The 57,671-nt window shown below is 45.7% G+C and carries 58 protein-coding genes and 3 pseudogenes (2 of these 61 running past the window's edge); 10 read left to right on the top strand and 51 right to left on the bottom strand.

Going from position 1 to position 57,671, the window contains the following annotated elements; genetic code table 11:
* The 5 genes from OVA33_RS12520 to OVA33_RS12500 all read right to left on the bottom strand — a co-directional run.
* Positions 1 to 159, bottom strand: partial view of a phosphate ABC transporter substrate-binding protein gene (locus OVA33_RS12520; protein ID WP_017418155.1) — the 5' end (the start) only. Its footprint begins 744 nt before the window's first position; the window shows 159 of its 903 coding nt (coding positions 1-159); its start codon is at positions 157 to 159; its stop codon lies off the left edge, out of view.
* A gap of 155 nt (positions 160 to 314) precedes the next feature.
* Positions 315 to 2,462 carry a penicillin-binding protein 2A gene (pbpA, locus tag OVA33_RS12515; RefSeq protein WP_017418156.1) on the bottom strand — a complete coding sequence of 716 codons (2,148 nt, stop codon included), beginning with the start codon at positions 2,460 to 2,462 and terminating at the stop codon, positions 315 to 317.
* A 101-nt stretch (positions 2,463 to 2,563) separates the two neighbouring features.
* Complete coding sequence (locus OVA33_RS12510; protein WP_014305429.1) at positions 2,564 to 3,853, bottom strand: MFS transporter; 1,290 nt, start codon at positions 3,851 to 3,853, stop codon at positions 2,564 to 2,566.
* Positions 3,854 to 3,970: 117 nt separating this feature from the next.
* Complete coding sequence (gene sodA, locus OVA33_RS12505; protein WP_003153025.1) at positions 3,971 to 4,576, bottom strand: superoxide dismutase SodA; 606 nt, start codon at positions 4,574 to 4,576, stop codon at positions 3,971 to 3,973.
* A gap of 166 nt (positions 4,577 to 4,742) precedes the next feature.
* A complete protein-coding gene (locus OVA33_RS12500) occupies positions 4,743 to 5,225 on the bottom strand; it encodes a DUF456 domain-containing protein (RefSeq protein ID WP_017418157.1) in 483 nt (160 codons plus the stop codon).
* 158 nt (positions 5,226 to 5,383) lie between these two features.
* Between OVA33_RS12500 and OVA33_RS12495 the strand changes: the two genes are divergently transcribed.
* From OVA33_RS12495 to ispG, 3 genes are all read left to right on the top strand, one after another.
* Complete coding sequence (locus OVA33_RS12495) at positions 5,384 to 6,148, top strand: DUF1189 domain-containing protein (RefSeq protein ID WP_017418158.1); 765 nt, start codon at positions 5,384 to 5,386, stop codon at positions 6,146 to 6,148.
* Positions 6,149 to 6,239: 91 nt separating this feature from the next.
* The gene (locus tag OVA33_RS12490; protein WP_003153022.1) at positions 6,240 to 6,542 is read left to right on the top strand and encodes a LysM peptidoglycan-binding domain-containing protein; all 303 of its coding nucleotides are present in this window, start codon (positions 6,240 to 6,242) and stop codon (positions 6,540 to 6,542) included.
* A gap of 132 nt (positions 6,543 to 6,674) precedes the next feature.
* A complete protein-coding gene (ispG, locus tag OVA33_RS12485; RefSeq protein WP_170616544.1) occupies positions 6,675 to 7,793 on the top strand; it encodes a flavodoxin-dependent (E)-4-hydroxy-3-methylbut-2-enyl-diphosphate synthase in 1,119 nt (372 codons plus the stop codon).
* Positions 7,794 to 7,827: 34 nt separating this feature from the next.
* On the opposite strand, the gene OVA33_RS12480 is transcribed toward ispG, so the two are convergent.
* Complete coding sequence (locus OVA33_RS12480; protein ID WP_087920773.1) at positions 7,828 to 8,205, bottom strand: DUF308 domain-containing protein; 378 nt, start codon at positions 8,203 to 8,205, stop codon at positions 7,828 to 7,830.
* A 133-nt stretch (positions 8,206 to 8,338) separates the two neighbouring features.
* Between OVA33_RS12480 and OVA33_RS12475 the strand changes: the two genes are divergently transcribed.
* Positions 8,339 to 8,920 (top strand): nucleotidase, encoded by a 582-nt coding sequence (locus OVA33_RS12475; protein WP_007408297.1) that lies wholly within the window; start codon positions 8,339 to 8,341, stop codon positions 8,918 to 8,920.
* Between the two features lie 30 nt (positions 8,921 to 8,950).
* On the opposite strand, the gene OVA33_RS12470 is transcribed toward OVA33_RS12475, so the two are convergent.
* Together OVA33_RS12470 and OVA33_RS12465 are read right to left on the bottom strand one after the other, a co-directional pair.
* Complete coding sequence (locus OVA33_RS12470) at positions 8,951 to 9,361, bottom strand: zinc uptake transcriptional repressor Zur (RefSeq protein WP_003153018.1); 411 nt, start codon at positions 9,359 to 9,361, stop codon at positions 8,951 to 8,953.
* A 123-nt stretch (positions 9,362 to 9,484) separates the two neighbouring features.
* Positions 9,485 to 10,366 carry a YitT family protein gene (locus OVA33_RS12465; protein ID WP_017418159.1) on the bottom strand — a complete coding sequence of 294 codons (882 nt, stop codon included), beginning with the start codon at positions 10,364 to 10,366 and terminating at the stop codon, positions 9,485 to 9,487.
* A gap of 118 nt (positions 10,367 to 10,484) precedes the next feature.
* Here OVA33_RS12465 and OVA33_RS12460 point away from each other — a divergent pair, with 118 nt between their 5' ends.
* Positions 10,485 to 10,739: a DUF2624 domain-containing protein gene (locus OVA33_RS12460; protein ID WP_017418160.1), complete on the top strand. Its 255-nt coding sequence runs from the start codon at positions 10,485 to 10,487 to the stop codon at positions 10,737 to 10,739.
* Between the two features lie 28 nt (positions 10,740 to 10,767).
* On the opposite strand, the gene OVA33_RS12455 is transcribed toward OVA33_RS12460, so the two are convergent.
* Both OVA33_RS12455 and OVA33_RS12450 read right to left on the bottom strand, forming a co-directional pair.
* Positions 10,768 to 11,661, bottom strand: a complete 894-nt coding sequence (locus tag OVA33_RS12455; protein ID WP_017418161.1) for a deoxyribonuclease IV — start codon at positions 11,659 to 11,661, stop codon at positions 10,768 to 10,770.
* Positions 11,662 to 11,672: 11 nt separating this feature from the next.
* Complete coding sequence (locus tag OVA33_RS12450; RefSeq protein ID WP_017418162.1) at positions 11,673 to 12,989, bottom strand: DEAD/DEAH box helicase; 1,317 nt, start codon at positions 12,987 to 12,989, stop codon at positions 11,673 to 11,675.
* Positions 12,990 to 13,154: 165 nt separating this feature from the next.
* Here OVA33_RS12450 and vrrA point away from each other — a divergent pair, with 165 nt between their 5' ends.
* Both vrrA and OVA33_RS12440 read left to right on the top strand, forming a co-directional pair.
* Positions 13,155 to 13,871 (top strand): VrrA/YqfQ family protein, encoded by a 717-nt coding sequence (gene vrrA / locus OVA33_RS12445; RefSeq protein WP_017418163.1) that lies wholly within the window; start codon positions 13,155 to 13,157, stop codon positions 13,869 to 13,871.
* Positions 13,872 to 13,993: 122 nt separating this feature from the next.
* A complete protein-coding gene (locus OVA33_RS12440; RefSeq protein ID WP_013352907.1) occupies positions 13,994 to 14,938 on the top strand; it encodes a 4-hydroxy-3-methylbut-2-enyl diphosphate reductase in 945 nt (314 codons plus the stop codon).
* Positions 14,939 to 14,958: 20 nt separating this feature from the next.
* On the opposite strand, the gene OVA33_RS12435 is transcribed toward OVA33_RS12440, so the two are convergent.
* The 25 genes and pseudogenes from OVA33_RS12435 to rpsU form a co-directional block, all read right to left on the bottom strand.
* Positions 14,959 to 16,080 (bottom strand): Nif3-like dinuclear metal center hexameric protein, encoded by a 1,122-nt coding sequence (locus OVA33_RS12435; protein WP_013352908.1) that lies wholly within the window; start codon positions 16,078 to 16,080, stop codon positions 14,959 to 14,961.
* Entirely contained in the window at positions 16,073 to 16,777 is a 705-nt protein-coding gene (locus OVA33_RS12430; RefSeq protein ID WP_032860295.1) for a tRNA (adenine(22)-N(1))-methyltransferase, read from the bottom strand. The genes OVA33_RS12435 and OVA33_RS12430 overlap by 8 nt, the downstream gene beginning before the upstream one ends.
* A gap of 125 nt (positions 16,778 to 16,902) precedes the next feature.
* Positions 16,903 to 17,265 carry a cytochrome c550 gene (gene cccA / locus OVA33_RS12425; RefSeq protein WP_003152999.1) on the bottom strand — a complete coding sequence of 121 codons (363 nt, stop codon included), beginning with the start codon at positions 17,263 to 17,265 and terminating at the stop codon, positions 16,903 to 16,905.
* Between the two features lie 350 nt (positions 17,266 to 17,615).
* Entirely contained in the window at positions 17,616 to 18,737 is a 1,122-nt protein-coding gene (gene rpoD, locus OVA33_RS12420; protein ID WP_003152998.1) for an RNA polymerase sigma factor RpoD, read from the bottom strand.
* Between the two features lie 192 nt (positions 18,738 to 18,929).
* Complete coding sequence (gene dnaG / locus OVA33_RS12415; protein WP_063636708.1) at positions 18,930 to 20,741, bottom strand: DNA primase; 1,812 nt, start codon at positions 20,739 to 20,741, stop codon at positions 18,930 to 18,932.
* Positions 20,742 to 20,762: 21 nt separating this feature from the next.
* Positions 20,763 to 21,269: a YaiI/YqxD family protein gene (locus OVA33_RS12410; protein WP_014418404.1), complete on the bottom strand. Its 507-nt coding sequence runs from the start codon at positions 21,267 to 21,269 to the stop codon at positions 20,763 to 20,765.
* Positions 21,270 to 21,524: 255 nt separating this feature from the next.
* Positions 21,525 to 22,337, bottom strand: coding sequence for a pyruvate, water dikinase regulatory protein (locus tag OVA33_RS12405; protein ID WP_003152991.1), 813 nt, complete (start codon positions 22,335 to 22,337; stop codon positions 21,525 to 21,527).
* Between the two features lie 25 nt (positions 22,338 to 22,362).
* On the bottom strand, positions 22,363 to 23,001 hold the full coding sequence (ccpN, locus tag OVA33_RS12400) for a transcriptional regulator CcpN (RefSeq protein WP_003152989.1): 639 nt from the start codon (positions 22,999 to 23,001) through the stop codon (positions 22,363 to 22,365).
* Between the two features lie 100 nt (positions 23,002 to 23,101).
* Positions 23,102 to 25,141 (bottom strand): glycine--tRNA ligase subunit beta, encoded by a 2,040-nt coding sequence (glyS, locus tag OVA33_RS12395; RefSeq protein WP_063636709.1) that lies wholly within the window; start codon positions 25,139 to 25,141, stop codon positions 23,102 to 23,104.
* Positions 25,134 to 26,021, bottom strand: a complete 888-nt coding sequence (gene glyQ / locus OVA33_RS12390; RefSeq protein WP_003152984.1) for a glycine--tRNA ligase subunit alpha — start codon at positions 26,019 to 26,021, stop codon at positions 25,134 to 25,136. The genes glyS and glyQ overlap by 8 nt, the downstream gene beginning before the upstream one ends.
* A 301-nt stretch (positions 26,022 to 26,322) precedes the next feature.
* On the bottom strand, positions 26,323 to 27,090 hold the full coding sequence (gene recO / locus OVA33_RS12385) for a DNA repair protein RecO (protein ID WP_063636710.1): 768 nt from the start codon (positions 27,088 to 27,090) through the stop codon (positions 26,323 to 26,325).
* A 36-nt stretch (positions 27,091 to 27,126) separates the two neighbouring features.
* Positions 27,127 to 27,270 carry a YqzL family protein gene (locus OVA33_RS12380; RefSeq protein ID WP_007408286.1) on the bottom strand — a complete coding sequence of 48 codons (144 nt, stop codon included), beginning with the start codon at positions 27,268 to 27,270 and terminating at the stop codon, positions 27,127 to 27,129.
* 155 nt (positions 27,271 to 27,425) lie between these two features.
* Entirely contained in the window at positions 27,426 to 28,331 is a 906-nt protein-coding gene (gene era / locus OVA33_RS12375; RefSeq protein ID WP_007408285.1) for a GTPase Era, read from the bottom strand.
* The gene (locus OVA33_RS12370) at positions 28,312 to 28,722 is read right to left on the bottom strand and encodes a cytidine deaminase (RefSeq protein ID WP_017418172.1); all 411 of its coding nucleotides are present in this window, start codon (positions 28,720 to 28,722) and stop codon (positions 28,312 to 28,314) included. Before OVA33_RS12370 ends, era begins: the two co-directional genes overlap by 20 nt.
* 123 nt (positions 28,723 to 28,845) lie before the next feature.
* Complete coding sequence (locus tag OVA33_RS12365; protein ID WP_003152974.1) at positions 28,846 to 29,220, bottom strand: diacylglycerol kinase family protein; 375 nt, start codon at positions 29,218 to 29,220, stop codon at positions 28,846 to 28,848.
* On the bottom strand, positions 29,201 to 29,674 hold the full coding sequence (ybeY, locus tag OVA33_RS12360; RefSeq protein WP_003152973.1) for an rRNA maturation RNase YbeY: 474 nt from the start codon (positions 29,672 to 29,674) through the stop codon (positions 29,201 to 29,203). Before ybeY ends, OVA33_RS12365 begins: the two co-directional genes overlap by 20 nt.
* Positions 29,675 to 31,807 carry an HD family phosphohydrolase gene (locus OVA33_RS12355; protein WP_063636711.1) on the bottom strand — a complete coding sequence of 711 codons (2,133 nt, stop codon included), beginning with the start codon at positions 31,805 to 31,807 and terminating at the stop codon, positions 29,675 to 29,677. It lies immediately after the preceding gene.
* An 80-nt stretch (positions 31,808 to 31,887) separates the two neighbouring features.
* Complete coding sequence (locus OVA33_RS12350) at positions 31,888 to 32,847, bottom strand: PhoH family protein (protein ID WP_063636712.1); 960 nt, start codon at positions 32,845 to 32,847, stop codon at positions 31,888 to 31,890.
* Positions 32,823 to 34,035: pseudogene (gene yqfD / locus OVA33_RS12345) on the bottom strand (sporulation protein YqfD). Before yqfD ends, OVA33_RS12350 begins: the two are co-directional and overlap by 25 nt.
* Positions 34,036 to 34,052: 17 nt before the next feature.
* Positions 34,053 to 34,334 (bottom strand): sporulation protein YqfC, encoded by a 282-nt coding sequence (gene yqfC / locus OVA33_RS12340; RefSeq protein ID WP_003152966.1) that lies wholly within the window; start codon positions 34,332 to 34,334, stop codon positions 34,053 to 34,055.
* A 56-nt stretch (positions 34,335 to 34,390) separates the two neighbouring features.
* Positions 34,391 to 34,825: a hypothetical protein gene (locus OVA33_RS12335; protein WP_014418408.1), complete on the bottom strand. Its 435-nt coding sequence runs from the start codon at positions 34,823 to 34,825 to the stop codon at positions 34,391 to 34,393.
* A 27-nt stretch (positions 34,826 to 34,852) separates the two neighbouring features.
* Positions 34,853 to 35,845 (bottom strand): flotillin-like protein FloA, encoded by a 993-nt coding sequence (gene floA / locus OVA33_RS12330; protein WP_014418409.1) that lies wholly within the window; start codon positions 35,843 to 35,845, stop codon positions 34,853 to 34,855.
* A 24-nt stretch (positions 35,846 to 35,869) separates the two neighbouring features.
* Positions 35,870 to 37,186 (bottom strand): NfeD family protein, encoded by a 1,317-nt coding sequence (locus OVA33_RS12325; RefSeq protein WP_022552942.1) that lies wholly within the window; start codon positions 37,184 to 37,186, stop codon positions 35,870 to 35,872.
* Between the two features lie 122 nt (positions 37,187 to 37,308).
* Complete coding sequence (locus OVA33_RS12320) at positions 37,309 to 37,755, bottom strand: GatB/YqeY domain-containing protein (protein ID WP_021494331.1); 447 nt, start codon at positions 37,753 to 37,755, stop codon at positions 37,309 to 37,311.
* A gap of 14 nt (positions 37,756 to 37,769) precedes the next feature.
* Positions 37,770 to 37,943: a 30S ribosomal protein S21 gene (gene rpsU, locus OVA33_RS12315; protein ID WP_003152957.1), complete on the bottom strand. Its 174-nt coding sequence runs from the start codon at positions 37,941 to 37,943 to the stop codon at positions 37,770 to 37,772.
* Between the two features lie 171 nt (positions 37,944 to 38,114).
* Here rpsU and OVA33_RS12310 point away from each other — a divergent pair, with 171 nt between their 5' ends.
* On the top strand, positions 38,115 to 39,041 hold the full coding sequence (locus OVA33_RS12310; RefSeq protein WP_017418174.1) for a Na/Pi symporter: 927 nt from the start codon (positions 38,115 to 38,117) through the stop codon (positions 39,039 to 39,041).
* Positions 39,042 to 39,078: 37 nt separating this feature from the next.
* Here the strand turns inward: OVA33_RS12310 and mtaB are convergent, their stop codons facing one another.
* From mtaB to gpr, 12 genes are all read right to left on the bottom strand, one after another.
* Positions 39,079 to 40,434, bottom strand: a complete 1,356-nt coding sequence (gene mtaB / locus OVA33_RS12305; protein ID WP_014305444.1) for a tRNA (N(6)-L-threonylcarbamoyladenosine(37)-C(2))-methylthiotransferase MtaB — start codon at positions 40,432 to 40,434, stop codon at positions 39,079 to 39,081.
* On the bottom strand, positions 40,434 to 41,204 hold the full coding sequence (locus tag OVA33_RS12300) for a 16S rRNA (uracil(1498)-N(3))-methyltransferase (protein WP_007408275.1): 771 nt from the start codon (positions 41,202 to 41,204) through the stop codon (positions 40,434 to 40,436). The genes mtaB and OVA33_RS12300 overlap by 1 nt, the downstream gene beginning before the upstream one ends.
* A gap of 22 nt (positions 41,205 to 41,226) precedes the next feature.
* Complete coding sequence (gene prmA, locus OVA33_RS12295; protein WP_025649832.1) at positions 41,227 to 42,162, bottom strand: 50S ribosomal protein L11 methyltransferase; 936 nt, start codon at positions 42,160 to 42,162, stop codon at positions 41,227 to 41,229.
* A gap of 23 nt (positions 42,163 to 42,185) precedes the next feature.
* Positions 42,186 to 43,313, bottom strand: coding sequence for a molecular chaperone DnaJ (gene dnaJ / locus OVA33_RS12290; protein WP_003152895.1), 1,128 nt, complete (start codon positions 43,311 to 43,313; stop codon positions 42,186 to 42,188).
* 185 nt (positions 43,314 to 43,498) lie between these two features.
* A complete protein-coding gene (dnaK, locus tag OVA33_RS12285; RefSeq protein ID WP_007408273.1) occupies positions 43,499 to 45,337 on the bottom strand; it encodes a molecular chaperone DnaK in 1,839 nt (612 codons plus the stop codon).
* A gap of 24 nt (positions 45,338 to 45,361) precedes the next feature.
* Positions 45,362 to 45,937 carry a nucleotide exchange factor GrpE gene (gene grpE, locus OVA33_RS12280; RefSeq protein ID WP_003152892.1) on the bottom strand — a complete coding sequence of 192 codons (576 nt, stop codon included), beginning with the start codon at positions 45,935 to 45,937 and terminating at the stop codon, positions 45,362 to 45,364.
* Positions 45,938 to 45,996: 59 nt separating this feature from the next.
* On the bottom strand, positions 45,997 to 47,028 hold the full coding sequence (hrcA, locus tag OVA33_RS12275) for a heat-inducible transcriptional repressor HrcA (protein ID WP_017418176.1): 1,032 nt from the start codon (positions 47,026 to 47,028) through the stop codon (positions 45,997 to 45,999).
* A gap of 80 nt (positions 47,029 to 47,108) precedes the next feature.
* The gene (gene hemW / locus OVA33_RS12270) at positions 47,109 to 48,248 is read right to left on the bottom strand and encodes a radical SAM family heme chaperone HemW (protein ID WP_013352937.1); all 1,140 of its coding nucleotides are present in this window, start codon (positions 48,246 to 48,248) and stop codon (positions 47,109 to 47,111) included.
* Positions 48,249 to 48,307: 59 nt separating this feature from the next.
* The gene (gene lepA / locus OVA33_RS12265) at positions 48,308 to 50,143 is read right to left on the bottom strand and encodes a translation elongation factor 4 (protein ID WP_013352938.1); all 1,836 of its coding nucleotides are present in this window, start codon (positions 50,141 to 50,143) and stop codon (positions 48,308 to 48,310) included.
* 132 nt (positions 50,144 to 50,275) lie between these two features.
* Positions 50,276 to 50,614, bottom strand: coding sequence for a YqxA family protein (locus OVA33_RS12260; protein WP_007408270.1), 339 nt, complete (start codon positions 50,612 to 50,614; stop codon positions 50,276 to 50,278).
* A 16-nt stretch (positions 50,615 to 50,630) separates the two neighbouring features.
* On the bottom strand, positions 50,631 to 51,824 hold the full coding sequence (spoIIP, locus tag OVA33_RS12255; protein WP_007612673.1) for a stage II sporulation protein P: 1,194 nt from the start codon (positions 51,822 to 51,824) through the stop codon (positions 50,631 to 50,633).
* Between the two features lie 67 nt (positions 51,825 to 51,891).
* Entirely contained in the window at positions 51,892 to 52,998 is a 1,107-nt protein-coding gene (gene gpr, locus OVA33_RS12250; RefSeq protein ID WP_003152878.1) for a GPR endopeptidase, read from the bottom strand.
* A 202-nt stretch (positions 52,999 to 53,200) separates the two neighbouring features.
* Here gpr and rpsT point away from each other — a divergent pair, with 202 nt between their 5' ends.
* Positions 53,201 to 53,467 (top strand): 30S ribosomal protein S20, encoded by a 267-nt coding sequence (gene rpsT / locus OVA33_RS12245; protein WP_003152876.1) that lies wholly within the window; start codon positions 53,201 to 53,203, stop codon positions 53,465 to 53,467.
* Here rpsT and holA read toward each other — a convergent pair.
* Together holA and OVA33_RS12235 are read right to left on the bottom strand one after the other, a co-directional pair.
* Positions 53,430 to 54,525 (bottom strand): annotated as a pseudogene (holA, locus tag OVA33_RS12240) (DNA polymerase III subunit delta). The gene rpsT and the pseudogene holA overlap by 38 nt on opposite strands.
* Positions 54,526 to 54,564: 39 nt before the next feature.
* A pseudogene (locus OVA33_RS12235) lies at positions 54,565 to 54,716 on the bottom strand (hypothetical protein).
* 40 nt (positions 54,717 to 54,756) lie between these two features.
* Here OVA33_RS12235 and OVA33_RS12230 point away from each other — a divergent pair.
* Positions 54,757 to 54,891 carry a YqzM family protein gene (locus OVA33_RS12230; protein WP_003152870.1) on the top strand — a complete coding sequence of 45 codons (135 nt, stop codon included), beginning with the start codon at positions 54,757 to 54,759 and terminating at the stop codon, positions 54,889 to 54,891.
* Positions 54,892 to 54,909: 18 nt separating this feature from the next.
* Here the strand turns inward: OVA33_RS12230 and OVA33_RS12225 are convergent, their stop codons facing one another.
* Together OVA33_RS12225 and OVA33_RS12220 are read right to left on the bottom strand one after the other, a co-directional pair.
* Positions 54,910 to 57,261: a DNA internalization-related competence protein ComEC/Rec2 gene (locus OVA33_RS12225; RefSeq protein WP_025649830.1), complete on the bottom strand. Its 2,352-nt coding sequence runs from the start codon at positions 57,259 to 57,261 to the stop codon at positions 54,910 to 54,912.
* Positions 57,262 to 57,671 carry the 3' portion of a ComE operon protein 2 gene (locus OVA33_RS12220; protein WP_003152868.1) on the bottom strand. Its footprint extends 160 nt past the window's final position, so only the last 410 of its 570 coding nucleotides appear in the window; its start codon lies beyond the right edge, outside the window; its stop codon occupies positions 57,262 to 57,264.

Here is a 57,671-nt window from a genome sequence, read left to right as displayed (position 1 = left end):
GGCTGATGAACCAGAAATTGTTAAAGAACCTGATGCTTTTTTATCCTCACTTGCAGATTGACTGTCTGTCTTGCCGCTTTCCTTTGCATTTCCGCATGCTGCAGCAACAATCATAACAGCAGCCATCAGAAGCATAAGCATCCATTTGTTTTTTTTCATTTCCTGAATTCCCCCTGCATTTAATGTGTAATTTGTCCTACACGTATAGAGTAAAGGGTTCTTGTAAAATGCGTATAAATCAAGTGTTAAGGTTTTGTAAATCCGGATGTTTTTTTGTATAAAAAAAACGCTCACAGGTTGTGAGCGTTTTTCTGTTAGTTGCTTGTATTGCCGTTTTCAGCGTCTTCCTGAATTTTATCTTCGTTTTTCTGCTTCGTATTATTATCTTCTTGTTTCTTTTTCAGCTCAAAGTATTTGTCCAGAGCTGCTCTTCCTATATCATTCGTAATCGAATATCGATCGCTGTAATTAATATAGGCCCAAGGAACGACTACAGAAATAGCCACTTCCGGATTATCAGCAGGTGCATACGCGACAAGAGTCGTATTATACGTTCCTTCACCTGTCTCTGATTTGTCAGGACCGTCATAGAAAGATTGCGCCGTACCCGTTTTACCGGCAGGATTGTATGTCGCCGTCGCAAAATCAGTTGCGGCTGTCCCTTTTGTCATGACACGTCTGAAACCTGCCTGCACTTCTTTAATGTCTGCATGATTCATATCAATCTTATTCAGTACTTGAGGCTGAACAGACTCTACAACGGCTCCGATTCCTTTTTTCGAATCAGGCTGTCTGACCTCTTTTACAAGCTGAGGTTTCAAACGATAGCCTCCATTGGCGATCGTTGATACATACTGCGCCATTTGCAGCGGTGTAAACGTATCATACTGTCCGATGGCAAAGTCTAACAGAAGCCCGGAAATTCGCTGTGTCCCTTGGTACCCGGTTGCTTCATTCGGAAGATCAATCCCCGTCTTAACTCCGAGTCCGAACTGATTGAAGTAGTATCTGAAAGTATCGAATGCCTTCATATCAAGCGGCAGGGACTGGCCTTTTTTGTACTCCCCTTTACCAACAGCAATCGCCGTTTTGAACATGAACACGTTTGATGATTCCTGAAGCGCTTTTTGGATATCTACGGGTCCTAAATTCGTCCATGATTTTTTCGGGTTTTTACTTCCCTTGAAATACATAGGTTCATCCTGGAAAACGGTGTTCAAATTAATCGCGCCCGTCTGCAGTCCGGTCAACACCGTCGCTCCTTTGACCGCCGATCCCATTGCGTAGGAGGAAGTCATTGCGCCGAGGGCATAATCATTAATTTTGTACTTTCCATGGTCATTCGTAATCTGCTTGCCGGCCATCGTCAGCACTTCTCCGTTTTTCGGGTTCATCATGACGACGAAGGCCCGATCAAGAAGCTTCGTGCTCGGTCTCGCTTTTGCCGATCTTAAATTTTTCTCAATGATTTTTTCAACGGATTTCTGCAGGTCCATATCAATGGATAAAACAAGGTCTTTGCCGGCCTGTCCTTTTGAAATCACTTTGCTGCCCGTGACATTTCCGGATGAGTCGGTTAAGTTCTGCACTTTCTCTTTTTGACCCTGCAGCAGGCTTTCATATTGATATTCTAAATAGCTTTTTCCGACCCTGTCATTCCGGCTGTAGCCGAGTGACAGATAGTGATCCAGCAGATTGGAAGGAAGACCTTCGTTCGCACTGGATACACTGCCGAGCAATGTCCGGATCAGGCTTTTATAAGGATAAGACCGTTCCCAGTCAGACGTCACGTCAACTCCCGGCAGTTCATCTAAATGTTCACTGACGACGGCCATTTCTTTTGCCGACACCCCTTCATTTTTGATGTATTGAGGCGTCAGTGAGTAGCCTGAATCCATCTGCCTTTTGATCGCAAGGATCTGCATATCTTTTGAAGTGAGCTCATTCAGCTGTTTGTCTGTGATACGTTTCAGCTGAAGCTGATATAAATCATCTTCAGACAGTTTTTTGTCTTCAGCTTTTTGCTTTTCTTCGGCCGTAATCAGTTTTTTCGCTTCATCAGGCCTCGTTAACATCCAATAGTCTTTTTTATCCCGCTCAGTCACCTTTTTGGTGCTTACCTTAATCATACCCGACAGTTTTTTTGCGATTTTTAAACGCTGCGCCTGGGTGGTTGAGGCTGAACGTGTATATGTAATCGCATTTAATGCTTTATTCGTTACGATGGGATTTAGGTTCCGGTCGTATATTTTCCCTCTCGGAACCGCCGTGCTGACATCAGACTCCTCTTGCTTATTAGCGGCGTTTTTATAATCATCACCCTGAACGATCTGCTTGATGCCAAGCTCGACGATAATCCAAGTGAAAATAAGAAACGCAACCAAAAACAAAAAATTAAGCCGGATCGGCAGTGATTTTTTCTTTTCTTTGTTTACAGCTATTTTCTTTTTATTTCTCCTCATGACATCACCTTTTCTTATTTACAGAAAGAAATGACACCTTCTGTTCAGGTGCCATTTTTCATTCTAAAGGTTTTTTCGATATTTTTCTACAGATAACCCTTTTATCTTTCTCCTTTTATAAAATTCGGTTCCGCAGCCTGTTTTTGTCGGTCTTCTTCTACTGTTTCATCAGAAGTTTCCGTATCCAGTCTGATGTCTTTTATAAAGTAATAAATCAGCGGATGGCCGGCTCCGAGCAGCACGAGCGCCGCCGGTATTCCCACTTTTTCCTTGAATAATGTAACGATTACAAGGAAACAAAGGATGGAAACGATCCGGCCCGCATTTAAAAATAACTCCCTGAGCACAATGTATTCAATTCTGGCTTTTCTGGCAAGACGCGCCCGGCCTATCACATCATATGTAAGCGAGACATACGGCACGAGCAGAACTGGATAGCCGATCGCAATAAACACTCCGTACAAAAGGAGCGTCGTGAAGCTCATTTTAAAAATGATGAGAAACAGGGCGCCGTACAAGATCAATCCGCCGATAAGAATCGCCTTTTTCCGAGCTCTTTTTTTGATGAGCCTTGATGCAAAATAATAGGCAAAAAAAGAAACCGCGGAATTGACGAGACCGAATGTTCCGAGCGCCAGCTCACTGTTTGTCGCAATGAATACAAATACGCTGATTAAAAAAACAAAAATCCCTTCTCTCAAGCCTTGAAAAAAGTGCGCGTTGGTAATCCGGCGCCAATTCAGATTCGTATGGCGCTCATCAAAAACTTTTTTCAGCATAAACCGGCCTTTCGACTCCCTCCGCTTCAGAAAAAAGCTCATGACCACGGCAAGGGCAAATAAACCGAGCGACAGGCTGAAAATGATTGTATAACCCGTATTGTTTTCAAGTCTTGAAATGACATATCCGGCCACAATCGGACCGATCATGCCCGCCGATGAAGACAAAATGCCTAAAAACCCGTTAAAAAAATCTCTCGTTTCCGGTTCCGTAATTTCGAACGTCAGCACATTAAAAGCCAGCCAGTAAAAGCCGTATCCAACTCCGAGAACGGCCCCTATCAAAACGAGACGGGAAGCCGCAGTTTCTCCGGCAAGCAGCACACTTAAATAAAAAGCAGCCAAAAAGATAACGCCGAACCTGAGAATAAACACCCTGTCAATTTTTTTAGCCAGCCGGCCGGCCAGCAGAAAGGTAACCGGCTGCATCGTTACGACCGACAAATTGTATATGGCCAAATCAATAAATTTTCCCGACTGCTTCCACAAATACACGTTGACAAATGTATTTGACAGCGCGATGCCCAATGAGTAAAGGCCGCCAATCGTCAATAACAGCAGCAGCCCTTTATTTATTTCGATGTCGCCGATAATTTTTTTTATTTTGCTCATCATTGACTCCCCTTTACTACACATTAGTTTGTCTCACTCAAACTGAGATATGTAAAAGGATTCAAAGTCAATAAAAAAACAAGGCCTCCCGCGGGAGACCTTGTTTGATCGAACTATTTATTTTGCTTCGCTGTAAAGACGGGCAACTTCATCCCAGTTCACAACATTCCAGAAAGCTGAAATGTAATCAGGACGGCGGTTTTGGTAGTTCAGGTAGTACGCATGCTCCCAAACATCAAGACCGAGGACAGGCGTTTTACCCTCTGAAAGCGGTGAATCTTGGTTTGGCGTGCTTGTAATTTCAAGTTTGCCGTTGTTTACAACAAGCCAAGCCCAGCCTGAACCGAAACGGCCGGCAGCTGCTGCGGCGAATTTTTCTTTAAATTGATCGAAGCTTCCGAACGTGCTTTTGATCTCTTCAGCAAGCTCACCAGTCGGTTCGCCTCCGCCGTTCGGAGATAAAAGAGTCCAGAATAAAGAGTGGTTGGCATGTCCGCCGCCATTGTTGCGGACAGCTGTGCGGATGTCCTCCGGCACTGCGTTCAAATCAGCAACAAGCTCATCTACAGATTTCTCTGCAAGCGCTGATCCTTCGATCGCTTTGTTGAGGTTTGTCACGTATGTGTTATGGTGCTTCGTATGATGAATCGTCATCGTTTCCTTATCGATATGAGGTTCTAAAGCATCATAAGCGTAAGGCAATTCTGGAAGTTTGTAAGCCATAATTTTTTTCCTCCTTTAAATATATGTACTGAAATGCCGCTTAACGCGAACTTTTCTAATCTCAATGTAACAAAAGAAAGCATGGTAATCAATGAAAAAGCTCACAATCCGGCGATTCCAGCAGACATATTACACTTTATCCGTTCACTGCCGAAATTAAACCTTTCTAAAGCACCGTCCATAAGAAATATCCGATCATAAAGAGCTGAATGACGCCTTTTGCCGCCACGCTTGTTAAAAAGCCGATTAACGAGCCGAGCCCCACTTTTGCCGCGGACTTGATATCCTTTTGATGAACAAACACCTCAGCGCAGACAGCACCGATAAACGGGCCTATTATAATGCCTGCCACAGGAATAACGAAGGGCCCGATCAACAATCCGATCGTGCTTCCCCAGATTGCCGCCCTGCTTCCTCCGTACCTTTTAACGCCAAGTAAATTTGACACATAATCAGCTGCAAATAAAACGGCCGCAAATACCGCCTCAATGAGCCAAAACAGGTAAGAATAAGGACTGAAGGAAAACAAAAATCCGTAGAGAAGAAAACCGGCCACAATAAAAATAACGCTTGGAATCACCGGATATACAAGCCCGATAAAAGCAATGACGAAGACCGCAATGATAATCAGCCAATACAAAACACTCATGACAAAAACACCCTCCTTTGTTTTGCGGGCGATCACCGCTTCCCGCTTTATCTTATTATGTATGATTCCTTATCACCGCTTTAAATACTCTCACTTGTGTTCATCCCCTGTGAACGATACAATAAGCAACATATACCAGTTTAGGCTAGGAAGTGAAGATGTTGAACATATTTACGGCTTTATTGAAAAGTACATACTCTCCGGCAGATATTGCAAAAACACGGTTTCAGGGGATAGGAAAAGCGATCCTTTATGTATTTTTGCTGTCTGTCCTTTTTACGCTGCCAAGCGCTTATTACCTTTGCTCCGGCACCGTAAACTCAATGAACGGTTTCAAAACCGTGTTAAAGAAAGATTTCCCTGATTTCAGCATTTCAAACGGAGAATTGCAGACGAAAGCATCCGCCTCTAAGGAAACGGAAGCGAACGGGTTCGTCATCGTGTTTGATCCCACAGATGCTTACCGCGCGAAACAAATAGCGGCGAAACAAAATGCGATCGGCATTTTGAAAAATAAAATGGTGCTTGCTGTAGACGGACAGGCGACAGAAATGAATTATTCGCTGATGCCTGCCGATATCACAAAAAAAGAAATCATATCAGCATTAAACCAAAATAAAACAATGATCGTCACCGTCCTGTCCGTTCTGCTGTTCATCATGACAGCGGCCGGAAAATTCATTGAAGTATCATTTCTCGCCGTCATCGGCCTGATATTGAAAAATGCGCAAAGAAAGACATTGAATTACCAGCAGCTCTGGAAGCTTTCGGCTTATTCAATTACACTTTCGACCATATTCTTTACGATCATGCGCGCGCTTGTTATTACGGTGCCGAGTGAATTTTTAGTGAATTGGTTTGTAAACTTTATCATCCTTTTCCTCGTCTTAAAAGAGATACCGCGAAGAAAAACAGCTGTGTAACAAAGACTGCCCCCGGCGGTCTTCTTTTTTGTCATGAACAAAATGGGACAAGCATACAATGAAGTAAAAATGTATGCGGGAGGCGGTTTGAATGAAGCGGCTTACTTTTGTATTCGGCAGTTTATTTGTGATATTCATTATCTTTTACGATCTTAAAATCGGCACGATCCCTTCTCAAGACCTTCCAGCATACGCAGCGGCGGCACAGCCAGCCCAACAGGAAGCTTCATACAGAACGGTTACGGTCAAAAAAGGCGATACGGTGATGTCGATAGTCGGCGCACATAAAGCGCCAGATGATATTGCACAAGATTTTGAAGCGCTGAATCCGAATGTAAAAGCAAACGCCATTCAGGCAGGCACCGCTTATAAATTCCCCGTCTACCGCAATTAAACGTTAATTTCTTGTCAGTTCGGCAAATACACTGTTACAATATAACATGTAAATAGAAGTTGCCTGACATGTAAAAGGCTCAGCCTGCAAAAACGGTAACTACAATTAAGGAGCGATTGACAAGTGAGTGAAATCACACATCGTACAAAAACGCGTCCCGTCAAAGTGGGACCTTTAACAATAGGCGGAAATAACGAAGTCGTCATTCAGAGTATGACGACGACCAAAACACACGACGTAGAAGCAACAGTTGCGGAAATCAACCGTTTAGCCGAAGCCGGCTGCCAAATTGTCCGGGTGGCATGTCCGGACGAACGCGCCGCTAACGCGATTGCCGACATCAAAAAACAAATTTCCATCCCTCTCGTTGTCGATATTCATTTTGACTACAAGCTTGCATTAAAAGCAATTGAGGGCGGCGCCGACAAAATCAGAATCAACCCGGGTAACATCGGCCGCCGCGAAAAAGTGGAAGCCGTCGTAAAAGCGGCGAAAGAAAAAGGAATTCCGATCCGGATCGGCGTAAACGCGGGTTCTTTGGAAAAACGCATTTTAGAAAAATACGGCTATCCGACTGCTGACGGAATGGTTGAGAGTGCGCTTCATCATATCAAAATCCTGGAAGACCTTGACTTTCATGACATCATCGTCAGCATGAAAGCGTCTGACGTCAATCTAGCCATAGAAGCATACGAAAAAGCGTCAAAAGCATTTGATTATCCGCTCCACCTCGGAATTACAGAATCGGGCACGCTGTTTGCCGGAACGGTAAAAAGCGCGGCCGGACTCGGAGCGATTTTAAGCAAAGGAATCGGAAACACGCTCCGGATCTCTCTGAGCGCCGACCCGGTTGAAGAAGTAAAAGTAGCCAGAGAACTGCTGAAATCATTCGGTCTTGCTTCAAACGCGGCTACGCTTATTTCATGCCCGACATGCGGACGGATCGAAATTGATCTTATCAGCATCGCAAATGAAGTGGAAGAATACATTTCTAAAGTCAAAGCGCCGATTAAAGTAGCCGTTCTCGGATGCGCCGTTAACGGACCGGGTGAAGCAAGAGAAGCCGATATCGGGATTGCCGGTGCGCGCGGCGAAGGCCTTCTTTTCCGCAAAGGCCAAATCGTCCGCAAAGTCCCTGAAGAAACCATGGTCGATGAGCTGAAAAAAGAAATCGACAAGCTGGCAGAAGAACACTACGCAAAGCTTGAAGCGGAAAAAGCAAAAGCAGAACAAGAAACACAAAAAGCTTGACGGATATTCCGCCAAGCTTTTTTTTTGCGTTGTGTTAAAAAAACGGTGTAATGAAGATGCCAAGCACAAGGGAAACAATACCGATTCCCATCGCCCATCCGCCTAAAGCGCCTGCTCCTCTTCTTCTGGCGATATAGCCGACGATAATGCCGCATGCCCCTAATAAAACAGGGAGCACAAACAGGGAAATGATAGAAATAGCCAATGCTGCATACCCTATCCCCCGGCCTTCACTTACTCCGTCCCGGTTATCATCACGGTCTGCTGCCCGGTCAGAAGCACGATATGGCTCTGAAATTTCAGCCGCTGTTTCTTCTGAATAAACATCACGTGTGATATCGGTTCCTTCCGATCCATGATCCACATAGTAGTCGTTGCCTTTTCGATTTTCGTAATCGTATGCCACCTTCAATTCCCCCTTTTTCTTTTATGAAAGGAGCTTTTTTAGTTTCCGCGTTTTTTACGAATTCATGTTTGCTAAACTTTTCTGGTATTGTTAATTGTTTATGTTACACTTGAAGGGATGAATTTATAGGAGTGTGGACATGTTACGGTTAGGTATAGATATTGACGGCACAGTTACGGCACAGGATACATTTGTCCCTTATTTAAACCGCTCATTTCATCTTTCCATTACCTTGGATGATATGACTGATTATGATCTGACGAAGCTTTTGAACATTACAGACGAGGAATTTTGGGAATGGATGAACGTTCATGAAGCAGCCATATATAAAGAAGCGAAGCTCGCGGAATTTGCCAAGCAGGCACTGGACGGACTGAAAGAAGAGCACCGTCTGATCTACATTACGGCAAGACGCGGCCACTTAGAAGATGTTACGCTGGACTGGTTTGCAAACCGGGACATTCATTACGATCACATTGAGCTTGTCGGAGGCCATCACAAAGTGGAAGCCGTCAAAAAACACGGCATTGATTTATTTTTCGAAGATCACCACGGCAATGCAACAATGATCGCAAAAGAAGCAGGCATTCCGGTTATCCTTTTTAACTCCCCATATAATCAGCTCCCCATCGATTCCAATATTATCAGGGTGCAGAATTGGCTTGAAGCCGTCGCCTGGATTAATAAAAACAAACATAGCTTTCAGCATGTGAAAAGCTGAAAAAAACCTCCTGTATAAGCAGGAGGTTTTTTATCGGCACGCCGGACAGGTGCCGTAAATTTCAAACTTATGGCCGCTGATTTCATACCCTTCCAAATCATCGTGCAGCTTATCCATCGGACAGGACTCAATTTCCTTCGTTTTCCCGCAGGTTAAACAGATAAAATGGTGATGATGATGGGTATAAGAGCATGTAAAACGGAACAGTTTTTCTCCGGAAAGCTCCGTCGTTTCCAAAATGCCGAGTTCTTCATATAACGAAAGATTTCTGTATATGGTATCAAAGCTCAGACCCGGATAGTCGTCATTTAATGCGGCAAGCACGTTTTTGGCGGTCAGATATTTATCAGAATCAGCAAAAAGCTGCAGCATGTCTTCTCGCTTACTCGTATATTTATACCCTTTTTCTTTCAGCAGGTTCAACGCTTCTTGTACGTTCATGAGGACCTCCCCTTTACAACACGGTATCGCTCCAAAAAGAAAATGGCAGCTGTCTGAACAGCAGGCCATTTTCTTATGATGTATCAAATTATACCTATAAAATGATGAAAAGTAAATGAAAGCCTAGTGAATCGCGGTTTTGAACTTACCGCCCCTCGTTTCATGGGTATTCATGATCGTAATAAAGGCGTTTTTATCAATTTCAAACACAATGGACTTCAATTTAGTCACTTCAAGCCTTGTCACGACCGCGTAAATGACTTCTTTGGTTTCATCCGTATATCCGCCTTTTCCCTGAAGCTTGGTGGTTCCCCTTCCAAGCCGGTGCAAGATTGCGTCTGAAATTTCCGCATACTGATCTGCCACAATAATGACCGCTTTTGTTTCATCAAGCCCCTGGATCACGGCGTCAATCGTTTTCATGGCAATATAATAAGTCATGAAAGAATACATCGCCTGCTCCGGACCGAACACAAAACCGGCCCAAATAAAAATAAACACATTGATGAGCATAACGAATTCTCCGACTGAGAAGGGCAGCTTTTTTGTGAGAAGGATACCGAGTATTTCAGTACCGTCCATCGAGCCTCCGTTTCGGATGACAAGGCCTACCCCGAAACCGAGCAAAAGCCCGCCGAATACCGTCGCCAAAATAGGCTGGGTCGTAATGGCCTCCACATGGTGCAAGGAGGATTCAATCAGCGCTAAACCGACGATTCCGATAACAGTAGAGATGAGAAATGTTTTTCCGATATATTTATATCCGAAAATCATAAATGGAATGTTGAGTAACACAACGAATAAGGCGAAATTGAGGAGGGGATTGGACATAAAGAGGTGGTCTAAAATTAATGAAACACCGATAATGCCTCCGTCGATAAAATTATTAGGGACCAGAAACAATTCAATACTTACAGCGGCTGAACCCGCCCCGATCAGAATCATGATGACCCTGAAGATAAAGTGTAAAAATGATTCTCTTTTATGCTGTTTATTTGGGGTCATAAAATCTCCTTTCCTGTAATAACTATTTTAAACAGTAAGCAACTTCATTTTACCATTAAAAGCCGTAACATTTTAATGATTTGCTCAATACATTATGTCTAAAGAGGTGAAAGTATCGATGATTTTAATACAAAGAATTATTTTGCAGCGGCTCAATCAAGTCACTGCGGACGATCTTCTGAAATATTCCAAGCAATACGGAATCAGCATTACGAGAAGTCAAGCGGCTGAGGTAGCGGCTCTGATGCACGGAAAAAACGTCAATATTTTTGATGAACAGGAGCGGCTTCGCCTGCTGAAAAAAGTGGAAACGATAACCTCAAAAGAAACGGCTCGGAAAGTTGACGAACTTTTCAATCAATTCTCAGGGTAAAAAAGGAGGGGCAATTCCCCCTCCTTTTTTATTGAGCTGATATTTTTTTAAGAAGCTCCTGATCAAACTGCTTTTCTTTCAGCATTTCGATTTCAAAACGGTACGGCGGCTTCTTATTTTTCTTGTCTTCGCCTACATACGGTGTTTCGAGGATTTTCGGAATATCGGCAAGCTGCTCGTGATGAACGATGTACTGCAGAGCGTCAAAACCGATCTCTCCGAACCCGATATTTTCATGGCGGTCTTTCCGGGCGCCTTTAATATTCTTACTGTCATTCACATGAAGGACTTTTATCCGATCGATACCGACGATTTTATCAAACTCGTTAAGAACGCCGTCAAAATCATTGGCGACATCATATCCTGCATCATGGGTGTGACAAGTGTCAAAGCAGACGGATAGATGTTCATTATGCGTAACCCCCGAAATGATCTCGGCCAGCTCTTCAAAGCTTCTTCCGCATTCTGATCCTTTGCCCGCCATTGTCTCCAGCGCAATCTGCACGTGTTGACCGGGAACAATCACTTCGTTTAAACCTTCAATGATTTTTTTGATGCCCGTCTCAGCCCCGGCTCCGACATGCGCCCCTGGATGAAGCACGATCTGTTTCGCGCCGATCGCTGCCGTTCTTTCAATTTCAGAACGCAGAAAATCAACGCCCAGCTCAAACGTTGCCGGATTTGTCGTATTTCCGATGTTAATGATGTACGGCGCATGCACGACAATCTCGTCGATGCCGTTTTCCTTCATATGGGCGCGGCCCGCTTCAATATTCAAGTCTTCAATTTTTTTGCGGCGCGTATTTTGGGGAGCGCCCGTATAGATCATAAATGTGTTCGCCCCGTATGAAACGGCTTCCTTGCTTGCGGCAAGGAGCATATGTTTTCCGCTCATTGAGACGTGTGAGCCTAATTTCAGCAACCCGATTCCCCCTACTTTCCTCTGTTAGATTGGTTTCTTCTCTGCTTCTTTCTGATTTTTTCCATTTCGTAGCTCATTTTCTTTTTATAGCCCGGCTTTACTTTTTTCGGCTTTTTCACAAGGCGTTTCGCCATTTGGTCAGCCTCATTTGCCGTCTTTTTGCGATTTTTGCGGCGGTGGCGGTCATCGCCTTTCTTCCATTCGCCGTTTACAAGCTCCGCATATTCAAACACAATACCCATCTTTTCGAGTCTTACGAGCGCATCTTCGTCAGAAAGCTCATAAATGGTCAGTGCTTGGCCTGATGAACCGGCGCGTGCGGTTCTCCCGACGCGGTGAACATAAAAATCCAGATCGTCCGGAAGCTCATAGTTGATGACGTGGCTTACGCCTTTAATGTCAATTCCTCTTGCCGCAAGGTCTGTCGCAATGACATAAGTGAATTCCAGATCATTAATCTGCTTCATTACCTTCTTACGCTCACGCGGCGTTAATCCCCCGTGCAGAAGACCGATCCTCATGCCCTTTTCAGTCAGGTATTTCGCAATATGGTCAGCCGTGTTTTTCGTATTGGCAAACACAATGCCCAGATAAGGGTTCAGATGAGACATCATATCAAAAAGCAGTTTGTCTTTATCACGCTGTTTAGAAGGAACCAAAACATGTTCAATCTTTTCGGCTGTGATTCTTTTCGGCTCAACATGCGCGTACTTCGGATTTTCCATATACTTTTTCAAAAACGGCTTCAGCTTTTCCGGAATCGTAGCTGAGAACACAAGCATCTGAAGTTCTTCCGGCATCCGCGATCCGATATAATCAACGTCTTCTAAAAAGCCCATGTCAAGCATCAGATCAGCTTCGTCAATGACGAGAGACTGCGCTTTATAGACGTTCAATGCCTGCGCCTTAATCAGATCCGCGATCCGGCCCGGCGTTCCGACGACGAGATGAGGCTGTGTTTTCAGCTTATCAATTGATTTTTGCTTGTCCGTCCCGCCGATGAAGCATTTTGTCCGGATCGGCTCATCTTCCGCACCCTGTGTGATTTTGAGCGCTTCCTGATGAATCTGATTGGCAAGCTCTCTCGTCGGCGCCGTGATAACAGCCTGCACCGTATCAGAACCCGGATCAATCCGATTCAAAATTGGCAATAAATAGGCGTGGGTTTTCCCCGTCCCCGTCTGGGACTGCCCGATCACGCTTTCGTTTTTCAGTACGGCAGGTATCAGCCGCTTTTGAATATCTGTCGGTTCATAAAAACCAAGGCGGTGAACTGCATCTATAATAAACGGTTTTAAGTTGTATCCATCAAATTTAGTTTCTTTCATTTTTCCCAGCTCCTTAAAGCGGCACATTCTGTGTCCATCATCACATTATAACCGATTTTATTTAAAAACACCATGTCTTGGGGGAATCCTGTTTTCGAGACAGAAAAGCAAATGCCCCCTCCGATGCATATTGTAATAGCAGAGAGACAGAAAGGAGGTACAAGTATGTTTCCACAGCAGCCGATGAGAAATATGGCGCAGCAGGGCCGGCCGTTGATGAATCCGCGTATAAGGATGGGAGGAAGACCGTCATTGCCGGGCCGGCAGCTGATGCAGCAGGGCCGGCAGCTTTTCCCTCAGCAGCAGATTGCAGGAGCAGGCCTGAGAAACGCAGGCACAGGCGGAGGGGGCTTAAAAGGAATGCTTTCCCGTTTTTTACCCGGTTCAGGAGGAAGCGCTGCCGCGTCCGCTCCGACAGCGGCCAGCGGAGGAGCAGGCGCCGGACTGCAGGGATTGCAGGGGATTCAGAGTCTGGCAAGTCCGGCATCCCTGTCGAGCATGCTCGGCAACGTCCAGAAGGTGCTGGGCGTGGCGCAGCAGGTTACGCCGATGATCCAGCAGTACGGCCCTTTAGTACGGAATCTGCCCGCCATGATGAAGCTTTACAGTCAGTTAAGCAGCAACGATGATGAGACAGAAGATAAAGATGAGAATAAATCTGACGAGACAAAAGAAACAGACGAACAAGACAAAAAGGATGAAGCTGAAAAAACAGACGAAACAGAAGATGAAAACAAATCAGACGCCTCGTCTAAAACGTCAAAGAAAACGTCTGAAAAAGCATCCGCTTCAAAAGAAAAAGATGACGCTGAAGCAAAATCAGAAGAACGGCCGCGTCCAAAAAGAACATCGGGCAGATCAAAACCGAAATTATATATTTAACATTCTTTGATATCTCACGAAAGATTAGCTATAATGAGATCAGAAGAATGCAAGATTTAAGCCGTTTAACTACGGCTTTTTATATTGCCTCTACACTCACTTTTGATAGGAGGACATCTACATTGGACGTTATCAAAATCTCGCCGCGCGGCTATTGTTACGGCGTTGTTGATGCCATGGTCATAGCCAAAAACGCGTCACTCGATAAAACATTGCCAAGACCTATATATATACTCGGAATGATCGTTCACAATAAGCATGTCACAGATGCGTTTGAAGAAGACGGCATTTACACGCTTGACGGCACAAACCGTCTGGAGATTTTAAAGCAGATTGAAAAAGGAACCGTTATTTTCACGGCTCACGGAGTATCTCCGGAAGTAAGAAAAGCCGCTGAGGAAAAAGGGCTTGTTACGATTGACGCCACATGCCCGGACGTCACAAAAACACATGACTTAATCCGAAAAGTAAAAGCGGAAGGCTATCACGTCATTTATATCGGCAAAAAAGGCCACCCCGAGCCTGAAGGAGCCGTCGGCGTCGCCCCTGAAATCGTGCATCTCGTTGAAACAGAGGAAGACGTGAGAAACCTCGATATTCAGGCTGAAAAATTAATCGTTACAAACCAAACGACAATGTCCCAGTGGGACGTCCATGATATTATGGAATCAGTCAAAGAAAAGTACCCGCACGTGGAATATCATCAGGAAATCTGTCTGGCCACACAGGTTCGTCAAGAAGCTGTATCAGAGCAGGCAAAAAAAGCGGACTTAACCATTGTTGTCGGCGATCCGAAAAGCAATAACTCCAACAGACTGGCTCAAGTGTCAGAAGAAATCGCCGGAACAAAAGCCTATCGCATCGGTGACATCAGTGAACTGAAGCTCGAATGGCTGAAAGACGTCAATACCGTCGCCGTTACCGCAGGCGCGTCAACACCGACACCGATTACAAAGGAAGTCATCCGCTTTTTAGAGCAGTTCGACCATAACGATGAGTCTACATGGCAGCTTGAGCACAATGTGCCGCTCAAAAAAATCCTTCCGAAAGTAAAAATAAAAAACTGAGGCCGCGGCCTCAGTTTTTTTTATAAGAAGGCAAATGGATTTGTATCTGTTTCGGAAGCGAAAATACGCACGTCATAGTTTTTCTCTCCAGCCATTGCCGTAAGCTTCTCTGCTGTGCCTTTTCTCATGATCTTTTCAGCGTAATGCCCGGGATCCACGACGTTTAACCCCATCATCATCGCGTCATGCGCTACATGAAAATAAAGGTCGCCCGTCACATAAACATCTGCACCCTTCCGCTTTGCCTGATAAATGTATTTATTTCCGTCTCCGCCAAGCACCGCGACTTTTTTCACCTTGCTGTTTCGCTCTCCGACCATCCGGACTCCGTTAACGTCAAACTTCTCTTTTACAAACAGGGCAAACTCTTCAAGCGTCATGTCCTGCTGAAGTTTTCCGATGCGGCCAAGCCCTTTTTCAAGCGGAGACTGCTCCACCGGATAAATATCATACGCCACCTCTTCATACGGATGGCTTTTTTTCAGCGCTTTTACGACGGCTTTCTCCATACTTGCCGGAAAAATGGTCTCAAGTCTCACTTCATGAACGAGTTCCAATTCTCCCGTCTGTCCGATAAACGGGTCCGCTCCGTCCAGAGGCTTAAAGCTGCCGATTCCCTCAGAAGAAAACGCGCAATGGCTGTAATTGCCGATATGTCCCGCTCCTGCATTGCCAAGTGCGGTTCTGACAGCTTCTTCATAGTCTTTCGGGACAAACACGGCAAGCTTTTTCAGCGGGTCCGAATATGTCGGGACGAGCACTTCCGTATCTGTCAGGCCGAGAGCTTCCGCAAGCAGATCGTTAACTCCGCCGTCCGCCACATCAAGATTCGTATGAGCCGCATATACGGCAATATCATGCTTTATACATTTCTCAATCAGTCTTCCGCCGGGCTGATCAGTGGTGATCTGTTTAAGCGGCCGAAAAATCGGCGGATGGTGAGCGATAATTAAGTCAACCTTTTTCTCAATAGCTTCATCCACCGTTTGTTCCAGAACATCCAGCGTCACCATGACGTTTTTCACCGGCTTATTCAATGTGCCGATCTGCAGACCGATTTTGTCTCCTTCCACCGCAAAAGCCTTCGGTGAAAATTGTTCAAACAGCTGGATGATTTCCTGTCCGTTCACATGTTTAGGCATGTCCGATTACCTCCTTCAGCAGAGAAATCCGCTCTTTCAATTCAGCTAATTTTTCATGATTTTCATGCTTTGCGCTGCGGCTGATCTGTTCATAAATTTGTTCAGTATGCTTAAGTTCCTGGCTCCATTTCCGAAGAAACACTTCATTCCTCTCTTTTAACAAAAACGGACCCGCAAGCATTCCGGCAGCCATCGGCACGTCCCGATAAGGCGCATCACGGTCGCCAGTTTCCGCAACGAGGATTTCATAACACTTTCCGTCTTCTTCGAGAATCACTTCATCAAGCAGTTCATAGCCTTCCTGATACAGCCACTCTCTTATATGAACGGCATGAATATTCGGCTGCAGAATCAGCCGTTCACGCCCCGTCAATTTCGTTTTTCCCGATTCCAAAATATGAGCGATCAGCGCTCCGCCCATGCCAGCGATCGTAATGGCGCCGGCTTCTCCTTTTTCAAGGACGCTCAGCCCGTCACCTTTCCTTACGGAGATAAGAGTGCTTAAGTCCAGTTTTTCCACCTGCTGTTTGGCGGATAGAAACGGTCCGTCTGTAATTTCACCGGCGATTGCCCGGCTTGCCAAATGATTCAAAACGGCATAGCAAGGAAGATACGCGTGGTCCGACCCGATATCAGCAACCAGGGCACCCGGAGGGATATATTCCGCCACAGACTGCAATCTTTTCGATAACTTCATTTCATTCACAATATCACAACTTTTCTCAGGTTCTTTTTCCTTTACTATCATATAAAAAAACCGCCCGGAATCCAAGCGGCGGATAGAGTTTTTCATATGTCTTTTATATAGGGACCGGTAAAGCTTTATTTAATGTCAGAAACCCATTTTGCCATGTCATCCAGCTTTTCGGCCGGCACAAGGCCCGCGGGCATCCCGTTGCCGCCTTTTTCAATTTTTGTTTTAATCTCAGCGACATCTTTTCTTTTGCCGACGCCTTTTAAGTTCGGCCCTGACACACCTTCATAGTTTTCCCCGTGACAGGTGATGCAGTTCGCTTTATAAATCTCTTCAGGTGAAGCGTTTGCAGTTTCCTTCTCGGCATTTTTGCTTTCACCGCCGCTTGCGATCTGATGCGCATCTCCATTGCCTTTTACAGCTAAAAAGAAAGTCAGCCCTATTCCCAACACTGCAATGAGCAAAAAAGGAATCAGCGGATTCCACTTCATATCTCCATCCCCCTTTTTCATTCTCCCCCTATGTAAACACTTCTAATTCTAACTTATTTTTACAAAAAGTAAATGGTCTTGCTCAGCAATTTCATTGATTTCACAATTTATACAAAAAGCAAGAATAACTGTTTTGTTTATCACAAAATTATCTTTATTCTATTGTATAATGAATTGTATACGCTTACAATAAAGAATATAAATAAACTTATCTCATTTTCCCCCTTTCAGGACATGCCGCATTTTTTTCGAACCCATTTGCAAAACATATGCTTATCCAGTAAAATAAAGGTATATTATCCATATATCTTATACATAAAAAAGAACGGATCAAAAAGACCCGTTCCATTCTATTCGAGAAAATCCTTCAGACGTTTGCTTCTGCTCGGATGTCTCAATTTGCGAAGCGCTTTTGCTTCAATTTGGCGAATACGCTCTCTCGTTACTCCAAACACTTTGCCGACTTCTTCCAAAGTTCTTGTGCGTCCGTCATCCAGACCGAAACGGAGACGCAGCACGTTTTCTTCACGATCTGTCAACGTATCCAGCACATCTTCCAGCTGTTCTTTTAAAAGCTCATATGCCGCATGATCCGACGGAGATGTCGCTTCCTGGTCTTCGATGAAGTCACCGAGATGTGAGTCGTCTTCTTCACCGATCGGCGTTTCTAAAGAAACAGGCTCTTGAGCAATTTTTAATATTTCACGGACTTTTTCAGGCGTAAGATCCATGTCTTCAGCAATCTCTTCCGGTGTCGGCTCTCTGCCAAGATCCTGAAGAAGCTGACGCTGCACCCGGATTAATTTGTTGATGGTTTCCACCATGTGAACCGGGATACGGATTGTTCTCGCCTGGTCAGCGATGGCGCGTGTAATCGCCTGTCTGATCCACCAAGTCGCATACGTACTGAATTTATATCCTTTACGGTAGTCAAACTTCTCGACGGCTTTCATGAGACCCATGTTTCCTTCTTGGATCAAGTCTAAGAAAAGCATGCCGCGGCCGACATACCGTTTAGCAATGCTGACAACTAAACGAAGGTTTGCTTCAGCCAGTCTGCGTTTAGATTCCTCGTCACCCTCTTCAATTTTTTGAGCGTAGGTGATTTCTTCTTTAGCAGAAAGAAGATTTACCCGTCCGATTTCCTTAAGGTACATGCGGACTGGATCATTGATCTTTACGCCAGGCGGTACGCTGAGGTCATTAAGGTCAAATTCTTCTTCGGCTTTGGCAAGCTGTTGAATATTAGGATCTTCCGTTTCTTCATTTTCACTAATTAATTCAACACCTTGTTCTCCTAAAAATTCATAATACTCATCCATTTGGTCTGATTCAATTTCAAAGCTGGACATGCGTTCAGCAATTTCTTCATATGTTAAAACGCCACGTTTTTTTCCAGTTTCAGTAAGCTGTTCTTTTACCTGGTCTAATGTAAGTTCTGTTTCTGTTTCGTGGGTTTGTTTATCAGCCATTATGGATCCCTCCTTCCAAAGCTTGCAACGAATTCTAAAAGCGGTATGTTTCTTATCCGCCCCGGAAGCCTTCTCTCTTTTTCAGCATGCAGGGCTGCGGATAATAAATGACAATTCATGATGAGGTTAAGCGATCTATTTGCTCCTCCGCAAGGAATCATTGCCAATCAGAACGCAAGCCTCTTTTTGGTGTTACTTTAATGATCGGTTCAATGCAACAATTTCTTGAGCCAGAGACGCAGCTTTCAAGAAGTCTTTCTGCCTCTCCGCATCCGCTCTTTCTGCTTCTTTTTCCTTTATCATTGACCATTTTCGGTGATCCAACACTTTTTTTACGTAATCGGATAACTCGGCCTCTGAGAGCTCCTCGTTTACTTGGAGCATCCCTATATCTGAAAGCAGCTGGCTGATTTCCTCATCCTGCATTCTCGCCATAAGATGCTGCGGCGTCATGTCAGCACCCTCTTCATAAACAGCGTACAGGTATGCTGCCAGCGCACGATGTCCGTCAATGTTAAATTCAAAGCCGACACGCTCAATCACTTTCTTGATGACGTTTCGGTCTCTCAGCATATGAGCGAGCAGAAGTCTTTCCGCGTTCTCATAGGCGGGACGGAGACGGCGCCGTTTCGCTTTTGTCGTCACCCGGGCCCGTCTTGTCTGCGGTTCGGCGTTTTTGTCGCCGGGGGTGTTTTGTCTGGCGTAGATGGAAAGCTGTTCCGTCAAAGATTCTACCGAAAGAGAAAATTCCGAGGCGAGCTGCTTCACATACATTTCCTGCTCAAGCGACCCGGAAAGAGCGCTGATTTCTTTCAGCACTTCTTTCATATAAGCGAGCCGGTCTCCTTCGTCAGATAAGTTTTTCCCTTTGCGGAAATATTGCATTTTAAAAGCCATGACCGTAACGCTTGCATCAATGATATCGGTCCGGAATTTTTCTCCGCCCCGGGTTCTGATATAATCATCAGGATCAAGCCCGTCAGGCAGCATGCTTACTCTTACCTTACAATCGGCTTTCTGGAGCAGGCCGGCCGCTTTCAGCGTAGCTTCGTACCCGGCTTTATCCGAATCGTAGCAGAGAATGACCTCCTGAACATTTCTTCTGAGGATTTTCACATGCTCTTCGGTGAGCGACGTCCCCATTGTGGCGATACTTTCTTTTACGCCTGAGCTGACGGCGGATATGACGTCAGCGAAGCCTTCAAACAGAACGGCTCTCTCCTCTTTCCTGATCGGCAGGCGCGCCTTATGAAAGTTATACAGCAGCTTAGATTTATGAAACAGCGGCGTTTCCGGGCTGTTCATATACTTCGGCTGCTGGCTTCCGAGCGCCCTTCCTGAAAAAGCCGCCACGGCTCCGTGGTGATCATGAATGGGAAACATAATTCTGTTTCTGAAACGGTCAAAATACCCGCTGCCGTCTTCCCTTCTGATCAGCAGACCCGCTTTTTCCATCATTTCTTCCTCAAAACCGCGCTTTTTCAAGAATTTCGTCATGAAATCCCAGGAATCCAGCGCGTAGCCGATTTCAAACTCATCTATGAGCTCTTTCGTAAAACCCCTTGATAAAAGGTAATCTAACGCTTCCTGGCCTTCCTTTGTATTTATTAGCAAATGATGGTAAAATTTCTTCAGAAGCTCGTGGGCTTCCGCCATCTTCTGCTCTCCGGAAGATTCCGGCCTGGATGCAGAGTGAATCGTTATATCATCAGGGAAATCAATCTGATATTTATCCGCAAGGTGAGAAACAGCTTCCGTAAATGAATAGCCTTCCATCTGCCGTAAGAAAGAGAAAACGTTCCCGCCCGCTCCGCATCCGAAGCAATGAAAGATCTGCTTATCGCTGGAGACGGAAAACGAGGGCGTGTTTTCCCCGTGAAACGGACAGAGCCCAAAGTAGTTGCGGCCTTGCTTTTTCAATTGGACATAATCACCTATGACTTCAACAATGTCTGCTGACTGCTGCACCTGATTAACTACTTCATCTGGTATGCGGTTTCCCATCTTATAACACTCCGTCGTACATTATTCGATGTTTTGATTTGAAATCCCTTCATCATTCGACAGGATTTTTTTAAGCAGGGTAACAAATCGATTCCGATCTTCTTTATTTAATTTTTTAGGTCCTTTGGAATGAATGCCGCTTCTTCTCATTTTGCCTGACATATGACGGCTCATCAGAGCGAAGTCAATCGTGTCTTCAGTATAAGAACGGCCCCTTTCCGATAAGACGGCAATATTTCTGTTCAGCAAAAGAGATGCTAAACCGATATCCTGCGTGACTACGACGTCTCCCGATCTCACATGGTTTGCGATATATAAATCCGCCGCTTCTTTATGAGGATCAACGTATACCCAGTTCTCGTCTTTGCTTCTGGAAAGCTGGTAGTGTTCAAATGATGCGACGAAAATAACCCGAACGCTGAATTGCGATGCAATGAGCATTATTTCCTCTTTTACGGGGCATGCGTCTGCATCGACAAAAATCGTCTTTTCTTTTTCATTTAGAAGACTAATTCTCCATCCCTCCATCAATCTCCTGCATAAAAACAAGCGAAATCGCATATGCTCCATGACTGCGGATCTATTTTGAGCTTTGTCGAAAAATTTCCGGGAGTTATTCTTGACATCTTACCCATAATAGTTTATTCGTATCACACGAAGCTTAAACCTAAAAATAAACATTTTATCACAATTTTTTATTATAATACAAACTTCGCGAAGATGCCATCCTTTTTGTTTATTCCCTATTTGCATACCCAAAAACCCAGGATAAAGCGTCCTGAGTTATCGGCCCTTTGTTTTGAGATGATGAATGATGTTCGCTGTTTCTTCGACCGCTTTATTCGAAACGTCAACGACTTGGCAGCCGATCCGGTCCACGATTTTCTCAAAATACTCCAGCTCTTCTTTAATTCTGTTGATATTGGCGTAAATGGCTTTGTCATTTAAGCCGAGAGATTTTAACCGTTCTTTACGTATATGGTTCAGTTTATCAGGGCTGATTTTTAAGCCGATGCATTTTTTCGGATCAACGCTGAACAGTTCTTCCGGCGGATCGACCTCAGGAACGATCGGCACATTGGCCACTTTCAGACGCTTATGGGCAAGATATTGTGATAATGGGGTTTTAGACGTTCTGGATACTCCGAGCAGGATGATATCGGCTTTTAAAATGCCTCTTGGATCCCTGCCATCGTCATATTTGACGGCAAACTCGATCGCCTCGACCTTTTTGAAATAATCTTCATCAAGCTGGCGGACGCGGCCCGGTTCATATTTGGCGGTCAGACCGTAAGCCGATTCCATTTTATCGATGAGCGGACCGATAATATCGTAATACAGCACATTCGCTTTTTCCGCTTGTTCAACCAGGTATTTGCGCATTTCAGGAACAACGAGCGTAAAACAAATAATGCCGCCGTCCGCTTTGGCGAGAGACACGACTTCATTAATGGTGCCGATATCTTCCACATAAGGTATTCTTCTGATATGCGTATCATCGGCTGAGCCGTTAAACTGGCTGAGCGAGGCTTTTACAACGAGTTCGGCGGTTTCTCCGACTGAGTCTGATACTACATAAATGATGCGATTGTCCATGTTATCCCCCCGTTAGTTTTCAAGCTTATATGATTTCATTTTCTGATAAACTGACAAGTATCTTAGTCATATTCGTTTTGGTAAACCGGCCGATGACCTCAAAGCCTTTATCCGTATCTTTAATAACGGGCAGGGCATCGATCTGTTTTTCAATTAAATACTTGGCGATGTCCATCACATAATCGTCACGCCGGCAGACGGCGATATTCGGCATTCTTGTCATGATAATATGAACCGGTATTGAGGCAAGTTCCTGCTGGCCGATGCTCGCCCGCAGCAAATCTTTGCGTGACAGCACACCGACTAAGACAGCATCACGATCTACGACAAATAACGTGCCGACATCTTCTAAAAACATGGTGCAGATGGCATCGTATACCGAGACATTTTCATTGATGACAACAGGGATCGATTGAAAATCTTTCACTTGCAGCTTTTTCAGTTTATCCGCAAGCAGCTGATTTCCCGTTTTCCCCGTATAAAAATAACCGACCCGCGGACGGGCCTCTAAGAAGCCTGACATGGTGAGTATGGCCAAGTCCGGCCGCAGCGTGGCCCTCGTTAAATTGAGCTGTTCTGCGATATGCTCGCCGGTAATCGGGCCGTTTTCCTTTACAATCTGTAAAATTTGTTCTTGCCGTTTATTTAATTCGATCGTACTCACCACCTTTATGGAAGGGTTTCTTTATCTATGTTTTCATTCTGTGATGTTTATGTAAAAGGGGAAAAGACGATTGCCGATCACACAGCAACCGTCTTTTTCTTTATTTTACAATAAGATGATTCATATTAGCAAAAGACTTGATCACATCTGCAAGAGCGGTCATTTGCGCTAAACGGTTGGTTTTTAATGCTTCATCGTCCGCATTTACCATCGTGTGATTAAAGTAGTCTTCAATCGGCTCCTTTAATCCGCTGAGCACATCAAGCGCCTGTTCATAGTTTTTGGAGGCAAAGCTTTCCGCGACACTGTCTTTTGTTTTTTGATAAGCGTCAAACAGCTTTTTCTCCTGTTCATTTTCAAACAGATCCGGCTTGATATCCCGGCTCTCGCCTTTTTTGCTGATGGAGATAACCCGGCCGAGTGATTCAGCCGTTTCTTTAAAGCCGGGTGTGCCGAGGTGCTTCTCAAGCACTCTTGCCTTATGAACGGCTGCATACGGCTCAAGCTCTGTGCTGTCCAGAACGGCTTCAATAACGTCATGACGGATGTCTTCAGCGTTTAAGACGTATTTCAGACGCTGTGTAAAGAAATCGAGGAGCTCATTTTCTTTTTCCGTTTCTGTCAATGACAGAAGCTCTTTAAACGAAATGCCCCAATTGCGGTCGATCAGAATGGAAACGATGCCGCTTGCCTGACGGCGCAATCCGTACGGATCCTGAGAACCTGTCGGAATTACGTCAATGCTGAAGAAGGAAGCAATCGTATCCAGTTTATCAGCTAACGCCACGACCGCGCCGGTAAAGGTTGAAGGCACTTCTCCCCCGGCCGCTCTCGGCATATAGTGCTCATTGACAGCGGCAGCGACGGCATCATCTTCACCGAGCATGCGCGCATATTTTTCTCCCATTACGCCTTGAAGCTCAGGGAACTCATAGATCATATGTGTAACCAGGTCAAATTTAGAAATCTCTGCGGCGCGCTTCACAAGTTTTTGCGTCTGTTCATCCGCTTTCAGGCGGACGGCAAGTTTGCCCGCGATGGCGGCCACTCTTCTTACTTTATCTCCAAGGGAGCCGAGCTCTTCATGGAAAACGATATTTTCCAGTTTCTTCACGTTTTCATCAATGTTCAGCTTTTGGTCTTCTTTGTAGAAGAACGCAGCATCTGAAAGCCTTGCTCTCAGCACTTTCTCGTTTCCGCGGGCAACATTTTCAATTGCATGGCTGTTCCCGTTTCTTACCGTAATAAAATGAGGCAGCAGATTCCCGTTTTCATCTTTTACCGGGAAGTAGCGCTGATGCTCTTTCATTGTTGTCACAAGCACTTCTTCAGGGATAGAAAGAAACTCGGATTCAAAAGATCCGTAAAGCGCCGTCGGGTATTCCACCAGATGGTTGACTTCGTTCAGCAGGTCCTCATCGATCGGAATGTTCCATTTCTTCTCAGCCGCAAGCGCATCCAGCTGGCTTTGGATCATTTGTTTGCGTTCTTTCGGGTCAGCAATGACGCTTTGTTCTTTCAGCAGCTTTTCGTATGATGACGGCGCATCAACAGATACTTCTTGGCCGAGAAAGCGGTGTCCCTGCGTGTTCCGGCCCGTCTCGACATTTGTGATTTCAAACGGAATGACATCTTTTCCAAAGAGGGCGGCAATCCATTTGATCGGACGGATATAGCGCAGATCCTGCGTGCCCCAGCGCATGTTTTTCGGAAAATGCATTCCGGCAATCAAATTTTCCAGCTGCGGTAAAAGTGTCTTCGTCTCTTGTCCCGCTTGGAATTTTTGAACGAAGACATATTCCGTGCCGTTTACATCTTTTATATACAGGTCATGCACTCCGGCGCCTTGGCCTTTTGAAAATCCGATAGCGGCTTTTGTCCAGTTTCCGTCAGCATCCTGAGCGATTTTTTTCGCCGGGCCTTTTGCTTCTTCCTGAATATCAGCCTGTTTTTCTGCTACGTCTTTTATATATACTGCCAGACGTCTCGGCGTATTAAAAAGTTTCACTTCGCCATGGGCGATATTTTTTTCAGCCAGCCAGCCGGTCAGCTTTTCACCGAGCTGCACCATGCTGTCATGTAAAAACCGCGCCGGCATTTCCTCGAGTCCGATCTCTAAAAGCAAGTCTTGTTTACTCATGGGAAGAGCCCTCCTCTTTAAGCATTGGGAACCCTAATTTTTCCCGTTCTTCATAATACGTTTTTGCCACTTTTCTCGCTAAGTTGCGGACACGGCCGATATAACCCGTCCGCTCTGTCACCGAGATCGCGCCTTTTGCATCGAGCAGATTAAATGTGTGAGAGCATTTCAGCACATAATCATAGGCCGGATGCACGAGCCCGTTATCCATTTGTCTGATCGCTTCTTTTTCATAGGTGCTGAACAAATGGAAAAGCATATCCACGTCAGATGTTTCAAAAGTATAAACGGAATGCTCATATTCAGCCATCATAAATAAATCTTTCACAGTAAATCCTGACGTCCATTCAAGATCAAAGACGTTTTCTTTGTCCTGAATATATGACGCGAGACGTTCAATACCATACGTGATCTCAACAGATACCGGTTTACATTCAATTCCGCCCACCTGCTGGAAGTATGTAAACTGAGTAATTTCCATCCCGTCAAGCCATACTTCCCAGCCGAGACCTGCACAGCCTAAAGACGGGTTTTCCCAGTTGTCTTCTACGAAACGGATATCATGTTCAAGCGGGTCAATGCCGAGCGCACGCAATGAATCAAGGTAAAGCTCTTGAATGTTATCAGGCGACGGCTTGATAATGACTTGGAATTGGTGATGCTGATAGAGCCTGTTCGGGTTTTCACCGTACCGTCCGTCCGCAGGCCGTCTGGACGGCTCAACGTAAGCCACTCTCCACGGTTCCGGCCCGATGCTTCGTAAAAATGTATACGGGCTCATTGTGCCTGCGCCTTTCTCCACATCATACGACTGCATGAGCACACAGCCTTCATTCGACCAGTGCTTCTGCAAGGTTAAAATCATATCTTGAATGTTCATTTCAAGCACCTCCACTTTCTCCATTCTTTTACAAGTGCGGCGGCAACCAAAAAACTCCCGTCTCTATGCTTGCCGGCCGCAAACATAGGGACGAGAGTTCTCCCGCGGTTCCACCCTAGTTGCTGAGGATGTGAATCACTCAGCCTCTTTTTAAAGGGTTGCTCGAGAATGCCTTTCGTTGCGCGCTCATCCTTAGCTTACACTGCCCTAAGGTCGCTTGTATGAGTTGGACGCAAGTACTTCTTTCTGTCACTGCAACATATTTTATAATAAATGATCATATAAAAAGATGGGCAGAATGTCAACTTTTGTTTTCATCCAAAAGGTTCTTCATGCTTTCCATCTGATCTAAAAACCGTTTTGACTTTAAATAAAGCCCTGAATATTCCTCGTAATACAGATCAATGACCCGTTTAATTTCGTTTTTGGTTTCCTGTTTTAACGAGACGTTGCCGAGCCTTCCGATATCAAAGTAATAAAAAAGCCTTAGCAGCCTTGCCGTTTGCGGCGAAATCGGAACTCTGTACGGATCCTTTTCAAAGCAGCGGTGGCAGATAAACCCGTTATCTCTTATCGAAAAATGAAACGTCCCTTCCCGGCTTTTGCAGTGGACACAATGATTCAGCTCCGGATACAGCCCCATGACGCCGAGCATTTTCATCTGCACGATGAAGGTGATCACGTCCGGGTCAGTCCCGTCATTCAGCCTCTTAAAGGATTCGAGAATCAATTCGAATAAATAGGGGTTCGGTTTCTTCTCTTCCGTTCCTTTGTCAGTGAGTTCAGCGATAAAAGCGGCATACGCCGTCAAAAATAAATCTTCTCTGATCGTTCTCATGCTGAGAATCATTTCACCCTGCTGGAGCGTGCCGAGTCCAGATGTTCTTTGCATTAAAAATGACCCGTACAAAAACGGCTGGCTGACTGCTGACAGCCGGCTGGCTGACTTCCTGGCGCCCCTTGCCATGACGCCGATTTTGCCGTGTTCCCTCGTCAGCAATGTCACGATTTTATTCGTCTCCCCGTAGTCATTCGTACGGAGCACGATTCCTTCACATTTAGTCAGCATTTCCGCACCTTCCAACAACGGGAGGGGCCAAGAGGTTTACAAAATTGGAAAATCAATTCGGGCTAGCTCATCTTCCGGTTCTTCGGGTCTTTCCAGGTTCTCTTTTTCCAGTTCTTTAAAAAGAAGGTACGTATCAACACTTCCTGTTTGAGAAAATACGTTCCAGGTAAAATTCAACACAAAAAACCCACCTTTCATCATTAAACTAGCTTTGCAATCCAAATTCTTACCCTTATCTTGACCTGATGTCCTCCTTTTCATGTTAAACAAATTTTGCTAACGAATCCCTGCTTCTGTGAGGTAATCTCACACCTCAGGCATGCGCCTTAGATGAATTAATATTCATCCTCTTTGAAGCCGAAATCACGCAGCTGAGACATTTTATTCCGCCAGTCCTTCTGCACCTTCACCCATAATTCCAGGTAAACGCGTGAGCCCAAAAGAGCTTCAATATCAGCCCGCGCTCTTTTGCCGACTTCTTTCAGAAGCGCTCCTTTTTTGCCGATGACGATGCCTTTTTGAGAATCCCGCTCGACCACAATGGTGGCGGCGACATGGACAGAGCCGTTTTCCTGCCCTTTAATGGACTCGATAGCGACAGCGATGCTGTGCGGCACTTCTTCCCTTGTCAGATGGAGCACCTTTTCCCTGATCAGTTCAGAAATAATGAACCGCTCGGGATGGTCAGTCACCTGATCGCTCGGATAGAACTGAGGCCCTTCCGGTAAATACGCTTCAATCTGCGCGAGAAGGGTTTCGACATTGTTCCCTTCCAAAGCTGAGATCGGCACGATTTCCTTAAACGGATAGCGCGTACGGTACTCATCAATTAAAAGAAGCAGCTGGTCAGGGTGGATCTTATCAATTTTGTTTACGATCAGAAAGACCGGCGTGGACGTCTGTCCGAGCTTTTCAATGATAAACTCGTCGCCTTTTCCGTACCCTTCTTCGGCGTTAATCATAAATAACACCAAGTCAACTTCTTTCAGCGTATTCTGCGCCACTTTCATCATAAAGTCGCCAAGCTTGTGCTTCGGCTTGTGAATGCCCGGTGTATCAATAAAAATGGTCTGCGACGTGCCGGTTGTCAGCACCCCTTGGACTTTATTTCTTGTCGTCTGGGGTTTGTCGCTCATGATGGCGATCTTTTGACCGATGACCCTGTTTAAAAAGGTAGACTTTCCTACATTCGGCCTTCCGATGATAGATACAAATCCTGATTTAAAGCTTTCGTTCGTCATGTAAATCCTCCGATGAAAATGCGCCCGGCAATAATTCTTCCGCAGTCATTTCTTTTATTTGTCCTTGTAAGTTGGTCAGAATAACAAGCATATCCTTTGAGCACAGCTCGGAAATTACTTGTCTGCAGGCTCCGCACGGCGAAACCGGTCCCGGAGTATCCGCAGCCACGGCGAGCATCGTAAATTCCGTATCCCCCTCGGAAACAGCTTTGAATATCGCCGTGCGTTCAGCACAGTTGCACATGCTGTATGCCGCATTTTCAATGTTGCAGCCTCTGTACACTTTTCCGTCTTTGGTAAGAAGAGCGGCTCCCACTCTGAAATTTGAATACGGCACATACGCTGTGTCCCGCGCTTTTAATGCTTCTGCAATCAATTCTTGTCTGTTCATGTGTACTTAATTCCTCTCTTACCTTTATCCTGTATGATACCGCTGTCACTTTTATTTTACATAATTATGATTGGTTTTTCACGCCCATTTTTGGCAATGTAAAATAATTGTAAGAATCTTCTGCTAACATATCTTCGGCAAGAAGATGAGTAAACCAATGATACACGATATCACGGCAAAGACGCAAACGGCTCCGGCGGCCGCGTCCTTTGCCGCTTTTGCGAGCGGGTGATACTGATCGGTAACTAAATCCACAACATGCTCTATCGCCGTATTTAAAAGCTCCAAAGCAAGCATCCCTCCGATCAGCACCAAAACAACGGCCCATTCGGCTGTGCTCAGCCCGGTGAGAAAACCGCAAACGATAACGGCGCAGGCCGCGGTAATATGAAATTGAAAATTCCGCTCTGACCGCGCCGTTTTCCAGATTCCCCTCCATGCATGGACAAAGCTCTTCAGGAACCTGCTCCACTCGTTTTTATGATCTCGTGAGTCCATACTCATCCAGCAAATCCTTTTGCTTTGAAAACATTTCTTCCTCTTCTTCTTTTGTCATGTGATCATAGCCAAGCAAATGCAAAAAGCCGTGGACGGCCAGAAAACCGAGCTCTCTCATAAACGAATGGCCGTACTCTTCCGCCTGCTCTTTCGTTCTGTCTGCGCTGATGATAATATCTCCTAAAACAGGCGGCATGTCGGCGCCTACGATTTCAACCTCGTCCTCGCCTTCTTCTTCAAGCGCAAACGAAATGACGTCAGTCGGAGTGTCTTTTCCCCGGTAGTCTCTGTTGATTTCTCTGATTTCTTCATTTGTCACAATCGTGACCGATACTTCAGCCTGATCCTGAACGCCTTCTTTTTCCGCCGCGAATTGGAGCAGCTTCTCCACTTCTTGGAGCGCATCAGCTGAGACGCTGTTCGTTTCATCAACAATATCTATGAGTAAACCCATTTATTTCACCTTCTTCGTAGCCTCCGGATATTCAATCCGGGAGTGGAAAATTCCTTTTAACGTCGCACATAGTGTTTTTGCGATCGTATCCAGTTCTCGGAACGTGAGATCACATTCTGAGAATTGTCCGTCCTGAAGCTTATCGGATATAATTCCCCGCACCAGTTTTTCGATCCGCTCGGGATTGGGATTATGCATGGAACGGACGGCGGCTTCAACGCTGTCGGCCACTGAGATAATAGCCGCTTCTTTCGATTGCGGCTTCGGCCCCGGGTAGCGGAACTCTTTCTCTGTAATCTGGTCGCCCTTTTCTTTCGCTTTATAATAAAAGAATTTCAAAAGGGACGTTCCGTGATGCTGCTCCGCGATATCCACAAGCTCTTTCGGAAACTTATAGCTTCTGAGCATATTCGCACCGTCTGTCGTATGTGCGATAATGATATTTTTGCTGAGCTGCGGAGACAGCTTGTCATGCGGATTATCCATATTCATCTGATTTTCAATAAAATATTGCGGACGTTTCGTTTTGCCGAGATCGTGATAATACGCTCCGACCCGTGCTAAAAGACCGTTTGCCCCTACGGCTTCACAAGCCGCTTCCGACAGATTTGCCACCATGACGCTGTGATGATATGTACCGGGTGTTTCCGTTAAAATCTTTCGAAGCAGGGGATGATTCGGATTAGACAGTTCAATCAGCCTCATCGTTGAAAGAATGCCGAATCCCGTCTCAAAAAACGGCATCAGACCGATAATCAGAACGGATGAAGCAAGTCCCGAGACGACCCCCATCAGCATCAGCGTTCCGATTTCAACCGGTGACAGCGCCGTATTTTGTATTAATAAAAGCGACAGCACGATAATCATATTAATAAATGAGACGAACAGTCCCGCCTGCAATATTTTTGATCTCGCATTATGTTTTCCCAGAAACAGAATGCCTGAAATGCTGCTGATTAAATAGTAAATGCCGATGACGTAATTAAATGTTCCCGTCACACCCTGATTAAACATCATACTGCCGCAGATCGCCAGAATGATGCTTCCTAAAATGGCGAGCCTTTCATTGAGCAGCAGCCTGATTAAAATCGCGCCGGCGACGATCGGCACAAGATAGCCGATATTGGTGTATTCAATCTTCTGAAAGAGACTGACGACTTCCATAATGACGAGAATAAGCGTTGTAATGATAGAAAACAGCAAAAGAGATTTATTTTTCAGCTTAAGCTCCTGCTGCTGTTTCTCAAAATAGTAGACAAGCGTGGCAATAAACAGCCCGATCATCAGAAGGAGACCGCTGATCGGTTTTAACAGGTTGGAATTATTCAAAAGCCCCGTCAGTTCGAGCTTCCTGTATACTTCCCGGTCGATCAGATCATTCTCTTCCACGAGAACCTGTCCTTGTTTGATCTGTACCGGCTGGACGCTGTCTGACGCTTCCTGGCGTTTTTCATCCGTCGCTTTCGGATCAAATACATAATTCGGGATGACTGCGTATTTTCCGATTTCAGTCGCAGCCGCTAAATATTTTGACGGCACAGAAGCGCTTTTCAGCTCTTTTGCGACCTTATCCTTCGCTTCGGCAAGCTTTTCAGAAGGAATTTCACTGCTCATCACCGTATTCACCGCGGTAATGACGGAATCCCTCACAAATGAGAAATCTTCATTGTTTGCATGGAGAAGCGATTTAATGGCATCTTCCGAGACGGATTCATTGACATCCTGTGTCAGCTTGTTTTTCACCGATTTTACCAGTGATTTTTCCGAAGGTGACTTTTTGTCTTTTTCCGAATCTTTTTTCACTTCGCCGATGCTGTCAAAAATGGAAGTAATCAGGTCAAGCCGGTTGTCGGTATAGCCTTTTTTCAGAGTGTATTGATCTTCCACCGCATCTTCGGCCGCCTGCTTTTTCGATTCCGTCGCCTGCTGATCTTCCACTGTGGCGGGCGCGTAAATCGTCTTATCACTGACTGCAAACAAATCCAAATTAAGTGATTCAGGTTTTACATGAATAAAGAGCAAACCAAACATGATCGCTGAAAGCAGCAGGTACAGCAGCACATGGGCTGAGCGGGCATGTCTGAAACTGCGGAACCGTTCCCGGGCGCTTTTGCCCTTTCCCTTCTTTTTCAAAACAAGAACCTCCTCCCTGAAACATCAGGAACACATCATATAAAAATGACCCGATAACGGGAGATCGGGTCATTTTTGCATTACTTTTGCTTATCATAAGCTTCAATAATTTTTGCAACAAGCGGATGCCTGACCACATCTGTCTGGTCAAGTTCAATCACGGAGATGCCGTTTACGTCCTTCAGCATGTCCTTCGCTACTGCAAGTCCCGATGTGACGCCTTTCGGCAGGTCAATTTGGCTTACGTCGCCCGTAATGATCATTTTAGAGCCAAAACCCAATCTCGTCAAAAACATTTTCATTTGAGCGGGAGTGGTATTCTGGGCTTCATCAAGAATCACATACGCGTCGTCAAGCGTCCGCCCTCTCATATAGGCAAGCGGGGCGATTTCGATAACCCCTCTTTCCATAAGACGCTCCGTATGGTCGCTTCCGAGCACATCATGGAGCGCGTCATACAGCGGGCGCAGATAAGGATCTACTTTTTCCTTTAAATCTCCGGGCAGAAAGCCGAGGCTCTCGCCGGCTTCCACAGCGGGTCTTGTTAAAATGATTTTTTTAATGTGGCCGTTTTTTAAAGCATGCACCGCTTTTACGACCGCCAAATAAGTTTTGCCGGTTCCCGCCGGCCCGATGCCGAACACCATGTCGTTTTTCTTCATCGCCGCCACATATTCTCTTTGGCCGATGGTTTTGACACGGATCGGTTTGCCTTTTGCCGTTTTCGTTATTTCCTCTTCATACATGCTTTCAAAATAGTCCAGTTCATCTTTTTTTGCCATTTTCACGGCATACAGCACATCACGTTCCGAAATCTCGATCCCCTTGCGAATTAAAGTAAGGAGCGAGCCCAATAATCTGTCAGCGATCTCAAATGTTTCATCATTCCCGGAAACGTAAATGGTTTCACCGCGTGTGATGAGGCTAATGCCCAGATCCTTCTCCATTAAATGTAAAAAAGCATCTTGGCTGCCGAACAAAGAAAGTGCTTCGTCCGGGCTTTTCAGTTTGTGATTCATCGCAAGTAAATGTTCTGCCATTCTTTAGTCTCCCTGAACAATAGGTGTGGTTTGAACGATATCTTCTATAACTTGGTAGAGAATAATCAACTTTACTTTACCATTCTCAACGGATTGGTGCAAAACTTTTTCACTTTCCACCTCTCCGCTGCCGTTTAATCGCTTTTCTACATCTTGTCTTCCCATTTTGATACCGGCCTGAACCGCTTCGCCTTTCGTATAAGTCCGCACGGATGTTTCACTTTCTCTTGTCTGTTCTTGAACGTAAGAAACCGGAAGCTTCATCCCCAGAAATTGAAACGGATGCTTTTCTTCCTCTGTTTTCGGATGTTTCAGCGGCTTCTCATTAAATTCAAAGCCCCAAAAAGGCACGCCCCATGATCCGAAAGACAGCTTGTGCTTCGTCCTTACTTTACCCGTATATAGCGTAAATGATGTTTCAAGAGGCACGGTTACTTCTGACTTGTACCATGTTTCTCCGTAAATTTCCGCTTTTGAGGCGACTTTCCGGTCTTCATTTCCGATCAGTCCTGAGACGAGGAGCTGTCCTTTGTCAACATGATCGTTCACAAAAGCCATCGGCTGCCCCTTTTGCACGAACATCCTTTTGATGACCGCCTTCTTTTTGGCAACGATATGGCGGGGGCTCACGTACTTTTCTTTTGTCGGTTCGTTTTTTTCGACCACTTTCATATGAAGGGCTGTCCCGTTCAATTCCACACCGACCCACGTAATATTATCGATACCGTTTGTTAATGATTTTTGAATTTTCTCCGGCGTCATCATTAAAAATTGCAAACGGCCTTTTTTCACACCGATTTCTTCAAGGTGCTTTACCATCTGATGCTCGGTTTCGGGCTTGGCCCCTTTAATATCAATTTCCCAAATCATGTTGGACAAAAGAAACAATATAACAAAAAATATCACAAATCCCGCAGTGAAGCCCAGGTTTAATTTTGATTTGAGAAGCAGAAAGGGAAGACCCTTTCTTTTTGTAAAGCTTGCTTTGCATTCATGTTTTCTGATGACTCTTCTGAAAGCATGTACATCCTGAAGCTGAATCATCAGCAGGACACAGTCTTGCTTTTTTTTCACCGCAAAGATGGCGATTCCGTTTCTCGTGCATTCATTCAGCAGCCGTTCAATCCCTTTTCCTTTGACTTCTACTTGGACTTTACCCGAAAAAAATGACAGCCATTTGTTTTTCACATTATTTCCCCCCGGCTTTATGAATCGACATATCGTACGTGATCTATCGTGCCTTCCAAAAGAATTTCCTCAGGAAGGATTGCCTTAATGACCAAGTTTTTTCCTGATATGATACATTGCCCCTGCTTGAGCATCAGCCTGACTTCTTCTTCGCTGAACAGCAGGAGGCCTCTGTGATTCTCTATGTAGATATGAAGTCTGCCGACCATCGTAATACGAGGCAGATCCATCATAACGTCCGGGGGAATTTCCAATGCTCTTGTCAGCCATGCCTTTACACGATTCTTTCTTTGCCCCATAAAAAAAGAACCCCCTTTCATCTCATATGTATGATTTGAAAAGGGGTTCTAACACTTTATTTTTTACCGATGTTCCGCATGGTCCGGTGCGGTTTTTTTGCACGGGGCGGACCCAAAACCTCACTGAATATAATGCCTTGGACCGCAGTTTCTTTATTTATTTTGAGGGCTGATTTCTTCAGAGACGCGTTTCGTGCGCGTGCGGATGTCAGCTTATGTTCAAGCCCGTTAAACATCTGCTCCGTCTCCGCTAGGCGCTTTTCAGCTTCCCTTCTTTTTTGCTCAAAAGGGTTCTCTTTTGAAACGGCAGGCAATTCTTCCGCTTCCGGCTTATGCTCTTTCTGCGGCTGTTTTTGATCCTGCTTTTTTGCCTGATTTCCGGGACGTGTACCCGGCGGACGTTTTTCATCTTTGTTTTTCTTGCCGAATATTGCCGATATAATGCCGATGACGGCGGCAATGACGAGCGGATTTGTCAGAATCTCGTGCATATAGCGGCTCCCTCCTTAATAGAGAGGTTATTGTTGGTCTTCATCTTGCTGGTCATTCGTCAGCTTGCCGATAGAATCCCTCATGTCCGTATCCGCGTCGATATTTTTTATGTTCATATAGTCCATGACGCCGATGTTTCCTTCACGCAACGCTTCTGCCATCGCAAGCGGCACTTCGGCTTCTGCTTCCACGACTTTTGCACGCATTTCTTCTACGCGAGCGCGCATTTCCTGCTCTTGGGCGACCGCCATGGCGCGGCGCTCTTCGGCTTTGGCCTGCGCAATGTTTTTGTCTGCTTCTGCCTGATCCGTCTGAAGAATCGCTCCGATGTTTTTGCCGATATCAACGTCGGCGATGTCAATCGAAAGAATTTCAAATGCGGTGCCTGAATCCAGCCCTTTGCCAAGTACGGTCTGCGAAATCATATCAGGATTTTCAAGCACTTTTTTATGATTGTGTGAAGAACCGATTGTCGAGACAATCCCTTCTCCGACACGGGCGACAACCGTCTCTTCTCCCGCTCCTCCGACAAGGCGCTCAATATTGGCTCTTACCGTGATTCTGGCTTTTGCTTTTACTTCAATTCCGTCCATGGCGACACCCGCGATAAACGGTGTTTCAATGACCTTCGGATTGACGCTCATCTGTACGGCTTCCAATACGTCACGCCCAGCCAGGTCAATGGCTGCGCAGCGTTCAAATGTCAGTTCAATATTGGCACGCTGTGCCGCAATCAGGGCATTGACCACCCTGTCGACATTACCTCCGGCCAGATAATGGCTTTCGAGCTGATTTGTTGTTGCGGATAGGCCGGCTTTATGCGCTTTAATTAACGGATTGACAACGCGGCTTGGTATGACGCGCCGCAGCCTCATCCCGACCAAAGTGAAAATGCTGATTCTGACTCCTGCCGCAAGCGCCGAAATCCATAGCATCACCGGTACAAAGGTGAAGAATATGGCTAACACAATAATGGCAGCAGCAACTAATGCTAAAATCGCCAAACTTGACAGTTCCATCTAATTCCTCCTCAAGGTTATCATCTATATTTCTCTCACGACAATGCGTGAGCCTTCCGCTTTCACTACTTTCACCTGTCTGTCTTTTTCAGTGAATGATCCTTCCGAGACGACATCCAGACGTTCATCATCAATAATGACGGTGCCTGACGGTCTGAGGGCTGTAGCGGTAACGCCGACTTTTCCCAACAGCTCCGTCCGGTTCTGATTTGAAACATAACCGCTCTCCGTGCTTGTTGAATCAGTTAATATTAATTTTTTAAAGAATTTCATTCGTTTCCCCAACACCCTTGTTAATATGATAAAGGCTGTAATAGATACAGCAAAGGCGATCAAGAGAGAAACCGCCATTACAGTAAAGCTGCCCGCAGCGAGAAAGAGGCTCGCTATGACGCCTGCAATACCGATAAGACCGATTATGCCTCCGGGCAGAAATATCTCTAAAAGGATAAAAACCAAGCCCGCGCAAAATAAGAATACGCTGTCATAGCCGGCGAATCCGGCAGCGATATGCCCGGTAAAAAACAGCAGCATGGCCGTCAGTCCGACAGCACCCGGTATCCCGAGGCCCGGCGAGAACAATTCAATGGTCAAACCAAGCAAAGCAAGCGTTAATAAGACGGGGACAACAAACGGATTTGTCAGCCATCTGCCCAGTTTGCCGACGAAACCTTCTTTTGCATGGTGAACATCCGCTTTGTCAAAACCGAGCTTTGTATATAAAGCATCAAGGTCTGAAACCGTGCCCTCCGAATATCCGACTTCCTTGGCTTTTTCAGCTGTCAGTGTCAGCAGTTTTCCCTTTGGGGCGCCCGCTTCCTTTGCGTTGATGGCGGGGTCAGCCATGGCCAGCGCATATTTCGGATTTCGGTTGTTTTTAACCGCTGCGTCCTCCATTTCTGCATGCCACAGTGATTGAGCCTTTTTGTCCGCCGCGTTTCCTTTTCCGTCGATGATGGCTGCGGCACCCATTTTTCCGCCCGGCGCCATATAGATTTCATCTGCCTGAAGCGCTATATACGCTCCGGCAGAAAGCGCCCGTTTATTAACGTAAGCGGTAACAGGCACATCCGCGCGGCCGATGATATCCGCAATATCCAAGGCTGATTGAACGGCGCCTCCCGGTGTATTGATGTCAAGAATAATGTGTGACGCGCCGGACTCCTTCGCTTCTTTGAAAGAACGCGATAAAAAAGAGGCGAGCCCCTGTTCGACATTTTTCTCAACCGGGATGACATAAACCGATGGATGATCAGCTTTCGCGTTCAATTGAACCCCTAATAAAGATAATACAAATAAGCCCAATAGAGCAACAGCAATTCCGGTTTTTTTTCGGAACAAGGCAAATATACCCTCCTTCCCGTTTCGTTCTTCTTTATATACGTAACAAATGTACTTTAGTTTCATTTTTTTATGTATAAAAAAAGACATCTCTCTAGGAAAGATGTCTTTTTTCTCGTCAATTAAGATAATTGACTGCTGACAAGTCTGTTAATTACGCTGCCGTCAGCTTTACCTTTTACTTTAGGCATAATAGCACTCATCACTTTGCCCATGTCCGCTTTGGAGCTCGCACCGACTTCAGTGATGGTTTCATTTACGATTGTCTGCAGCTCTTCTTCAGAAAGCTGCTTCGGTAAATAAACTTCTAAAATGTCCAGCTCTTTTTGAACTTTATCTACTAAATCTAAACGATTAGCGTTTGAAAATTCATGGAGGGAGTCTTTACGTTGCTTAAGTTCACGAGATAGGACAGTAAGTTCCTCATCCTCGGTCAAACTGTCTTTCTTAAGCTTAATTGCTTCGTTTTGAAGTGAAGCTTTCACCATTCGAACGACAGTCAGTTTGTCTTTCTCACGGCTTTTCATATACAGCTTCATATCTTGGTTAAGTCGCTCAAGAAGACTCATAAATCCACCCTCTTTTAGAATTTGCGTTTTCTAGCAGCTTCTGACTTTTTCTTGCGCTTTACGCTAGGTTTTTCATAAAATTCGCGCTTTCTTGCTTCTTGCAAAGTACCTGTCTTTGATACACTGCGTTTGAAGCGACGAAGAGCATCTTCAAGCGATTCGTTTTTTCTAACGACCGTTTTTGACATTCTCTTTCCCTCCCTCCGAATACACCAATCGACTACCTTTAAAAAGATACATATATAAACATGTACTTTGACATTATAATATAAGCCATCAGTCAGGTCAACTAAGCGAGCTCACTTTTCCGTCATGAATAAGGCTGCTTGTCTATATAATGATGGAAAGGGGTGTTTCGTTTGATAATACTGATTCTCTTTACCGCACTTATCCTGTTTTTTTTACTCGGAATGAGCCTGCTCAGGCAGGGCCTGATCGCATTAACGTATTCAAAAATTGAGAAAAGCCTGCTCTTATTTACCGACCACCCTTTGAAAGCTTTTCTCATAAGCATCGTATTCACCGGTTTTCTTCAGAGCAGCTCAGCCTTCATGGTCATTGTCATCGGCTTTGTCAGCGCAGGCGCTTTATCTTTTAAACGGACCATTCCGATGATTCTCGGCACGAATGTCGGCTCCACATTTACGACGGAGTTTTTAGCCATAAAGATGGATGTGCTCATTTGGGTGCTTTTTATCGGAGGCCTTGTGTTTATCCTCATCCGTAAATATCCGTTCAGGCAGATCGGTATAAGCTTCCTCGGTCTCGGCATCATCTTTTTTTGCATCACATGCTTCAGCCGGCTTGCCGTTCCGCTGACAGAAACGAAGGCGGGGGCGGAGGTTTTGCGCCATGTGAATGATTCGAGCTGGTCTGCTCTTTTTATCGGCATGATATTGACGGCAATCATTCATTCAAGCTCCGTCTGCATCGGCATTTTGATGAGTTTTATGAACGAAGGGGTGATCGGCATTGAACAAGCGGTCAGCGTCGTTCTGGGATCTAATATCGGGACATGCGTCACGGCCGTCATGGCTGCTGTTTCAGGCGGTTATGCCGCCAGACAGACCGCCGGTGCTCACGTAGTGTTTAATATTCTCGGCGTCCTGCTCGTCTTTCCCTTCCTGTCTGCATCAGCAGGTATTACGGAGCGCCTGTCTGATGATCCCGCGCAGATGATTGCGCATTTCAGCCTGTTATTTAACGTAGTCACCGCCTTATTGTTTCTGCCGTTCACACATTTGTTTTACCGGCTGATTGACAGGATGATTCCTCCGAAACCGTAAAAAAACCGATGCGGGAAGGCACCGGTTTTTTTATCTGTTATGAAGACATGCGCATGTTCCGGGTCATTTCATCCTCAACGACGCGGACGAATTGTCCTTCATTATACGGATAGCCCGCTTTTTGAATTTTGACTTTGACAAGTTTGCCGATTACATCTTCCGTGCCTTTGAAGACGACTTTCATGTAATTGTCCGTATAGCCGACGAACATGCCGTCCTCATCAGACTCTTTAAACGCCTCTTCCGGAATGATTTCCAGAACCTCTCCTTCATAATCGGAGGCGTATTCTTTGGCAAGCTGGTCAGACAGCGCGATCAGCTTATGCACCCGTTCGTTTTTCACGTTCTCGTCAACCTGGTCTTCCATTCTGGCCGCAGGTGTTCCGGTGCGTTTGCTGTAAGGGAATACGTGAAGCTCTGAAAACTTATGTTCTTTAATGAACCGGTATGTTTCCATAAATTCTTCTTCCGTTTCACCCGGGAAACCGACGATGACATCAGATGTGACGGCAAGACCCGGCAGCGCTTCTTTCAGCTTATTTAAACGGTCCGCGAAAAATTCCATCGTATATTTGCGTCTCATCCGTTTCAGAACGGTGTTTGATCCTGACTGAATCGGGATATGAAGGTGGCGGACGATTTTATCAGACGCATCCAGCACTTCAATCACTTCATCAGTGATTTGGCTTGCTTCAATAGATGAAATTCTGATCCGCTTCAGTCCTTCTACACGTGTATCAAGCTCGCGGAGAAGCTTGGCGAAATTATAATCTTTCATATCTTCGCCGTAGCCGCCCGTATGAATCCCCGTCAGGACGATTTCTTTATAGCCGGCATCCACCAGCTGCTGCGCCTGTTTAATGACTTCTTCCGGATCGCGGGAACGAAGCAGGCCGCGCGCCCAAGGGATAATGCAGAACGTACAGAAGTTGTTGCAGCCCTCTTGGATTTTTAACGACGCTCTTGTGCGGTCAGTAAAAGCGGGAACATCCAGCTCTTCAAACACGCGTGCTTTCATAATATTGCCGACGCCGTTGATCGGCTGGCGCTCTTCCCTGTACTGCTCAATGTAACCGAGCATTTTTTCACGATCCTGCGTGCCGACGACGATGTCAACACCCGGGATGGCCATAATTTCTGCCGGAGAGGTTTGCGCATAGCACCCTGTTACGCAGATGACGCCGTCAGGATTTTGGCGGATCGCCCGTCTGATGACTTGACGGCTTTTTTTATCTCCCGTGTTTGTTACCGTACATGTATTAATGACATATACATCTGCTGTCTGTTCGAATTCTTTTCGTTCATAACCCGCATCTTTAAACAGCTGCCAGATTGCTTCTGTTTCATAATGATTGACCTTGCAGCCAAGGGTATGAAAAGCAACAGTTGCCATTACTGATCACCTCTTAATAACTCTGTATGATAGGAAACTGCGCTTAACGCGTAAAGAGGCGCAGTTTCAGTCCGTAAAATTCTCGGTCCAAGGCCGCATAAGACGGCGCCTTTTTCTGAAAGCTGATGAACTTCAGACTCAGTCAGACCGCCTTCAGGGCCGAATACGATTAAAAGAGACGAACCTTGCGGAAGGCTTTTAAGCTCCGCGGCGAAAGCGCCCGTTTCTCCCTGCTTTGATGACTCCTCGTATGCAACGACACATTTATCGACATTCTCCGCCATTTCAAGCAGCTGCCGGAACGTATGAACGGTTTTCACTTCGGGAATTTCATTGCGGTACGATTGCTCCGCCGCTTCCTTCGCGATTTTCGCCCATCTCTCCCGCTTTTTCTTTGCCTTTTTGTCGTCTAGCTTAACGACGGATCTGGCGCCTTGAAAGGGGATGAACATACTAGCCCCCAGCTCGGTCCCTTTTTGGATAATCCATTCAAGCTTATCGCCTTTCGGGAGGCCGCTTGCGATCCTGATCTTCAAAGGCAGTTCACGGTTTTCACCCGTCCACTCAGCAATGCTGCATGATATATGATCTTTAGAAACCTCTTTAAGCAGGCATAACGCTTCATGGCCGTCTTTCGAACAGCAGATAATCCGGTCTCCCGCACTCATTCTCATGACGTTCGCTATATGGTGGACGTCTTCCCCCGTGATTTGAAAATCAGGAGTTTCGTCCATCTCCTGCTTCGTGAGCTCGATAAAATATCGTTGCATACGCTGTGACACCTACTAACTGTTATTTTTTCGCGATGATGCTGACCCAATCTTCCATAGACAGAATTTCTATGATGGTAAAGCCGGCTTTTTCCAACGCTTCTTTTACTTCCTGTTTTTTCTGGCCGATAATGCCTGAAGTAATAAAATGGCCTCCGTCTTTGAGCAGGTCGTACGCCTGTGATGTAAAGCGGAGAATCACTTCCGCCAAAATATTTGCGACAATGACATCATGTTCGCCCGTGATGCCGTCTAACAAATTGTTCTGCTTCACTTCGGCCGTATCACTCACTTTGTTCAATTTCAGATTCAGACGCGCGCTTTCAACAGCGACCGGATCAAGGTCATACGCATGAACCGATTCGGCCTCAAGCATGGCGGCCGCGATGCTTAAAATTCCTGAACCGGTGCCGACATCAATGATACGGTCGCCTTTTTGAACGATACGCTCAAGCGCCTGAATGCATAAAACCGTTGTCGGATGCGTTCCCGTACCGAATGCCATACCCGGGTCCATTTCGATAATCAGTTCATCTGTATGAACAGGTGTATACGTTTCCCATGTGGGAACGATCGTGAACTTTTCAGAAATTTTCACAGGATGATAATACTTTTTCCAAGCTGTCGCCCATTCTTCTTCATTAACTTCAGAAATGGTGATTTTGTTTCTGCCCAAATCAATGTCGTACAAAAGCAGATTGTTAATCGTCTCTTTAATGCCGTCCACCGTTTCGCCGAGGAAACTGTTGATCGGCAGATACGCTTTGACAATGACACCCTCATCGGGGTAATCATTGGGGTCGAGCTGGTAGATTTCCCCGTAAACATTCTCACGCTCTTTCATTAAATCAAGCGGATCTTCGATGACAACCCCGCTCGCACCAGCTTCATGCAAAATATTTGAGATGGGTTCGACCGCTTCATGTGTTGTGTGAATGCTGATTTCGGACCATTTCAAAACTACCAACTCCTATCCAATCATTACTCGCCTTTAAATGCGCGTTTTACTTTGTCAAAGAAACTCATTTCTTGTTCATCCGGCAGGTTTCCGCTGACTTCAGCGAATTCGCGGATGATGTCTTTTTGTTTATCTGTCAGATTCGTCGGTGTGACGACGCGGACGACAATGTGCTGGTCGCCTTGTCCGTAGCCCCGGACGTTCTGAACGCCTTTGCCTCTTAATCTGAATTTCGTGCCGGTTTGTGTGCCGGCAGGTATTTTCAATTTCACTTTTCCGTGAAGCGTCGGCACTTCCACTTCGTCTCCGAGTGCCGCTTGGGCAAACGTTAACGGCATTTCGCAATAAATATCGTCTCCGTCGCGCTCAAAGAACTCGTGGGCGCGCACATGGAATACGACAAACAGATCTCCCGCCGGCCCTCCGTTTACGCCCGGTTCACCTTGGCCCGGAACGCGCAGCTGCTGTCCGTCGTCCACACCGGCAGGAATCGTGACATTGATTTTTTTCCGTTTTTTCACTTTGCCCGTGCCGCCGCAGTCAGAACACTTGTTTTTGATGATTTTTCCTGTTCCTTCACAGTGGTGGCAGACTCTTCGGTTAACCACTTTGCCAAACGGTGTGTTCTGTTCGACGTTCAGCTGGCCTGAACCTCCGCAGTGCGAGCACGTATCCGGCTTTGTTCCCGGCTTCGCGCCAGACCCTTTACATGTTTCGCAATTCTCTTCGCGCGGAATTTCAATGATCGTTTCTTTTCCGAAAGCCGCGTCTTCAAATGACAGGGTCATTGTATACTGCAGATCCGCGCCTTGCCGCGGCGCATTCGGGTCACGGCGTCTCGTGCCGCCTCCGAAGATGCTTGAGAAGATGTCATCGAAACCGAAGCCGCCGAAGTCTCCGCCGCCTCCGAAACCGCCGCCGAATCCCTGGTTAGGGTCTGTATGGCCGAATTGGTCATATTGAGCGCGTTTTTGGTCGTCTGAGAGCGCTTCGTACGCTTCTTTTACCTCTTTGAATTTTTCATCTGCTCCGGATTCTTTATTGATATCAGGATGATATTTTTTTGAAAGCTTCCGATAGGCTTTTTTGATTTCATCCTTTGAAGCGCTCTTACTTACCCCAAGCACTTCATAGTAATCACGCTTACTCATCTCGCTTCACTCTCCCGAATTTCTCACATAAATTAGATTGTATCATTTTGAATTATGTTTTTTCAATTCCTTTTATCCCGGGCAAGAAAAAAAGTCAAAGCCAAGAGATGCCTGACTTTGACTTTCTGTCTGTTGAATCAGAATATGCTGTGTGTTCTTCCGCCTATAGCCACGCGGGAAAGAACTTATTTTTTCGTTTCGTCGTCTTTTACTTCTTCGTATTCCGCATCGACAACGTTGTCGTCCGCTTTTTTGCCTTCAGCGTTTGCTCCGCCTTCAGCCTGCTGCGCTTTTGCAGCTTCTTCATAAAGCTTCATAGAAAGCTCTTGAACGATTGTTTGAAGCTCATCTTTTTTCGCTTTGATGTCTTCAATTTCGTTTTTCTCGATAGCGGCTTTCAGCGCGTCTTTCGCGTCGTTTGCTTTTTTCACTTGCTCTTCGTCCACTTTGCCTTCCAGATCTTTTAATGTTTTTTCCGTTTGGAACACAAGCTGGTCAGCTTCGTTGCGGACTTCGATTTCTTCTTTTCTCTTCGCATCAGCGTCAGCGTTTTCTTCCGCTTCTTTTACCATGCGTTCGATCTCATCATCAGAAAGACCTGAAGAAGATTTGATAGTAATGTTTTGTTCTTTTCCTGTGCCTAAGTCTTTCGCTCTTACGTTTACGATACCGTTTTTGTCAATATCGAAAGAAACTTCGATTTGCGGTACGCCGCGCGGTGCCGGCGGGATATCAGTAAGCTGGAAGCGGCCGAGCGTTTTGTTGTCGGCAGACATCGGGCGCTCACCTTGAAGCACGTGAATGTCAACAGCCGTTTGGTTGTCGGCAGCGGTTGAGAATACTTGAGACTTGCTCGTCGGAATTGTCGTGTTGCGGTCGATCAGTTTCGTGAACACGCCGCCCATTGTTTCAATACCGAGAGAAAGCGGTGTAACGTCAAGAAGAACAACGTCTTTTACGTCTCCCGTGATGACGCCGCCTTGAATCGCTGCACCCAGCGCTACAACTTCATCAGGGTTTACGCCTTTATGCGCTTCTTTACCCGTTTCTTTTTTGATTGCTTCCTGTACGGCAGGAATACGTGTTGATCCGCCGACAAGGATAACTTTGTCGATTTCGCTTGCAGAAAGATCCGCATCTTGAAGAGCCTGACGGACAGGAGCCATTGTGCGCTCAACAAGGTGAGCGGAAAGCTCTTCGAATTTAGCGCGGGTCAGGGTCAGCTCAAGGTGAAGCGGACCTGCTTCTCCCGCCGTGATAAACGGTAAAGAAATTTGTGTGGATGATACGCCGGAAAGATCTTTTTTCGCTTTCTCAGCCGCATCTTTCAAACGCTGAAGCGCCATTTTGTCTTTTGAAAGATCAATGCCGTTTTCTTTTTTGAATTCTGCTACGAGATGATCGATGATGACTTGGTCAAAGTCGTCCCCGCCAAGACGGTTGTCACCGGCAGTTGAACGGACTTCAAACACGCCGTCGCCAAGTTCAAGAACAGATACGTCAAACGTACCGCCGCCAAGGTCGTAAACAAGAATTGTTTGGTCTTCGTCCGTTTTATCAAGTCCGTATGCAAGCGCTGCTGCAGTCGGCTCGTTGATAATACGCTCTACTTCAAGACCGGCGATTTTACCGGCATCTTTTGTCGCTTGGCGCTCTGCATCGTTGAAGTATGCAGGAACCGTGATAACGGCTTTTGAAACTGTTTCGCCGAGGTAGCTTTCAGCATATGCTTTCAGATGCTGAAGGATAATAGCTGACACTTCTTGAGGCGTGTAGTCTTTTCCTTCGATTTCCACTTTATAGTCAGTACCCATATGGCGTTTAACAGACATGATTGTGTTAGGATTTGTGATTGATTGGCGTTTCGCCACTTCCCCTACTTGGCGCTCGCCGTTTTTAAATGCAACGACTGACGGAGTCGTACGGTTTCCTTCAGCGTTGGCGATGACTGTAGGCTCTCCGCCTTCAAGCACTGCCACACATGAGTTTGTCGTACCCAAGTCAATTCCGATTACTTTACTCACTTTGAATTACCTCCTGCTATGTAGTTATTGATTCACTTTTACCATTGAAGGACGGATGACGCGATCCTTCAGTTTGTAGCCTTTTTGCAGTTCTTCGATAACAATATTGCTGCCGAAGTTTTCATCTTCCACCTGCATGACGGCTTGGTGAAGGTTCGGATCAAATTCCTGACCGACAGCTTCGATGGCTTCAACGCCTTCTTTTTCAAGTGCGTCCATCAGCTGGCGGCGGACCATTTCCATACCTTGCAGCAAGCTTTTTGTCTGCTCGCTTTCAGCTTCTACCTGTAACGCCCGTTCAAAGTTGTCGAGAGCCGGAAGGATTTCCGTTACGACGTTTTGAGAACGGTATTTCTGAGCAGCTTCCATCTCAAGGCGGCTGCGTCGTTTATAGTTTTCAAAGTCTGCTTGAACACGCAAAAGCTTGTTTTCTTTTTCATCAAGCAAACCCTGCAATTCATCAATTTGGTGCTGAAGGGCTTCTTCCTGACCTGCCGTTTCTTCATGCTGCTCTTGTGAAGCCGCTTGTTCTGCCTGTTCTGTCACTTCTTCTTGTTCTGCTGCTTCAACCTGTTCTGCGGTTTGTTTTTCTTCTGACATTGTGTTCACCTCCCTCAAATGCTGTAAAAAGATGACTGAAAATGATTGCCAAAATTCCCTTATTCATCATACAAACTTGTGAATGCTTTTGACAAGTCCGAAGTCACATGCTGCAGCAGGCTGACGACTCTTGAATAATCCATGCGCGTCGGCCCGATAATCGCGATTGATCCGATCTGTTTCGTATCAACTGTATAAGTGGCCGTGATTAAGCTGCAGTTTTCCATTTCTTCGTAGTCGTTTTCTTTGCCGATTTTGATTGAAATCCCCGCTTTTGATGACTGAAACAGCTTCAGAACATCCTGCTCTTTTTCAATTAAAGATAAAAGCGAGCGGACCCTTTCAATATCATGGAACTCCGGCTGATTCAGCATGTTGATCTTTCCGCCGAAAAACAATTTCTCAACGTGGGCCGCCGGATGGAATGTGGAGCGGAGCGATTCAAGTATGCTGTCATAGTTGGCGATATGCTGCCTTAAATATGTGACAACCTCTTTAAAAATGCGCTCATTCAGTTCGTCCATCGGCACGCCCGCTAATCGATCGTTTAATATATTGACCAGTTTTTCAATATCGGCCAAATCCACTTTAGCCGGGAAATTGATGGTGCGGTTTTCGACATGCCCCGTGTTCGTGACGAGGATGGCGACCGCCTTATCCGGCTGGATCGGAACGATTTGAATCTGTTTAAGATAGTTCTCGCTCAGCGTCGGCCCGAGGACAATCGATGTGTAGTTTGTCAGGTCGGACAGGATTTGCGCTGATTTTTGGACTGTTTTTTCCAGCTCGAAGATTTTTTCTTTAAATATCGAGTGAATTAAATCCAGATCGGTTTTTGTCAGCTTGACGGGTGACAGCAAATGATCGACATAATACCTGTACCCTTTTTCCGACGGAATCCGTCCTGAGGATGAATGGGTTTTTTCAATAAAGCCCAATTCCTCCAAGTCAGCCATCTCGTTTCTGATCGTTGCAGAGCTGAATGTAATCTCGTCTTTTTTTGAAAGAGTTCTTGATCCTACAGGCTGCGCTGATTGTATAAAATCATTAATAATCACTTGCAGGATCAACAGCTGACGATTTGTTAACATCATCATCACCCCTGTTAGCACTCAAGGTCAGCGAGTGCTAATTCTATATCAAAAGTAACAAACCAAAAGAAAAATGTCAATTATAACTCACCCAAAAAAGCGCCAAAAACCTCATTTCCTAATAATTTGCCCTCATGCGTTAATGCAACCGATTCTTCCGTGTCACAGATCAGGCCTTTTTCGGTTAAATCTTTGAGAACATCGGGAAACAGTTCGTCAACCGAGCGTCCGAATTTATCGAGGAAAGCTTGCTTTTGTACGCCGGACATTTTTCTGAGACCGAGGAACATTTCTTCTTCAATCTGCTCCTCACGTGTCACCTCGTGCGTGTCACGATAAGGCAGCCCCTTTTCTTCGATGAGCTGAATGTAATGTTTCACAGGCCCGGCGTTGACGGTGCGCGTGCCGCTGATATACCCGTGAGCGCCTGCGCCAAAACCGAAATACGCTTCATTGCTCCAATACGTCAGATTATGCTGCGACTCGTATCCGGGCTTTGCAAAGTTGCTGATTTCATATTGGCGGATGCCTGCTTCACTCATCTGCCTCATGACCGTTTCATACATCTCGGCCTCTTGTTCTTGCGCCGGGAGATGCAGGCGGCCTTTTTGCATTAAATTATAAAACACCGTTTTCGGCTCTACGATCAGCGAGTAAACGGAATAATGCTCCGCATCAAGAGACAAAGCCGTTTTGACGGAATTGTCAAGATCGGCCAGCGTCTGACCCGGCAGGCCGAACATTAAATCGAGACTGATGTTGTCGAAGCCGAGAGCCCTCGCACGTTCAAAGGAAGTGAATACGTCCTTTTGTTTATGCACTCTGCCGATTTTTTGTAAAAGCTCATCTTCAAAGGTTTGAACACCGAAGCTCAGCCGGTTGACACCGGCATTTTTCATGATTTTTAATTTTTCCGGGGACAAATCATCCGGATTCGCTTCCGCGGCAAATTCTATGAGTCCGTCAGAAGGTTTCAGCACGCGGTGAATGGAATCCATCAATTTTTCCAGCTGGTCGGGTGAGAGCGATGTCGGCGTGCCTCCCCCGATAAAAATCGTGCGGAGATCGGGGCGTCCCGTCCGTTCTATTGTGTTTATCATTTCCTTTTCGAGTGAGTTTAAGTACTCATCGACAGGCTGGCTCTGAATAAAATATTTATTGAAATCGCAATAGTGGCAGATATGCTCACAAAACGGAATATGAATATAAGCTGATTTCATTTTGAAACACCTTCTTCTTTACAGAAAGAAGCCGCAGCGCGGGACTGCGGCGGCTTCCGTTATTTTTTCGGGCTGTCATCCATTTTAAGAACGGCCATAAACGCTTCCTGCGGCACTTCTACCGAGCCGACCTGCTTCATCCGGCGTTTTCCTTCTTTTTGTTTTTCAAGAAGCTTCCGTTTCCGCGAGATGTCTCCTCCGTAACATTTTGCAAGGACGTTTTTCCGCATGGCCTTAATGGTTGAGCGGGCCACGATTTTCTGTCCGATCGCTGCCTGTACGGGCACTTCGAATTGCTGGCGGGGAATCAATTCTTTCAATTTTTCGACGATGACTTTCCCGCGCTCGTATGCGTAATCGCGGTGCACGATAAACGACAGCGCATCAATTTTTTCTGCATTCAGCATAATATCCATTTTGACGAGTTTGGACGGTTTGTAGCCGATCAGCTCGTAATCGAAAGAGGCGTACCCTTTCGTGCTGGATTTCAGCTGATCAAAAAATTCATATACGATTTCCGCAAGAGGCATCTCATATACAATGCTGACCCGGTTGGCGTCTAAGTACTGCATATCGATAAAGTTGCCCCGTTTCCCCTGACAAAGCTCCATAACCGCTCCGACGTAATCGTTCGGAACCATCATCGTCGCTTTGACATAAGGTTCTTCCACCCGCTCTATTTTTTGCGGGTCAGGCATGTTTGACGGGTTATCCACGATGATCTTTTCGCCGTCCGTCATATAAACGTCATAAATAACGCTCGGCGCGGTCGTAATAAGGTCAATTTTAAATTCCCGTTCAATCCGCTCTTGAATGATTTCCATGTGAAGCATTCCTAAAAAACCGCAGCGGAAACCGAAGCCGAGGGCTTGTGACGTCTCCGCCTCGTATTGAAGAGATGAATCGTTCAATTCAAGTTTTTCCAGAGCTTCACGCAAATCATTATATTTGGCTGTGTCAATCGGATAAAGTCCGCAGTATACCATCGGATTGAGTTTGCGGTAGCCCGGAAGCGCTTCTGCCGCAGGCTTAACCGCGCTCGTGATCGTATCACCGACACGGGTGTCGCCGACGTTTTTGATTGCGGCTGTCAAATAGCCTACGTCACCGACTGTCAATTCGTCAGCCGGCTGCGCTTTCGGCGTAAAGACGCCGACTTCAATGACTTCAAACTCTTTTCCGGTTGCCATCATTTTAATTTTCTGGCCCGGTTTGACCGTTCCTTCTACGACTCTGATATACGCGACGACTCCGCGGTACGCGTCATAAAGCGAGTCAAAGATGAGCGCTTTCAGCGGAGCTTCCGGATCTCCCGCGGGAGCCGGCACTTTTTCTACGATCTGTTCTAAAATGTCTTCGATGCCGATGCCCGCTTTCGCTGAAGCGAGGACGGCGTCTGAAGCGTCAAGGCCGATAACGTCCTCAACCTCTTGACGCACACGTTCTGGCTCTGCGCTCGGAAGATCGATTTTATTAATGACAGGAAGAATCTCAAGATCATTATCAAGCGCCAGATAGACGTTCGCCAATGTCTGCGCTTCTATTCCCTGAGCCGCATCAACAACGAGAATCGCGCCTTCACAGGCAGCCAGGCTTCGCGAAACTTCATATGTAAAGTCGACGTGTCCGGGCGTGTCGATGAGATGGAATATATATTCTTCTCCGTCTTTTGCTTTGTATTTCAGCTGAACGGAATTTAATTTGATGGTAATTCCCCGTTCGCGTTCAAGGTCCATTGAATCAAGCAATTGTTCTTTCATTTCCCGCTGGGTGATCGCCGATGTTTTTTCTAAAATCCGATCCGCCAAGGTCGATTTGCCGTGGTCTATGTGGGCGATGATGGAGAAATTCCGGATTCTTGACTGCCTCTCTAAACGCTTTTCTTTATCTGTCACAATCTATCACTCCTACTATTAAACGCAAAATACACTAGCTTAGATTATATCAATAGGATTGTAAACATTCAATTAAAACAAGAAAGAGAAAAGCTTCCTTTAAGGAATCATCCGCTTTTCTCTTCATCAATGCTAACGGTTCAGTTTCGAAACCCACTCGTACATCGCCTGCGCCGAGTCCGTCACGGTATTTGAAAGGGTTTCTCCGGCTTTTGAAAACAGGTTGAAGGTTTCCGCCTGTTCCAGCTGTTTTTGTTTTTCTTCCAGATCTTTCGCCGTAACGGTTTGTCCCAAAATGGAAGCTTCTTTTTCCTGTCCTTCTCCGCCGCCGAGCGTGAATGCTCCTTTTAAGGAGGGATCTTTGTATCCTTTCATATCAAGCATTCCGCTGTTTGCCTGCTGCATGCCGAACAAAACGCCGAAAAACATGACAATGGCGATCAGCAGGCATTTGCCGGTAAAACGGATCATTTGAATCACCTGATTTCTATTGTTTTTTCTTCTCTCCTGATTGCGAACTGACCTTTTCTGCATCCCAGTACAGTTCGCTGAACACATCGGCCACGGCATCTGATGCGCGCCTCAGTTCTTCAAGATTGTTATCCACGCCCCCGAATTCCAGCAGAAGCGACCGATCGTTTAAATCTTGGTTGTATACTCCATTATCTCCCGGAGAGCCTTTTGATAAAACACCGACGCTTAAGCCGGGGTATTTTTTCTCCATCAGCTTATGAAGTTCACTTGCGAGTTTATAGTTTTCTTCAAAATTAGCGCTTTTTTTGCCGACGACGATGGCGACTCTGGCATAGCTTTTTCCTTTGATGTCGGCTGTCGTATTTTTCTTGCGGCGGGAATCCCGGTGAATGTCTATGGTATATTGCAGGTTTTTATTTTTGGCGAGCGCGCTTTTTACGACCGGCCTTGATTCGTCATAGCTTCGCGCATAATTTAAGCCGTCTTTGTTCAGGCGGGCCTGAATGTCGGTTTTATCTACGGTCGCTCCTACACCTTGCGCTTCAAGCGCTTTTCCGAACATATCTCCGACAAGCGTGACATTGGCCTTCGAATGGCGGGCGTTATCCGGATTTGTTTCCCCCTTTAACAGAGGAAGATAGGATTCGGTATTATGAGTGTGGTAAATAAAAACGACTTTTTTGCTGCCTGTTGAATGTTTCGGCGGCGCCGTTTCTTCTTTTTTCGTTTTGTTTTCGATTTCTGCCAGGTTCACTTCTTTTTCTTTTTCCATCACCTTCGACGGCGGCGGAGATTCAGCAGGCATATTCGTATAATCCGTCCCCTGCCCCGCCAGAAGGATCTCCGTATCGTATTGGGCAAATCCCGGCAGCTCACGTCCCAAGAAACTCCGCGGGTCTTCCATATTAATACTTGTCGCCAGTTTTAAGGAAAGCCGGGACAGCTGAAAAGAGTCTTTTTCAGGAAGCTCTGAGGCGAAATAATGATTTTCCATACCGAGGAGGTGTGCAAACGCGTCACCCGGAAGTTCTCCGGCAATTCCGTGAAGAGAATCCGAAGAAAGCCTCAGTTCAGGGCGAAGCGATGTGAGCACACCCGATAATACGAAAATAACGATAAGGCTTGTCATAAACAAAAACATGCCCTTGAGCGCATTTCCACCGTTTACTGCAACGACAATTTGACGGTTTCTGCGTTTTTTTCTCATGATTTGAATCCCTCCAGCGCTTGTCTAGTAATTACTCTATGAACAAGCTAGAGGAGGTAGAACCATTTTAATGATTATAAGAGCCTTTGTTATCTTGTGACACTTTTTCATGAAGGGCGGTGTTTAACCCGTTTGCAAGCACGTTCGCCATATCATCAATAAAGGTGTCAATCTCCTTCGGTGTGACCATCAGATTATGGCCGAGCGGAGAGAGCACTTCGTGAATCAGCTGGCGTTTTTCGTTTTCGTCCAGTGTGCCGACAATACCGAGAAAGGATTGGCGTTCTTTTTCTCCGGGAAGGTCTTCGTCTGTCAGCACCTTCTTTTTGCCGAAGTTCATTCCGGCGGGCACCAGAGATCTTGACGGGCTGTCATCTTTCATCTCTCTGCCGAAATGCTTTAATATATAATCCACCGTATCGCTCGCGATCGTAACCGCATCAACGACAGTCGGTACCCCGATTGCGATGACGGGGATGCCGAGCGTTTCCTTGCTTAATTCTTTTCTCTTATTGCCGACGCCTGATCCCGGGTGAATGCCCGTATCAGAAAATTGGATGGTCGTGTTCACCCTTTCAACGGCTCTTGCCGCAAGAGCGTCTACCGCAATCACAAAATCCGGCTTTGATTCTTTGATCACACCTTGAATAATATCGCTCGTTTCAATTCCCGTTAATCCCATCACACCGGGAGCAAGCGCGCTGACCGGCCTGTACCCTTCCTGTACGTTTTCCGGCTGAAGCCTGAACAGATGCCTTGTCACAAGAAGGTTTTCGGTCACGAGAGGGCCGAGCGCATCCGGCGTCACATTCCAGTTGCCGAGACCGACGATCAAACAGCTTGCATCCTTTGGAATCTTTAATGCCGACAGATAGGCGGAAAATTCCTCGGCAAACACTTCCGTTACTTTTTCCTGCATGTCAGAGTCGTGTTCCCGAACCCCTTGAGCCTCGATCGTGACATAGCGTCCCTGCTTTTTCCCCGATAGCTCGGCGCCTTCTTTGGTAATATCGACGGTTCTGACTTTAATGCCGCCCTTGTCGCGTTCTTTTTCAATAAACCCGTTTATTTCTTTTGTCTGACCGGCTTGTCCGTCTTTTACCGCCTGTTTCGTTTCTACCGCTAAATCCGTCCGTATCAGAAATTGATTGACATCCAGTTCGTTGTTTTTCACAGGAAAGACCTCCTTCAATCATCGTGGTATATAGTGTGACCATTTACAAAACGAATCATGCGAATTTACCCATCAACGAAAAATACTTTACATTTATATTGCAATCTAAAGTTCTGTTTGATAGAATACAATTTGTTCTATTGTGAAGAAGATTTAACCTTAAGACACTGTGCTACAGGTTGTATCTTAGGAGGTGAAACACATGCCAAACATTAAATCAGCGATTAAACGTACAAAAACAAACAACGAACGCCGCGCTCATAACGCGACAATCAAATCTGCTATGCGTACTGCAATCAAACAAGTTGAAGCTTCTGTTGCTAACAACGAAGCGGATAAAGCGAAAACTGCTCTTTCTGAAGCAGCGAAACGCATTGATAAAGCAGTGAAAACAGGTCTTGTACACAAAAATGCCGCAGCTCGATACAAATCTAGACTTGCGAAACAAGTGAACGGACTTTCTGCATAATACAAAAACGATCCCTGTAACGGGGATCGTTTTTTTCATTCAGTCCGGAGAAGCTCAAGGAGAAAGAGCTCCAGCAAGAGCTGCTTGTCCTTTTTCCCCGTTTTCATTTCATAATCCATCACTGCGAGTCTTTCTATAATACGCCGCAGCTCTTCTTCAGAAAAAAGCCTCGCCTGATCCATCGCCAGCTTTACCCGGAAGGGGTGCACCTTTAAGTTGGAAGCGATTTGCTTTTGGCCGTATCCTTGTCCCGCAAAATACTTCGTCTGCATAATCAGACGGAATTGGTTGGCGATCAGCGCCATAATTTTGATCGGTTCTTCGTTTTGTTTTAAAAGATCATAAAATATTTGAAGACTTTCCGTCCGTTTTCGGTTCACGATTTTGTTGATCAGCTCAAAAATATTCTGCTCCAAACTTCTTGCGACGAGCTCCCGGACATCTTCAAGTGTGATCTCATGTCTGTTACCGGTGTAGGCGGAGAGTTTTTGTATTTCCTGATATATGGAAGACAGATGGCCGTTTGCAAGCAGAACCAAATGCTCGGCAGCTTCTGTATCGATCATTTTATTTTCGGATTTCGCCAGATTAATCGTAAAATCAGTCGTCTCCTTTGCATTCAGCTCCTTAGCTTCAATCATAAGGGCTTTTTGCTTCAGCGCTTTCGTCAGCTTTTTCCGTTCGTCCAGCTTCTCATACGGAGCCACAATCACAAAGACCGTGTAAGGTGCAGGCTCCTTCAGATAAGTCTCCAGAGCGGCTGTATTATGCTCTATTTTTTCTTTCTTTTTTTCCCCTGTTAAAAAAGACGGATTTTTTACGATGACCAGCCGCTTCTCTCCCATAAACGGAAACGTTTCCGCATCGGTTACGGCCTGGTCAAGCGGATCTTCTTCAAGATCAAAAACAGACAGGTTAAAATCCTTTGTCTCCTCATCAACGACAGCTTGTCTGATCCGGCTGACAGTTTCTTGGAGCAGATACGTTTCTTTTCCATATAAACAATAAACGGAGCGGACATCCCCTTTTTTCAGGGCTTTCCAAACATCAAATACCATGATCGTATGACTTCCTCTCTTTCTTGATCCCCTTCTATCCTAAATTGAGTTCGGCAAATAGTAAAGAGGAAGCTTTAAGGACAGCTTCCTCATTTATAATAAACGCCTGATTCACAAGCTCCCGGGTCTGCTTGTAAAAAGGCGATAATCACAAGAACAGAAAACGTTACCATCACTTCTAGATTTTTCAAAACAATTCCAGTATACTTAGGGAAGTCAGGAGGGATGAAATTGAATGATTTTGAAAAAAACGTTCAAAGCAAACGAAATGATGCTGTTGACTCAGCTGTCGGTTTTGTCGTGTCCTTCGGATTTTTCGCCTTTTTGTTCGTGATGGCAACAGCCATCCATCTTATCGGCTCTTAGCCGCATTCCGGGCTGCTGTCAATCGGCAGTCTTTTTTACTTCTTGCGCCCTGATTTCTTCTATATCATATGGAGGGAAGACGGAAAACGTTCCGGCGCCTTTTTTAAATCTGTATTGAATCGTTCCGCTGATATCGGTGCGAAGCACATTGACAGAGTACGCCTTCAAACGATCCAGCACTTCTTCATGCGGATGATGGTATCGATTCTCTTTTCCTGCTGAAATCAGCGCCGCTTCCGGCTGAAGCTGTTTCAAAAAGGCTTCACTCGTTGAGCTTTTGCTGCCGTGATGACCCGCCTTCAATATATCAGCCTTCAGATTCGGATACGTTTTCAGCACTTCCGTTTCGCCGTCCGATTCTAAATCTCCCGTCAAAAGCCAGCTCACTCCGCTTAAAACCGTCCAAAGCACCAGTGACGAATCATTTTTACTCCTTCCGTCAGACGACTCCGGAGACAGCACCTGAAACTGAAGATCACCGGCTGTAATGGTGTCGCCCCGCTTTGCTTCGGCAACGGGAATGTTGTTTTCTTTCGCCATATTTAATATGTTCTGATCCTTCGGTTCTTTTACGAATCCCACGGGGACAATTAACCGTTTGACTCTATGATTTTTGATTAACACTCCGGCTTCTCCGATGTGATCTTGATCCGCATGGGTTAAAATCAGCGCATCCAGCTTTTTCACCCCTTTTCCGTTTAAAAACGGAATCAAAACCTTCTCGCCGATAGAATACGGGTGGCGTTTTTCTTTCCATGATTCTCCGGGATAAGCAATCACTCCCCCTGTATCAACCATTACGGTCCCTTTGCGGTGCGGCGCGCTTATAAACAGTGAGTCTCCCTGCCCGATATCAAGCATATCCGCTTCTCCCCATGGACTGAAATACGGACGGCATATTAAATAAGCCAAAACCGCGCAGAAAAAAAGAACCGATTTCCTGAGTTTTAAAAAACCTCCCTTTTCCAAAGCCGCAAAAAGAGTAAAAACGGAAACCGCAAGCAGAAGAAGGGAAAGAAAGTCAGGCTTTGACACAATCATAGTAAATAAATCAACGGATGCCGCATATGTAATGAAATCATGTACAGGCTTCATCACAAGGTCGAACATATCAAACAAACATTCTCCCATCTGCCCTGAAAGTAAAAGAAGAAGGAAACCGATGACAGAAACCGGAATGACAAATAACGTATAAAATGGCACCATCACCATATTCATCGGAAAACTGACAAGTGAAATTTGCTGAAAATGATAGAGAAGAAACGGAAGTGAGCTGAGCTCCGCAATGAATGAAGCCATCGCAAGCCCGGCAAGTCTGCTTTTCCCTGCTTTCTTTAAAATGGAGGATGACAGAATTAAAGAGGCGCTTACCGCAAAGGAAAGCTGGAAGCCCGCCTGCCAAAGGAAGTAAGGATTAAACAGCAGGAGCAGCAGATAAGACAGGGACAATGCAGCGGAGGAATGAATGCCGCGTTTAACAAGAGTTCCGGCGATATAAAACCCCAGCATGAGGGATGCGCGCAATACGGATGGGGCGGCACCGCTCAGCAGCGTATACACCGGCAAAAACAACAGCAGCAAAATTCCCGCTTTTTCTCTTGTCAGCCCGATTCTGATCAGAGCATAAAATAATCCCGCCGTAATAAGACCGACATGCATTCCGGAAATCGCCATTAAATGAACGACTCCCAAATTTTGATATGCACTCAGTATATCGTCCTCTATAGAAAATCTTTCACCTAAGGTCAGCGCTTCAACAATTCCGGCGGAAGATTCAGGCACGTGATTCCGAATGATCGAAATCAAATTTTTTCTGATGTTCAGCAGTTTAAACAGCGGCTGTTTGGATTTTTCACACTGCTGAATGGAAGTCACGGAAAATAACCAGTGAATCTGCTGAGAGTAAAGATATTCCTTATAATCAAAACCTCCGGGAACCGTCGCATGTGCAGGCTGCTCCAGAGAGCCTGTAAACGTGCAGCGCATCCCCGGTTCAAGCTGTTCAATGAGTCTCTTTTCCTCAAGAGACCGGATTTTGTACGAAGCCGCCCATTTTTCCTTGTCATGTGTACGGATAACGGCTGACATTTTCGCTCCGTCAACCTTCGGAATGTTAGTGATGACGACCTGTTCAGTATAACTGCCGGCCTGATACCGCGTTACATTCGCAGCGTCACAAACCGTATAAAGAAAGAAATAAAGACAAAAAGAAACGAGGCAGACAATAACCGGAGCATGCTGCTTTGTTTTTATCATAATAAAGAGAAGATACAGAAGAAAAAGGAGCAGAACCCAGAAGACATGAGCGGCGGCAATTCCCGCAGTTGCAGAAACCGCCGCCAGAGGCAGAAGAAGGTATTTATATTTCATTTATACGTAACTGGTAAACAGCTCATTGGCCTGTTCATGAATTTTTTTCAGTTCATCTGCCTTAACTCCCGCATCAGATAATTGCTGAATCAGACCTGCTACAAAAGACAATTTTTCGCGGTTTTTCAGATCGATGATCATTTCATCAAGTTCGACCTGCTCCACCTTGACTCCGGCTTGGCTGAACAGCTCTTTTGCATAAGGCTGTGTTTTGTAATCTTCGGCATAATAGACCGTTTTGATGCCTGCCTGGATAATTGATTTGCAGCATTGAATACAAGGATAATGCGTCACATAAATTTCGGCGCCCTCCGTCGGAACACCGAACTTAGAACATTGCAGAATCGCATTCATCTCTGCATGTATGGTCCTCTGGCAATGATTATCTATTAAAAGGCATCCTTCATCAG

The organism is Bacillus sp. KICET-1 (genome assembly GCF_027721405.1).
Classification (GTDB): domain Bacteria; phylum Bacillota; class Bacilli; order Bacillales; family Bacillaceae; genus Bacillus; species Bacillus velezensis.
This window is presented reverse-complemented; position numbering and strand designations above follow the sequence as displayed.

Excerpts from the sequence above, each read along its gene's own strand:
- pbpA (WP_017418156.1), bottom strand. The coding sequence starts at position 2,462 with ATGAGGAGAAATAAAAAGAAAATAGCTGTAAACAAAGAAAAGAAAAAA.
- OVA33_RS12510 (WP_014305429.1), bottom strand. The coding sequence starts at position 3,853 with ATGAGCAAAATAAAAAAAATTATCGGCGACATCGAAATAAATAAAGGG.
- sodA (WP_003153025.1), bottom strand. The coding sequence starts at position 4,576 with ATGGCTTACAAACTTCCAGAATTGCCTTACGCTTATGATGCTTTAGAA.
- OVA33_RS12500 (WP_017418157.1), bottom strand. The coding sequence starts at position 5,225 with ATGAGTGTTTTGTATTGGCTGATTATCATTGCGGTCTTCGTCATTGCT.
- OVA33_RS12495 (WP_017418158.1), top strand. The coding sequence starts at position 5,384 with ATGTTGAACATATTTACGGCTTTATTGAAAAGTACATACTCTCCGGCA.
- OVA33_RS12490 (WP_003153022.1), top strand. The coding sequence starts at position 6,240 with ATGAAGCGGCTTACTTTTGTATTCGGCAGTTTATTTGTGATATTCATT.
- OVA33_RS12475 (WP_007408297.1), top strand. The coding sequence starts at position 8,339 with ATGTTACGGTTAGGTATAGATATTGACGGCACAGTTACGGCACAGGAT.
- OVA33_RS12470 (WP_003153018.1), bottom strand. The coding sequence starts at position 9,361 with ATGAACGTACAAGAAGCGTTGAACCTGCTGAAAGAAAAAGGGTATAAA.
- OVA33_RS12465 (WP_017418159.1), bottom strand. The coding sequence starts at position 10,366 with ATGACCCCAAATAAACAGCATAAAAGAGAATCATTTTTACACTTTATC.
- OVA33_RS12460 (WP_017418160.1), top strand. The coding sequence starts at position 10,485 with ATGATTTTAATACAAAGAATTATTTTGCAGCGGCTCAATCAAGTCACT.
- OVA33_RS12450 (WP_017418162.1), bottom strand. The coding sequence starts at position 12,989 with ATGAAAGAAACTAAATTTGATGGATACAACTTAAAACCGTTTATTATA.
- vrrA (WP_017418163.1), top strand. The coding sequence starts at position 13,155 with ATGTTTCCACAGCAGCCGATGAGAAATATGGCGCAGCAGGGCCGGCCG.
- OVA33_RS12435 (WP_013352908.1), bottom strand. The coding sequence starts at position 16,080 with ATGCCTAAACATGTGAACGGACAGGAAATCATCCAGCTGTTTGAACAA.
- OVA33_RS12430 (WP_032860295.1), bottom strand. The coding sequence starts at position 16,777 with ATGAAGTTATCGAAAAGATTGCAGTCTGTGGCGGAATATATCCCTCCG.
- cccA (WP_003152999.1), bottom strand. The coding sequence starts at position 17,265 with ATGAAGTGGAATCCGCTGATTCCTTTTTTGCTCATTGCAGTGTTGGGA.
- rpoD (WP_003152998.1), bottom strand. The coding sequence starts at position 18,737 with ATGGCTGATAAACAAACCCACGAAACAGAAACAGAACTTACATTAGAC.
- dnaG (WP_063636708.1), bottom strand. The coding sequence starts at position 20,741 with ATGGGAAACCGCATACCAGATGAAGTAGTTAATCAGGTGCAGCAGTCA.
- OVA33_RS12410 (WP_014418404.1), bottom strand. The coding sequence starts at position 21,269 with ATGGAGGGATGGAGAATTAGTCTTCTAAATGAAAAAGAAAAGACGATT.
- OVA33_RS12405 (WP_003152991.1), bottom strand. The coding sequence starts at position 22,337 with ATGGACAATCGCATCATTTATGTAGTATCAGACTCAGTCGGAGAAACC.
- glyS (WP_063636709.1), bottom strand. The coding sequence starts at position 25,141 with ATGAGTAAACAAGACTTGCTTTTAGAGATCGGACTCGAGGAAATGCCG.
- glyQ (WP_003152984.1), bottom strand. The coding sequence starts at position 26,021 with ATGAACATTCAAGATATGATTTTAACCTTGCAGAAGCACTGGTCGAAT.
- recO (WP_063636710.1), bottom strand. The coding sequence starts at position 27,090 with ATGCTGACTAAATGTGAAGGAATCGTGCTCCGTACGAATGACTACGGG.
- era (WP_007408285.1), bottom strand. The coding sequence starts at position 28,331 with ATGACGAACGAAAGCTTTAAATCAGGATTTGTATCTATCATCGGAAGG.
- OVA33_RS12370 (WP_017418172.1), bottom strand. The coding sequence starts at position 28,722 with ATGAACAGACAAGAATTGATTGCAGAAGCATTAAAAGCGCGGGACACA.
- OVA33_RS12365 (WP_003152974.1), bottom strand. The coding sequence starts at position 29,220 with ATGGACTCACGAGATCATAAAAACGAGTGGAGCAGGTTCCTGAAGAGC.
- ybeY (WP_003152973.1), bottom strand. The coding sequence starts at position 29,674 with ATGGGTTTACTCATAGATATTGTTGATGAAACGAACAGCGTCTCAGCT.
- OVA33_RS12350 (WP_063636712.1), bottom strand. The coding sequence starts at position 32,847 with ATGGCAGAACATTTACTTGCGATGAATCACAAACTGAAAAGCCCGGAC.
- yqfC (WP_003152966.1), bottom strand. The coding sequence starts at position 34,334 with ATGGGGCAAAGAAAGAATCGTGTAAAGGCATGGCTGACAAGAGCATTG.
- OVA33_RS12335 (WP_014418408.1), bottom strand. The coding sequence starts at position 34,825 with ATGCACGAGATTCTGACAAATCCGCTCGTCATTGCCGCCGTCATCGGC.
- floA (WP_014418409.1), bottom strand. The coding sequence starts at position 35,845 with ATGGAACTGTCAAGTTTGGCGATTTTAGCATTAGTTGCTGCTGCCATT.
- OVA33_RS12320 (WP_021494331.1), bottom strand. The coding sequence starts at position 37,755 with ATGAGTCTTCTTGAGCGACTTAACCAAGATATGAAGCTGTATATGAAA.
- rpsU (WP_003152957.1), bottom strand. The coding sequence starts at position 37,943 with ATGTCAAAAACGGTCGTTAGAAAAAACGAATCGCTTGAAGATGCTCTT.
- mtaB (WP_014305444.1), bottom strand. The coding sequence starts at position 40,434 with ATGGCAACTGTTGCTTTTCATACCCTTGGCTGCAAGGTCAATCATTAT.
- OVA33_RS12300 (WP_007408275.1), bottom strand. The coding sequence starts at position 41,204 with ATGCAACGATATTTTATCGAGCTCACGAAGCAGGAGATGGACGAAACT.
- dnaJ (WP_003152895.1), bottom strand. The coding sequence starts at position 43,313 with ATGAGTAAGCGTGATTACTATGAAGTGCTTGGGGTAAGTAAGAGCGCT.
- grpE (WP_003152892.1), bottom strand. The coding sequence starts at position 45,937 with ATGTCAGAAGAAAAACAAACCGCAGAACAGGTTGAAGCAGCAGAACAA.
- hrcA (WP_017418176.1), bottom strand. The coding sequence starts at position 47,028 with ATGTTAACAAATCGTCAGCTGTTGATCCTGCAAGTGATTATTAATGAT.
- hemW (WP_013352937.1), bottom strand. The coding sequence starts at position 48,248 with ATGAAATCAGCTTATATTCATATTCCGTTTTGTGAGCATATCTGCCAC.
- OVA33_RS12260 (WP_007408270.1), bottom strand. The coding sequence starts at position 50,614 with ATGATCCGTTTTACCGGCAAATGCCTGCTGATCGCCATTGTCATGTTT.
- spoIIP (WP_007612673.1), bottom strand. The coding sequence starts at position 51,824 with ATGAGAAAAAAACGCAGAAACCGTCAAATTGTCGTTGCAGTAAACGGT.
- rpsT (WP_003152876.1), top strand. The coding sequence starts at position 53,201 with ATGCCAAACATTAAATCAGCGATTAAACGTACAAAAACAAACAACGAA.
- OVA33_RS12225 (WP_025649830.1), bottom strand. The coding sequence starts at position 57,261 with ATGAAATATAAATACCTTCTTCTGCCTCTGGCGGCGGTTTCTGCAACT.